Genomic DNA, 57,012 nt, shown 5'->3' with positions numbered 1-57,012 from the left:
CTCCGCCCCGTCCCCGCCTGCGGTCGCGGGCCCGGCATCACCTACGGGCCCGGCATCCCCCACAGGCCTGGCCTCCCCGGCGGGCCCTGACGCTCCGTCGGAGGCCCCGAGCCCGGAGGGGACGCCCGCCCCCGCTAGACCGTCGCCAGCTGCGGCGCCGTCGTCGGGGCCGGTGCTGCCGGCCTCGGCGCCGGTGCGGCTCCTGGCGCCCTCGATCGGGGTGGACACGCCACTGATCCAGCTGGGCCTCCAGTCCGACGGCGAGGTCGCCGTTCCCCCGGGAGCCCCCGGATCCCCGGCCGGCTGGTACACCGGCTCCGTTGACCCCGGCACGGCGGGCTCCGCCGTCATCCTCGGCCACGTGAACGCCATCGGGACGCCGATCGGGGTCTTCTACCGCCTCCACGAGCTCGCCCCCGGCGCCGAGGTCACCGTGGTCCGCGCCGACCGCATCGCCGCCGTGTTCGCCGTCGACAGGGTCGACATCTACCACAAGGCCGCCTTCCCGACTGTCGAGGTCTACCGCAACGCGGACCGGGCCGAGGTCCGGCTGATCACCTGCGGCGGCTACGACCCCGCCACCGGTGAGTACTTGGACAACACCGTCGTCTACGCCCACCTCGTCTCCAGCCACCCCGCCTGACCCTGCGGGGCCGGACCCATCTTCGAAGGGACACCACCATGGATCTCCTCCCCGCACGCGGCCGCCGTCTGGCCGCCGCGGCCCTCCTGGCCGGAGCGGCCGCCCTGGGCACGGCGGCCTGCACCGCCGCCGTCAGCGACGCCGGGCGCGACGCTGGCCACGCATCACGCGTCCCAGCGCCGGCCAGCATGGCACCGGGGATGGCCATGGGCGCCACCCCCAGCACCGACAGCGCCAGCCACGTGACGGTCCACATCACCGGCTCGGCATACTCCGACCCCGGCCCCGTCACGCCCGGCGCCGTCGTGACTGTGATGAATATGGACTCCCGCCCCCACACCGTCACGGCGGACGACGGCTCCTTCGACAGCGTCGCCCAGCCGGGCCAGTCCGTGTCCTTCACCGCCCCCATGCGGCCAGGCACCTACCCCTACCACTGCCGGTACCACTCAGACATGCACAGTGCACTGAGCGTCAGATGAGCGCTGCCCGGGTCGCGGCGTCGGGAGGTGACCCTCGGCCGTAGGGAAGGCCGTTAAAGGCGGTGGCCCCGGGACTCGGCTATCGCCGATTCCCGGGGCCGTTTTCCGTTCGCACCCGGATTCACTGGAGGCTAAGAAGTGAACCCATCACCAGCGTATGACAGATCTGTAAAAAGTCCAGTGATAGACGTAAATCAGTTTGCAGGCTCTTCGTCGTCCTCGCTGAACACCCACTCGAACATGTCAAAGGTGAACTCCGAGAAGGTCCCGTCCTCGGAGACCCACTCGCCTCGCGCGTTGTTCTTGCGGTAGACGATCGGGTCGGGGACCCGCAGGTCGCCGGCGCGGAAGCCCCAGGTGAACTGCTCGTCCTCGTCCTCGAGGAACATGAGGAAGCCCTCGTCGTCGACCTCAAGCTCCTCGGGGTCCCAGAAGTAGTGGTAGGCCTCCATGAGCTCGGATCCGCCGAGGGCGAGGTAGAACTCGCGCAGCGCCTGGGGGATCGTGAACGCGTGCTCCTCGAGGGCCTCGTCGAGCTCGGCCTCCGAGATGCCGTCTGCGGGCTGCCATGGATCCTCGAGGTATTTGGGGACAAGCGCGCGGAACCGGTCCAGGAACATCTCGTTCATAGGTTTCATCCTAGTCTGGGCGGACCCGCGGGTTTCCGTCGCGTGAACGGGCGGGCGGTACTCTCGGCTCATGACCCAGGACATCCTCGTGGCCTGTGCCCACGGAACGAGCAGCGGTGAGGGGCGGGGCGCCGTCCTCGCGCTCGTCGACCAGATCAGGGCCATCCGTCCGGGCCTCACCGTGCTGGACGCGTACGTGGATGTCCACGGTCCCGAGCTGCCCGACGTCGTGGCGGGCCTTCCCGCGGGGGCGAGGGCCGTCGTCGTGCCTCTCCTGCTCAGCGTCGGCTACCACGTCAAGGTGGACATCGCGCGGGCCGTGCGGTCGCGGCCGGAGACGCTTGCGGCGGCGCCGCTGGGACCGGACGAGCGACTCGCCGACCTGCTCGCGGCGCGCCTCGGTGAGGCGGGGCTGGGACCGGAGGACGCCGTCGTGCTCGCCGCAGCCGGCTCCTCCAACCCGCAGGCCGCCCAGGACGTCGAGGCCCTCGCCGACATGCTCCGCCACCGCATTCCCCACCGCATCGTGCCGGGCTACGGCGCCAGCGCCTCGCCGACGGTGCCCGAGGCCGTCGCGGAGCTGCGCGCCGAGGAGGCCCGGCCGGGAGCTGCGGACGACGCCGTGCGCGTCCTCATCGCCTCCTACCTCCTCGCGCCGGGGTACTTCCACGACCAGCTCGCCAAGGCGGGGGCGGACGCCGTCACCGCCCCCCTGCTGCCCGCGCCGGTCATCGCGCAGATCGCCCTGGACCGCTTCGACGCCGCCCTCGCCCGCGCGTGAGCGAGGTCGGGAAGCCGCGCGTCGGCCTGCTCGTGGTCCTGGCCGCGGCCATGGGGGTGGGGCCGCTGCTCAACTACGGCCTGAGCGCGATGAGCCCGCTGGTGATCGCGAGCCTGGGGATGAGCCAGTCGCAGTTCGGCCTCCTCGCGGGGGCGGTGTTCGCGTCTGCCGCGGTGAGCAGCTTCTCGCTGGGCAGGCTCAGCGACCGTGCCACGACACGCACGCAGCTGGTGCTGATCTTCGGCGGCACGGCCCTGGCCCTTGTCATCGCTGCGCTCGCGCACGCGTTCTGGGTGCTCCTCGTGGCGGTCATCCTCGCTGGCCCGGCGCAGTCCATCTCCAACCCGACCACCAACCGCGTGATCGTCACCCGTGTGCCGCCGCGGATGCGGCCGGGCTGGATCGGTGTGAAGCAGTCCGGGGTGCAGGCGAGCCAGCTGTTCTCGGGCCTGTTCTTCCCTGCGGCGGCGCTGTGGCTCGGCTGGCAGGGGGCGTTCGGTGTCGCTGCCGTCATCGCGCTGGGGCTGCTCGTGTACGGGTTCGCGCAGGTCCCGTCTGAGACCCCGGTGCCGCGGGCCGCCGAGGAGAACCGCTCGGGCGGCCCGCTGCCGTTCTCGGTGTGGCTCTTCGCGGGATTCGCCTTCTTCTCGGGCCTCGGCATGCAGGCCACGAACGTGTACCTGCCGCTCTACACGGTGCGGGAGCTGGACTTCCCCCTCGTGCTCGCTGGCGCGGCCGCAGGCGTCTCCGGGATCGTGGGGGTGTCCTCGCGCATCCTCTGGGGGCGCCGGATGGCGCGCGGTGCCCGGCCGTCCGGCCTGCTCTTCGCGCTTGCCCTCGGCGCGGTGGTGGGCGTGCTGTGCCTCATGGGAGCGGGAGTGTGGCACCAGCCAGCCCTCATTTGGATCGGGGTGGCTCTGCACGGGGCGACCGTCCTGGGCGCCAACGTCATCACCAACGCGGCCACCCTCGTGGTTGTCCCCGCGGACAGGATCGGCGTGGCCTCCGGCGTGCTCGCGGCCGGGATGTACACGGGGTTCTCGCTCGGGCCCCTGATCATGGGCGTCCTCGCCGACGCCACGGGCTCGTACGACGCCGGGTGGCTCACCGTGGGCGCCGGCTACCTGGTCTGCGCGGGGCTGGCCCTGTGGCTGCGCCGCTACGGGGCACGCCGGCCCTGGACCTCGTTCGGCGCCTGACCCGGTGCAGCGCCGGCCGTCACGCGAAATGTTGATCTGAGCAGGGTGCAGTGCGCTTTCATCCTGCTCAACTCAACATTTCGCGGGACGGCGCGCACGAGCGCGGGAGCGGGAGTCAAGGGACCCGCCCGAGATGACCGCGAGTGCGACGAAATGCGTCGTTCGGTGACCCCTCGTTGCAGGCCCATGGAGTGGCCGCCGCGCGGTCCGTACCCTCGAACGCATGACCGAGACAGCCACCCGCCCCCGCACGGAGGCCAGGACCCCCAAGCCGCGCGCCGCGAAGCCCAACGGCCAGTGGAAGGTGGACGGCACCGCCCCGCTGAACTCCAACGAGGTGTGGAAGCAGGAGGACGGCGGCCTCAGCGTCCGCGAGCGGATCGAGACGGTCTACGCCGCGGGCGGCTTCGACTCGATCGACCCGACCGACCTCCACGGTCGCTTCCGCTGGTGGGGCCTCTACACCCAGCGCAAGCCAGGGATCGACGGCGGCAAGACCGCCACCCTTGAGCCGCACGAGCTCGAGGACCGCTACTTCATGATGCGGGTGCGGATCGACGGCGGGGCGCTCACCACGGAGCAGCTCCGGGTGATCGGCGGCATCTCCCGCGACTTCGCCCGCGGCACGGCGGACATCACGGACCGCCAGAACATCCAGCTGCACTGGGTGGAGATCGAGAACGTTCCGGAGATCTGGCGCCGCCTCGAGTCCGTGGGCCTGCGCACCACCGAGGCGTGCGGCGACGTGCCGCGCGTGATCCTCGGCTCCCCGGTGGCCGGCATCGCCGCCGACGAGATCCTCGACCCCACCCCTGCCATCCGCGAGATCGCGGACCGCTACATCGGCGACGAGAGCTTCGCGAACCTGCCGCGCAAGTACAAGACGGCGATCACGGGCCACCCCTCCCAGGACGTCGTGCACGAGATCAACGACTTCGCGCTCATCGGCGTGGTCCACCCCGAGCTCGGGCCCGGCTACGACCTGTGGGTGGGCGGTGGCCTCTCGACGTCGGCGCACCTCTCCGTCCGGCTCGGCGCCTTCGTGGAGCCCTCGCGCGCGGCCGAGGTGTGGGTCGGCGTCACGAGCATCTTCCGCGACTACGGCTACCGCCGCCTGCGCAACCGCGCACGCCTGAAGTACCTCGTGGCCGACTGGGGCGCCGAGAAGTTCCGGCACGTCCTCGAGACCGAGTACCTCGAGACGCCCCTGCCCGACGGCCCCGCCGCCGAGAAGCCCACCACTCCGGGCGACCACGTGGGCGTGCACCGCCAGAAGGACGGCCGCTTCTACATCGGCGCGACGCCGACCGTGGGCCGCGTCTCCGGCGAGACCCTCCTGAAGCTGGCTGACCTCATCGAGGCCCACGGCTCGGCGCGGCTGCGCACCACCCCGCACCAGAAGATCGTGGTGCTGGACGTCGAGCAGGACCGCGTCGACTCGCTCGTCGCCGGGCTCGAGGAACTCGGCCTCTACGCGAACCCGAGCCCGTGGCGCCGCTCCACGATCGCGTGCACCGGCATCGAGTTCTGCAAGCTCGCCATCGTGGACACGAAGGACACCGCGACCGCTGCGATCGCCGAGCTCGAGAAGCGGTTCCCCGCCGAGACTTCGGAGGGCGCCGCGAACGACGACGTGAATCGTCTGCTGCGCCCGCTCTCGCTGCACATCAACGGGTGCCCCAACTCGTGCGCCCGGATCCAGACGGCGGACATCGGCCTCAAGGGCCAGCTCCTGCCCGACGGCGACGGCGGCCAGACCCCCGGCTTCCAGGTCCACCTCGGCGGCGGCCTCGCCTCCGATTCACGCGAGGAGGCCGGTACCGGACGGACCGTGCGCGGCCTCAAGGTCACGGTCGAGGACCTGCCCGACTATGTCGAGCGTGTCACGCGCCGCTACCTCGCCGACCGCACCGGCGAGGAGCAGACCTTCGCCGAATGGGCGCACGCCGCCGACGAGGAGGCCCTCCAGTGAGCCCCGCCAAGCGGCCGACAGCCGAGCTGAAGGCGCTCGCCGAGGCTGGCGCGGTCGAACTCGGCTGGGACGCCTCCGCCGAGGAGGTGATCGGCTGGGTGGCGAGGAACTTCGCGGTGGATGCCGCCGCCGTCGCCTGCTCGATGGCCGACGCCGTGCTGCCCGCCCTGGTTGCCGACCAGCTCCCCGGCGTCGACGTCCTCTTCCTCGACACCGGCTACCACTTCCCGGAGACCTACACGACCCGCAACGAGGTCGCCGAGAACCTGCGCGTGAACATCGTCGACGTGACGCCGAGGCAGACCGTCGCGGAGCAGGATGCCGCCGAGGGCAAGGACCTCTTTGCCCGCGATCCCGGGCGCTGCTGTGGGCTGCGCAAGGTCGAGCCGCTGCAGCGGTCGCTGGCCCGGTACGAGCTGTGGTTCACGGGGGTGCGCCGCGACGAGGCGCCGACCCGCACCAACACGCCGCTCGTGGTCTGGGACGAGAAGAACGGCCTCGTCAAGGTCAACCCCGTCGCGCCGTGGTCCTTCGACCAGCTTGTGCAGTACTCCGAGGACAACCTCCTGCCCGTCAATCCCCTCCTTGCCCAGGGCTACCCCTCCATCGGCTGTGCGCCGTGTACGCGCCCCGTCGCCCCAGGAGAGGACCCCCGAGCCGGGCGCTGGTCCGGCACCGACAAGACAGAATGCGGACTCCACGTATGAGCACTCGAGTTGAAGAAATCTCCGGAGCCGGCACGGCCGCGCCGGGAGTGGCTTCGGACCTTCCTGAGCCGCGCGCTGGGCTGACCGTAGGTCAGCCGCGCGGCGAAGGGGCGGGGGCGGCCGTGCCGGCTCCGGCTGCTGGCAGCTCGCTCGCGCTGCTCGACGCGCTGGAGGCCGAGTCGATCCACATCATCCGCGAGGTCGTCGCCGAGTTCGAGCGGCCCGCCATGCTGTTCTCGGGCGGGAAGGACTCCGTGGTCATGCTGCACCTGGCTGCGAAGGCCTTCTGGCCGGGCCGCATCCCGTTCCCCGTGCTGCACGTGGACACCGGCCACAACTTCCCCGAGGTCCTCGACTTCCGCGACCGGACCGTGGCGCGGCTTGGGCTCAAGCTCGTGGTCGGCTCCGTGCAGGAGTTCATCGACCGCGGCGAGCTCGCCGAGCGCGCCGACGGCACCCGCAACCCGCTCCAGACCGTGCCGCTCCTGGACGCGATCGAGCGCAACAGGTTCGACGCCGTGTTCGGCGGCGGACGCCGCGACGAGGACAAGGCCCGCGCCAAGGAGCGCATCCTGTCCTTGCGCGACGAGTTCGGCCAGTGGGACCCGCGCAACCAGCGCCCCGAGCTGTGGAACCTGTACAACGGCCGCCATACCGTGGGCCAGCACGTCCGCGCGTTCCCCATCAGCAACTGGACCGAGCTGGACATCTGGCGGTACATCGAGCGCGAGGGCATCGACCTTCCCTCGATCTACTACGCCCATGACCGCGATGTCTTCCAGCGCGACGGCATGTGGCGCGCCGTCGGGGAGGTGAGCCGGCCGCGCGAGGGGGAGGACGTCGTCGTGCGCACGGTGCGCTACCGGACGGTGGGTGACATGTCCTGCACCGGTGCCGTGCTCTCCGACGCCTTCACGGTGGCCGACGTGGTGCGCGAGGTGGCCGCCTCGACGCTGACTGAGCGCGGCGCGACCCGCGCGGACGACCGCATTTCCGAGGCGGCGATGGAAGATCGCAAGAAGGACGGGTACTTCTGATGACTGCTCTGGCCGAGACCACACCGGCTGACACCACCTTGGCCGAGGGAACCCTGTTCCGCTTCGCGACCGCAGGATCGGTCGACGACGGCAAGTCCACTCTCGTGGGCCGCCTCCTCCATGACTCGAAGGCGATCCTCGCCGACCAGCTCGACGCCGTGGCCCGCACGTCCGAGGCCCGTGGGTTCGGCGGGGAGAAGGGCGGGCTGGACCTCGCGCTGCTCACCGACGGCCTGCGCGCCGAGCGCGAGCAGGGCATCACGATCGACGTCGCGTACCGCTACTTCGCGACCGACCGCCGCACGTTCATCCTCGCCGACTGCCCCGGCCACGTGCAGTACACGAAGAACACGGTCACGGGCGCGTCCACCGCGGACGCCGTGGTGCTGCTCGTCGACGCGCGCAAGGGCGTGCTCGAGCAGACCCGCCGGCACCTCTCCGTGGCCGCGCTCCTGCGCGTTCCGCACGTGGTGGTAGCCGTGAACAAGATCGACCTCGTGGACTTCTCCGAGCCCGTGTTCACCGCGATCGCGCACGACGTCGCGCGGCTGGCTTCCGACCTCGGCCTCCGGGACGCTGTGGCCGTGCCCGTGTCCGCGCTCGAGGGCGACAACGTCGTGGACCGGTCCGACCGCACCCCCTGGTACGCGGGGCCTACGCTCATCGAGCTTCTCGAGTCGCTGCCGAGCACGGACGAGTTCGATGACTCCGGTTCTGCTCCTGCGGAGGCTCTTCGCTTCCCCGTCCAGACCGTGATCCGGCCGCAGGGCGCGCTCGCGCCGGGGCTGGACGAGGAGGCCTTCCGCGACTACCGCGCATACGCAGGCCAGGTGACCGAGGGCACCGTGCGTGTGGGTGACCGGGTCGCCGTCGTGACCCCCGGCCAGGCCGCGCGCGAGACGACCGTCGTGGGGATCGACGTCGCCGGGCGCACGCTCGACGAGGCCGCGGCGCCGCTGTCCGTGGCGCTGCGGCTCGCGGACGAGTTCGACGTCGCCCGCGGCGACACGATCGCCGCCGCCGGGACGCTGCCCGAGAGCACCGCCGACCTGTACGGGTCGCTGGCGTGGCTGTCCGCGAAGCCGCTGCGCGAGGGCGCGAAGGTGCTCGTGAAGCACGGGACGTCCACGGTGCGGGGGCTCGTGCGGGCCGTGACGGGGAAGCTGGACCTCGACTCGTTCGAGGTGGCGCCCGCGTCCGAGCTCGCGCTCAACGACATCGGCGAGGTCCAGATCCGCCTGGCCGCCCCGCTGCCGCTCGAGCCGTACGCGGCGCACCGCCGCACGGGTGCGTTCCTCGTGATCGATGCGCAGGACGGCAACACCCTCGCCGCCGGGATGGTCCGCCAGCACCCGGGCGACACCGAGGACGAGCGCTACTGGATCTGAGGTCGAGGCGGCGCGATGAGAGCGCAGGTGACCGGGGTGCGAAAGGCGCGCACCCCGGTCATCTGCGCACTGGGCCTGAGTGCGCCTCGCGACAGCCGGACCCGCCGGCGGCGCTAACCACCCGCCGTCGTGCGCCGCCGCAGCGTTACGCGCGGTGACGGAACAGGTTGGCCCACCACCCTGCATCCCCACACAATGGCGGTGTACCCATCCAGAGCGGCCGAGAGACCTGGCTCGTTGACGCCGCAGCAACCCGCCCCGCAGGCACAGCCCGCGGATGGCACGGTGCTACCGCCAGGACCGATGGAAAGCGAGCGTGCCCTTCGTGTCCACTTCCCCTGCGTCGAATTCCCAGCGCCAGATCCGCTTCAACGCCTTCGACATGAACTGCGTGGGCCACCAGTCGCCCGGACTGTGGCGCCACCCGCAGGACAAGAGCGCCGACTACAACACGATCGGCTACTGGACCCATCTGGCCAAGGTCCTCGAGAAGGGCCTCTTCGACGGGCTCTTCATCGCGGACGTGCTCGGCACCTACGACGTGTTCGGCGGCTCCAACGAGACGACGCTCGCCGCCGGCACCCAGGTCCCGGTCAATGATCCGTTCCTCCTCGTCTCCGCGATGGCAGCGGTCACCGAGAACCTCGGCTTCGGCGTCACCGCCGGCACAGCGTACGAGCACCCGTACCCGTTCGCGCGCCGCCTCGCCACGCTGGACCACCTCACGAACGGCCGCGTGGGCTGGAACGTCGTCACCGGGTACCTGCCCTCCGCCGCGCGGAACATGGGCCAGGAGGACCAGCTCGAGCACGACGAGCGCTACAACCACGCCGACGAGTACCTCGAGGTCATCTACAAGCTCCTCGAGGGCTCGTGGGGGGACGAGGCCGTGGTCAGAGACCGTGAAAAGGGCATCTTCACCGACCCGTCCAAGGTCCACGAGATCCGCCACGAGGGCACCTACTTCAAGGTCCCCGGCATCGCGATCACCGAGCCCAGCCCGCAGCGCACCCCGGTCATCTTCCAGGCCGGCGCCTCCTCGCGAGGAACCAAGTTCGCCGCGGAGAACGCCGAGGCCGTCTTCGTGATCGGCCCCACCAAGGAGATCCTCGCCGGCACCGTGAAGAAGCTGCGCGACGCCGTCGAGGCCGCCGGACGCGACCGCCACGACATCCGCATCTACGCGATGCAGACCATCGTCACCGGCTCCGACGAGGCCACCGCGCAGGCCAAGTTCGAGGACTACAAGTCCTACGCGGACATCAACGGGGCCCTCGCGCTCATCTCGGGCTGGATGGGCGTGGACCTCTCCACCTATGCCCCGGACGACGTGATCGGCGAGGACGTCAAGTCCAACGCCATCCAGTCCACCGTCGAGACGTTCCGCAAAGCCTCCGGAGACGAGGGCAAGCCCTGGACCATCCGCCAGCTCGCCGAGTGGGTCGGAGTCGGCGGCTTCGGGCCGGTCATCGTCGGCTCCGGGGAGGCCGTGGCCCGCGAGCTCATCGACTGGGCCGAGCAGACCGACGTCGACGGCTTCAACCTCGCCTACGCGATCACGCCCGGCACGTTCGAGGACGTCGTCGAGTTCGTGGTCCCCGAGCTGCAGAAGCTCGGCGCCTATCCGACCGAGTACGCCCCGGGCACGCTCCGCAACAAGCTCTTCGGCAAGGGCGACCGTCTCCCGGCCACCCACCGCGCCGAGCGCTTCCGGCTCGCCAACGCGCGGCGCGCCTGAGCTGCAGCGCACGACGGCGCCCGTCACCTCCCCTCGTGACGGGCGCCGTCGCGGGTCCCTAGACTCGGTCCCATCCCGAGTGGCGGCGACCAGCGCCGCGTCGGCGGAAGGGGAAGCGCATGAGTTCGATCGTGGTGCAGGCCTTCGTCACCCTCGACGGGGTGTCCCAGGCTCCGGGCGGCTCCGACGAGGACCTCGACGGCGGATTCCCGTACGGGGGGTGGCAGATGGACTTCGACCGCGCCGCCTCGGAGCGGGCGGATGCGGCCGAGGAGAACCCGGTCGCGGAGTGGGAGGAGCGGACCGAGGCACTGCTCCTCGGACGCACCACCTATGAGCTCTTCGCCAGCTCATGGGGAGTGTGGGACGAGTCCGCGCCGGGCTTCCAGGGCGAGTTGACCCGCCGGTACAACCGGATCCCAAAGTACGTTGCCTCGCACACGCTGACAGAGCTGCCCTGGAAGAACTCGCGTCTCCTGCGTCCGGACGTCCCCACGGCCGTGGCGGAGCTGCGTGAGCAACCGGGCGGTGAGATCCGCGTGTGGGGGAGCACCCAGCTGATCCGGACCCTGGCAGAGCATGACCTCGTCGACGAGTACCGGCTCATGGTCTATCCGCTCGTGCTGGGCACGGGGAAGCGGCTCTTCTCGGACGGCTTCCCGGTCTCCCGGCTTGCGCTCGCCGAGTCCCGTGCGCTGCCCTCGGGAGTGCTGGTCAACGTCTACCGCCGCGCCGTCGAGGCCTGAAAGCGCGCTTGAGGCAGGGGCCCAGATGGGGCCTTCGGCCCGTAGTCGGCGCACCCGCCCATGCCTACCGTTGCAGTGTGAGCACGGTCCAAGGCCTCCCTATCCCGCGGCGCTCGGCGGCGCCGTGGGTCGCCATCGTCGTCGGCAGCGTGCTCATTCTTGCTGCCGCAACGATGTTCCTCGGGCTTACGGTGGGCCGAGCGCCCTTCGGGGGCTCCACTACCACGAGCCAGACCTACACCGGTGCCATCAGCACAATCGATCTGCATGGGGGATCGGGGACGGTAGAGGTGCGCGCAGGCGGGAGCGCGGGGCGAGTGGATGTGGCCCGCGAGCTCAGATGGGGGCCGTTCGGCGCGCAGCCGGTGCCGAACGAGTCGCTGCATACCGGCGTCCTGAGCCTCTCCGCTGGCTGCAGCGGCCTCCTGACGTGGTGCTCGATTGACTACACCGTCTCCGTGCCGGACGGCACGACCGTCGCGGTCGACCAAGGTTCGGGCGCTGTCAGGCTCAGCGGCCGGTTCGGAACGGTGACGGCCAAGACCGGCTCCGGCTCGGTCGCCGTCAGCGGCGCCGGCGACTCCGTCCGGCTCGAGACCGGCTCGGGCGGAATCAGCAGCAACGGACTCGAGGCGTCGCAGCTCTACGCCCACACAGGGAGCGGCGGCATCGACCTCGATCTGGCGCGCGCAGCCGACTCGGTGCGAGCAGAGACGGGCTCCGGCGGCGTCACGGTCCGCGTCCCGCAGGGTTCCTACGCGGTGACCGTCAGGACCGGCTCCGGAAGCCAGCGCGTCGGCGTCGCCACCGATCCTGGCAGCCCCCATCGGATCGACGCCTCCACCGGCTCGGGCAGCGTCAGCGTGGAGTACCGCTGAGAGCAGGGTCGGTCGGCAAGAGAATCCTCACCTAAGCGGCGCCGATCACTCCGCACTGCTAGCGTCAGTCCTGAACAGTTCGGCGCAGGGGCCGCACCTTCCGCAGTCCGCGACGTCCAGCAGCCGCGCTTGTTACCACCAGAGCAAAAGCCCGGAGTCCATCAGGACGCCGTGTCCGAGGCCCAGCCCTCGGGGGAGGGAAGAATCAGATGACTGACAGCCAGCAGGGCGGATGCCCCGTCATGCATGACGGTGCAGCGACGAAGGACAGCGCCACGTCGACCGGCAGTGAGAGCGAGAACCCGGCGATCGGCTCGCCCGAGCCCAAGGCCCACGGCCCCCGCAAGAACTCGGACTGGTGGCCCAACCAGCTCGACCTCTCCGTGCTCCACGCCCACAACCCGTCGGGCAACCCGCTCGGGGCCGGATTCAACTACCGCGAGGAGTTCGCCAAGCTCGACCTGGACGCGCTCAAGCAGGACATCATCGAGGTCCTGACCACCCCGCAGGACTGGTGGCCAGCCGACTTCGGGCACTATGGCGGCCTCATGATCCGCCTGAGCTGGCACGACGCCGGTACGTACCGCGTGTTCGACGGCCGCGGTGGCGCCGGGGACGGCAGCCAGCGCTTCGCGCCCCTGAACAGCTGGCCCGACAACGCCAACCTGGACAAGGCGCGGCGGCTGCTCTGGCCCGTCAAGCAGAAGTACGGCCAGAAGATCTCCTGGGCCGACCTCCTGGTGTACGCCGGGAACGTGGCGCTTGAGTCGATGGGCTTCGATACCTTCGGGTTCGCGTTCGGCCGCGAGGACGTGTGGGAGCCCGAGGAGATCTTCTGGGGCTCAGAGGACACGTGGCTGAGCCCGGACCGCTATGTGGGCAAGGACGAGATGGTGCCCGTGGTCGGCGCCACGGAGATGGGCCTCATCTACGTCAACCCGGAAGGCCCGGAGGGAAACCCCGACCCGGCACGAGCCGCCCACTTCATCCGCGAGACCTTCGGCCGGATGGCGATGAACGATGAGGAGACCCTCGCACTCATTGCCGGCGGCCACACGTTCGGCAAGACGCATGGCGCGGCACCGGCGGACACCCACGTTGGCCCCGAGCCGGAGGGTGCGCCCCTCGAGGCCCAGGGCCTCGGATGGCTCAGCAACTACGGGAGCGGCCACGGTTCCGACACCATCACGTCCGGCCTCGAGGTCACGTGGACGGACCGGCCCACCGAGTGGAGCAACCGGTTCTTCGAGATCCTCTTCGGGTACGAGTGGGAACTGACCAAGAGCCCCGCCGGCGCCTGGCAGTGGGTGGCCAAGGATGCGCCGGAGATCATTCCGGACCCGTTCGACCCGGCCAAGAAGCACCGTCCCACGATGCTCACCACGGACCTGTCGCTCCGCGTGGACCCGACGTACGAGAAGATCGCGCGCCGCTTCCTCGAGAACCCGGACGAGTTCGCGCTCGCCTTCGGCAAGGCCTGGTACAAGCTCCTCCACCGCGACATGGGCCCCGTGGGCCCGCACATGCTCGGGCCGTGGGTCCCGGAGCCCCAGATCTGGCAGGATCCGGTCCCCGCTGTGGACCATGAGCTGGTGGACGAGGCGGATATCGCCGCGCTCAAGGCCCAACTCCTCGACGCACTCCCCGCCGAGACCCTCCTGCGCACGGCCTGGGCGTCGGCGTCGACCTTCCGCAAGACGGACCTCCGCGGCGGCGCCAACGGTGCCCGCATCCGCCTCGAACCGCAGCGCGGCTGGGAGGCCAACGAGCCCGAACAGCTCGCCGAGGCTCTGGCGGCGATCGGGGACGTGCAGGAGAAGTTCAATGCCGCTCAGGACGGCGGCAAGAAGGTCTCCCTCGCGGACCTGATCGTGCTGGGCGGCTGCGCTGCCGTGGAGAAGGGTGCGCGTGACGCCGGCTTCGACGTCACGGTGCCGTTCCGGCCCGGCCGCACGGACGCCTCGCAGGAGCAGACGGACGTCCAGTCCGTCCAGCACCTCGAGCCGCGGGCGGACGGGTTCCGCAACTACCTGCGGCAGGGTGAGAAGGTCGAGGCCGAGAAGCTGCTCGTGGACAAGGCCTACATGCTGGGCCTCTCGGCACCGGAGATGACCGTCCTCGTGGGCGGCATGAGGGTCCTGGGCGGGAACGTGGGCGGCTCTGCCCACGGCGTCCTGACCGAGCGCCCCGGCGTCCTCACGAACGACTTCTTCGTCAACCTGCTGGCCCCCGGCGCCCGCTGGCGGGCCTCCGAGGCCGAGGAGAACGTCTACGACATCACCGACGCCGCCACGGGCGAGAAGAAGTGGACCGCGACGGCGGCGGACCTCGTGTTCGGCTCCAACTCGCAGCTGCGTGCGCTGTCAGAGGTCTACGCGAGCGAGGACGCGAAGGAGAAGTTCGTCCACGACTTCGTGGCCGCATGGGCCAAGGTCATGGAGCTCGACCGCTTCGACCTCCGCTGAGACGCATTTCCGGGGGCCGGCCGGCGACGGCCGGCCCCCGGAGCTGTGCGGCCAGCGGTGCCAGTGAGAAGTGTCGGACCCCGTCCCTAGCGTGTGAAGTGCACGGCAGTTCGTCGCGCTTCTACATCAGGGGGACACCATGCACAACACGCTTCCTCCCGTACCGCCGGTCCCGCCGGCGCAGTACGGGCCCGGCAAGGCCGCCTCTGGCACCACCGTCTACCGCCAGAAGTCGTTCGTCACGACCTGGCTCCTTTCGCTCCTCCTCGGTGGGCTCGGGGCTGACCGCTTCTACCTCGGCAAGGTCGGCACCGGCATTCTCAAGCTCGTCACGGCCGGAGGCTTCGGCATCTGGGCACTCGTTGACCTCATCATCGTCCTCACGGGCCACCAGACGGACAAGAACCGCCAGCCCCTCGCCGGTTACAGCCAGCACAGGGTCATGGCACTGATCGTCTCTGCCGTCGTGGTTCTGCTGGGGCTCGTGTCCGGTGGCAGCGCCGCGGCAGTCGGCGCAGGGCAGGCGAGCGCTGGCCTCGCGAAGCCCGTCTCCGCGCAGGAAAGCGCGACGCCGGCCGCCTCCTCATCGGCAGCCGCTCCTTCTGGCGCGGCTGCCCCCGCTGTCACGCCTGCCGCAGCCGCCCCTCGGGTGACGACCCCGGCCGCGAAGGCTACGACACCGAGCACGCCGGTGCTCCCCACGAAGACCTTCACGGGTGCTGGCGACGACATCGTCTCCGTCGATCTCATGGGACTGCCCGCCGTCGTCACGTTCGACTGCCCGGCCTGCTCGAGCAACACAGTGCTCAAGAGCAACGGCGCCGACAGCCTCCTCGTCAACGAGATCGGGGCCTACTCGGGCTCACACATCGTCGATACGCGGAAGACCTCGGCCACGAGCGAGCTTGAGGTCGCCGCGGCCGGGCCTTGGACCATCACCGTCGCCGATCTCTCGACCGTGAAGCCGTCCGCTGGCCCGGTGAGCGGCCACGGCGACACCGTTGTCTACCTCCCGGGCAAGACGACCAAGGCGGCGATCACCAACGCGGGCCCCAGCAACTTCGTGGTGATCGGCTACGGGTCGAGCTACCCGCAGCTCGCAGTGAATGAGATCGGCTCGTACTCCGGAACCGTCCGCCTCACAGCCCCGGCCTTCGTACAGGTCGAGTCGAGCGGCGACTGGACGATCACACCCCAGTAGCCAACCCCGAGTGCCAGTAGCCAACCCGAGTGCCGCGGATCCGGCGGCGTGTCCGCGGCACTCGTGTCGGTCTCCGTCTCAGCGCTACGTGACGCCTCGTGACGTAGCGTGACCGCCCGTGACCGGGCCCTTTGCGGAGCCCCGGCAGCCCTCCATGCTTGAACGCATGACCTCGCAGACCAGCATCCCGACGGCGGCGCGAATGCCGCGATGTCGGGCCCGTCGATAGGCCCCAGCCCGCGACCTGACGACCAGCGAGACCAAGGATCTGACCGATGAGCCAGAGCACCGCCCCGACCGAGGCGACGAGCCCGCCCGGCACCCCACGAACCATCCGCATCACCGCAGACCCGGAGCCCCGCCCCCGCCGTGGCCGCACGCTCGGGATCGCGGCCGCCGTCGTGCTCCTCCTCGGCGCCGGCACCCTCGCCGCCGCTCTCGCCACCGGGCAGCCGAACCCCGCGCCAGCGGCGGCAGCGAACGCTGCTGGCACCCCGGCGCCGCAGCTGCGGCTCGGCTACTTCGGCAACGTGACCCACGCGTCGGCGCTGATCGGCGTGCAGGAGGACCTGCTCGGCACCGCCCTCCAGGACGCCGGCACGCCGGAACTGTCCACGCAGGTGTTCGATGCCGGCCCCGCGGCGATCGAGGCGCTCAACGCCGGAGCGATCGACGCGGCGTACGTCGGCCCGAATCCGGCCATCAACTCGTTCGTCCAGAGCCACGGCGAATCGGTCGCCGTGATCGCGGGCGCGGCGGCAGGGGGCGCCCAGCTGGTGGTGAAGGCCGGCATCACGAGCCCGGACCAGCTCAAGGGTGCCGTGCTTGCCACGCCGCAGCTCGGCGGGACCCAGGACGTGGCGCTGCGCGCCTATCTCGCAGGGAAGGGCCTCAAGACCAGCCCCAACGGCGGCGGCGACGCGACCATCAACCCCACCGACAATGCCCAGACCCTCAGACTCTTCACCAACGGCAAGATCGACGGAGCGTGGCTGCCCGAGCCGTGGGCGTCGCGCCTCGTCCTGCAGGCCGGCGCGCATGTTCTCGTGGACGAGAAGGACCTGTGGGACGGTGCCGGGACCGCCAAGCCCGGCCTCTTCCCGACCACAGTGCTCATCGTCAACAAGAAGTTCGCCGCCGACCACCCCCAGACCGTGCAGGCGCTCCTGAAGGGCCACGTCGCGGCGATCGACTGGCTCAACCATGCCACCCCCGCCGAGAAGGCCGCCGCCGTGAACGCTGGCCTCAAGGCGGCCGCCGGCGCTGAGCTGCCGGCTGACGTCCTCGAGCGCTCCCTCGCGAACATCACGTTCACCGCCGACCCGCTGGCCGGCGCCTTCCCGAAGCTCCTGCACGACGGCGTGGCCGTGGGCGTCACGAAGGACGCCGACCTCCACGGACTCTTCGACCTGCGCGGGCTCAACGAGGCCCTCGCTGCTGCGGGCCATCCGTCGGTCGGCGCCGCGGGCCTCGGACAGGAGACGCCATGACGGTCCTCCTGGAGAACCTCGGCAAGCGGTTCGGTGACGGCGCACCCGTGCTCGAGGGGGTCACCGCGAGCATCGCCCAAGGAGAGTTCGTCGCCCTCCTGGGCGCCTCCGGATGCGGCAAGTCCACCCTCCTGAACATCATCGCGGGACTCGAGCGGCCCACCGCGGGCGCCCTGGAGGTCCCGGCGGACGGTGCGGCCTTCATGTTCCAGGACGCAGCCCTGTACCCCTGGCTCACGGCCCGCGGCAACGTGGAGCTCGCGCTGCGGCTCCGGGGCGTCGGCAAGGCCGAGCGCCGCGCACGGGCCACGGACCTCCTCGACCTCGTGCGGCTCGGCGAGGCGGCCGACCGCCGCCCGCACGAGCTCTCCGGAGGGATGCGCCAGCGGGTCGCCCTCGCCAGGGCCCTCTCACAGGACCGGCAGGTGCTCCTCATGGACGAGCCCTTCGCAGCCCTCGACGCCATCACCCGCGACCTCCTCCACGAGGAGCTCACCCGGATCTGGCGCGAGACCGGCCGCACCATCATCTTCGTCACCCACAACGTCCGTGAGGCCGTGCGCCTCGGGCAGCGGGTGCTGCTCCTCTCCTCGCGCCCCGGCCGTGTGGTCGCGGAATGGGCCGTGGACGAGGCGACGAAGAGCGACGCCGGCGCTTCCGCCGCCCTCGCGAACCAGCTCACCTCCCGCCTCCGTGAGGAGATCGCCCGCCATGCCAGGTAACCCCACGCTCGAGAAGGAGCTGCCCCGCGGTGAGGCGACCGGCGCGCCCACGCCGGATGCCGCCGTCGTGCGCGACACCCCGGTGCGGGCGGCCGACCTCGCCACGATCGAGGCGGGCCTGGACCACCTCCAGTCCGAGGCCACCCGACGCCGTCGCGACTGGACCCGCATCCTCCTCCCGCTGGCGGCCGTGGCAGCCCTCATCATCGCGTGGCAGCTGTACGTGGCCCTGGGCTTCAGGCGGCGGGACCTCGTGCCCGGACCGCTCGACGTCGCGGCATCCTTCGGCGGCCTGTGGGCCGAGGGCCGCGCGCAGGAGGCCGTCCTGACCTCGCTGGGCCGCGGGCTGATCGGCTTCGCAGTGAGCGTCGTGGTGGCCACCCCGCTCGGGCTCCTGCTGGGCCAGGCCAAGCCGCTGCGCCGCGCGTTCGGTCCCCTCATCTCGGGCCTGCAGGTCCTCCCCTCCGTCGCGTGGGTGCCGGCCGCGATCATCTGGTTCGGCCTCACGGACGCGACCGTCTACTTCGTGGTGCTCATGGGCGCGATCCCGTCGATCGTCAACGGGCTCGTCGCAGGCATCGACCAGGTCCCGCCGCAGTACCGCTCGGTCGCGAAGGTCCTCGGAGCGTCCAAGGGGGAGCTCGCACTGCGGGTCATCCTGCCGGCGGCGCTGCCCGGGTACCTGGCGGGGCTCAAGCAGGGCTGGGCGTTCTCGTGGCGCTCGCTCATGGCCGCGGAGATCATCGCGGTGGGCGGCACGCTCGGGTTCGGCCTCGGGTCCCTCCTGGACCAGGGCCGCACGCTCAGCGACATGGGCGTGGTCATGAGCGCCATCCTTGTGATCCTCGCTGTCGGCATCGCGATCGAGCTGGCGGTCTTCTCACCCCTCGAACGTCGGCTCCTCGCGGGCCGCGGACTGCTCGCAGGAGGCACCCGATGAGCGGAATCGACCTGTACCCCACCTCGTTGCGCCTGCTCGGCCGTGACGTGCTCGTGGTCGGCGGCGGCGCCGTGGCCGCGCGCCGGGCGCAGGGCCTGCTCGACGCCGGTGCGAATGTCACCGTCGTGGCGCCCGAGGCGGGGCCCGGCGTCGTGCGACTGGCCGACGCCGGACTCCTTACGTGGGTGCGCCGCGGCTACGAGACGGCCGACCTGGACGGAAAGTGGTTTGTGCAGACGGCGACGGGCCAGCCCAGCGTGGACGCCCGCGTCGCGGCCGAGGCGGAAGACCGCCGGATCTGGTGCGTCAACGCCGCGGACCATGAGGCCTCCGCCGCGTGGACACCGGCGGTGGCCCGCGTGGACGATGTCACCGTGGCCGTCAACGCCGGCGGCGACCCGCGCCGCGCCAAGGCGCTCAAGGATGCCATCGTCCTCGCGCTGCGGACCGGCCGGCTGCCGCTGCGGCGGCACCGGAAGGCCGCTTCCGTGGATTCCGCGCACGACGGCGCGCGGCCGGCTCTTGCTGGTTCCTTCCCTTCCGCTTCGGTCCCTGTGGGACGGGTCGCTCTCGTGGGCGGCGGCCCCGGCGACGCCGGTCTCATCACGGTGCGCGGGCGTCAGCTGCTGGCCGAGGCGGACGTCGTCGTGGCGGACCGGCTCGGCCCCCGCGGGCTCCTGTCCGAGCTGGGGGAGGGCGTGCGCGTCATCGAGGTCGGCAAGGCCCCCGGCGCGCACACCGCCACGCAGGACGAGATCAACGCCGTCCTCGTGCGGGAAGCCGCGGCGGGCAACGCGGTCGTGCGCTTGAAGGGCGGCGACCCGTACGTCCTGGGGCGCGGCGGCGAGGAGGCGCAGTACTGCCGTGAGCACGGGATCGACGTCGAGGTGGTGCCGGGCGTGACGAGCGCGGTGTCCGTGCCAGCCGCTGCCGGCATCCCGGTGACGCACCGCGGCCTCGCCACCGGGTTCTCCGTGGCCACGGGCCACGACGAACTCGCCGAGCTCCCCGCCCGGCCCGACCACACTATCGTCCTGCTCATGGGCGTGAGGCGGCTCGCCGAGTCCGTCGCGGTGCTGCGCTCGCGGGGCCTCGGCGGAGGCACTCCCGTGGCCATCGTCGAGCGCGGATGGACGCCCGAGCAGCGCGTCACCGTCGCCACGCTCGATAGGATCGTTGACCGTGCCCGTACCGTCGGAATCTCGAACCCCGCGGTGATCGTGATTGGCGACGTTGTCCGGGTGAGCCCCTACGCCGCCGGCCTCGTCGCGGCCGCGCCCGCACCCGCCCTGCAGACCACCTGACCCAGAACCCCCCCGGCCCAGCGAACGAAACCGAAGGAACACAGCCGTGTCGAACACTCCCGAGTCCACCAGCGCAGCCCGCGGCTCCGCCGAGCGCCCGTCACAGCAGCGTCCGTTGCGTGTCGCCGTCGTCGGCTCCGGCCCCGCCGGCGTCTACGCGGCCGACCTGCTCACCAAGAGCGCGCCCGTCGCCTCCGGCGAGCTGGCCCTGAGCATTGACCTCTTCGACCGGTACCCGGCGCCCTACGGCCTGATCCGCTACGGCGTCGCCCCGGACCATCCGCGCATCAAGGGCATCGTCACTGCGCTGCACAAGGTCCTGGACCGCGGCGACATCCGCTTCTTCGGCAACGTCGACTACGGCACGGACCTCTCCCTCGCCGACCTGCAGCGCCACTACGACGCGGTCATCTTCGCGACGGGCGCCGTCAAGGACGCGGACCTGAACATCCCGGGCGTCGAGCTCGAGGGCTCGTTCGGCGCGGCCGACTTCGTGTCCTGGTACGACGGCCACCCCGACGTCCCCCGCGAGTGGCCGCTCGAGGCGCGCGAGATCGCGGTGATCGGCAACGGCAACGTCGCGCTCGACGTCGCCCGCGTCCTCTCCAAGCATGCCGACGAGCTGCTCGTGACCGAGATCCCGGACAACGTCTACCGGATCCTCAAGGAGTCCCCGGTGACCGACGTGCACGTGTTCGGGCGCCGCGGCCCCGCTCAGGTGAAGTTCACCCCGCTCGAGCTGCGCGAGCTCTCGCACTCGCACGACGTGGACCTCGTCCTGTACCCGGAGGACTTCGAGTTCGACGAGGCCTCCGACCGGGAGATCCAGACCAACAACCAGGTCAAGACCATGGTCGGCACCCTCACGAACTGGATCGCCGAGCAGCCCGAGGACCCGGCCGAGCTGACCGCCTCGCGCCGACTGCACCTCCACTTCCTGCAGAGCCCCGTAGAGATCGTGGACTCCCCGGAGACGCCGGGGAAGGTGGCCGGCATCCGGTTCGAGCGGCAGGAACTCGACGGGACCGGGAACGTCCGCGGCACCGGCGAGCTCGTCGACTACCCCGTCCAGGCCGTGTACCGGGCCATCGGCTACTTCGGCTCGGCGCTGCCAGACGTCGAGTTCGACCACCGCCGCGGCGTGATCCCGAACGACGGCGGCCGCGTTCTGGACGCCGACGGCGCCCACGTCCCCGGCCTCTACGCGACCGGCTGGATCAAGCGCGGCCCGGTTGGCCTCATCGGCCACACGAAGGGCGACGCGCTTGAGACCATCAACCACCTCCTCGCGGCCCGCGAGGAGCTCCCGGCCGCGGCCGTGCCGGACGAGGAGGCGGTGACGGACCTGCTCGCCGAGCGCGGCGTCGAGTACACGACGTGGGAGGGGTGGCTCGCCCTCGACGCGCACGAGAAGGCCCTCGGCGCCGCCGCCGAACCGGCGCAGACGCACCGTGGGCCGGTGGCCCGGGAGCGTGTGAAGGTCGTGGCGCGCGAGGAGATGGTGGCCGTCTCAAACGGCGCCGCTGTCACGGGCGCTCCGACCAACTAGCCCCTCGGCCTGGGAGCCGCTTCCCAGGAAGCGGTTCCCGGACGGACGGCAGCCCTACGCCCTGGCGACCTTCCGCACGGCCAGGGCGAGGAAGAGCTGGACGCGGTCGGCAGTGACGGCCGGGTCATACCCGGTCAGCTCCGCGATCTGCCCGAGGCGGTACCGCACGGTGTTCCGGTGCAGGCTGAGCTTCTCGGCCACCTGCGCCACGGACCCGTTGAGCGCCAGGTAGGTCTCGAGCGTGTGCACGAGCTCGGCCCCGTGCTGCCGGTCGAACCGGGTCAGCGGGCCGATGGCCTCTCCGGCCATGTCGGCGAGCGGGACGTCCTCGCTCGCGAGCAGCAGCGACGTGATGCTCAGCCGCTCCGGCTCGTTCACCTCGAGCCCGCGGCTGGCCGCCTCCTTGGCCTCGAAGTAGCTCCACCGGACGCCGTTGGGCTTCGTGTACGAGCCGCCGATCCCGATCGTGGCATGGATGCCCGCCTCGGTGAGGTGGTCCGCGAGGAGGCGTCCCAGCTTGGGCGCCCGCGCGCCGTCGTCCTCCACGACCACGAGGAGATCCCGATCGAGGATCGCCGTGACGGCGCCCTCGAGCGCCGCTGGGAGCGTCACGCCGCGCAGGGCCTTGTGGTGCGCGGCTGATTCGGCGAGCAGCACCACGTTGCGCCGGGTGGAGTTCACGTCGATCCCGGCGAGGCGGCGTGACGCCTCGTCGGTCTCGAGGGTCCCGCGCACGACGTCGTTCATCACCTGCCCGGCGAGGGCCCGCTGGGACTGGCGCTGCTTCATGAGGTTGTTGAGCTCGATGCTGATGAGGTTCTGTGCGTACGAGATGATGCCGGTGTCCTCGAAGGGCTTCTTGGCCCACAGCGTGCAGGCGTCCCGGCGCCCGGTGGGCACGGGGAACGGCACCCAGCGGTCCATGGTCGGCATGCCGGACTCCGGGCTCGAGGAGTGGACCTGCGCGGTGAACTGGGTCAGGACGAGGTCGGTGCGCAGCATGGCGCCGAGGTGCTTGAGCAGGTCCGGCAGGCCGCCGCCGGTCAGGAGCGAGCGGGCGAGGACCTGGTGCGCCCCGATGAGCCGCTCGAGGCTCGCGTAGTGGTCTGCGGAATGGGAGTCGGCGACGAGCTTGCCGATCGCCATGAAGGGGGTCCGATAAGGGACTTCGAGGACGGGCACGTTCCACCGGTTCGCCTCCGCGATGAGGGCAGGCGGGATCTGGTCGTGGCCGAGGCCGATCCCGAAGCCGATCCCGAGTGCGCCCGCGCGCTTGAGGACGCGCACGAACCTGCGCTGCTCCGTCGCCGTGCGCTGGCGGACGCCTGTGGTGAGGACGAGCTCCCCGCCCGTGAGGAACGGCGCAGGGTTCTCGAGCTCCGTCACCGCCACCCAGCGGATCTCGTCGGCGCCCACCGCAGCGGAGCCCGCGAGCCGGAGGCCGAGATCGGCATGCGTGAGGAGCTGCGCAAGGGTCAGAGCCATGCCTCCAACTATAGGGACGGAGGCTGGTTGATCGCACTACGCCCGGGAGCGGGAATCATGCGATTGGCCATTCACCGTGTGGTCCTGCTCGCATTACGTTGGGACGGACGAAAGGACACCCCCCATGGACATCCAGTACCGACTCGAGCAGAAGCGCAAGGTCCTCAAGGACTTCCCCGGACCCAAGTCCCTTGAGCTGGCAGAGCGCCGCGCCCAGGCCGTCGCCGCTGGCGTCGCCTCGTCCGTGCCGGTGTACGTGGCGGACGCCGACGGCGGCATCATCCACGACGTGGACGGCAACTCCTTCATCGACCTCGGCTCCGGCATCGCGGTGACCACCGTGGGCGCCTCCGACCCCGCCGTGGTGGGTGCCGTCAAGGAGCAGGTCGAGCACTTCACGCACACGTGCTTCATGGTGTCCCCCTATGAGGGCTACGTCGCCGTTGCCGAGAAGCTCAACCAGCTCACGCCCGGCGAGCACGCCAAGCGCACGGTGCTGTTCAACTCCGGCGCCGAGGCCGTCGAGAACGCGGTCAAGATCGCCCGCGTCGCCACCGGCCGCAGCGCCGTCGTCGCCTTCGACCACGCGTACCACGGCCGCACCAACCTCACAATGGGCCTCACGGCCAAGGCCATGCCGTACAAGCACGGCTTCGGCCCGTTCGCCGGCGAGGTCTACCGCGCCCCGATGAGCTACCCGTTCCGCGAGGAGAACCCGCAGATCACGGGCAAGGAGGCGGCCGAGAGGGCCATTCTCATGATGAGCAAGCAGATCGGGGCCGACCAGATCGCGGCCATCCTCATCGAGCCGATCCAGGGAGAAGGCGGCTTCATCGTCCCCGCCGAGGGGTTCCTGCCGCGGATCGCCGAGTTCGCCAAGGAGAATGGCATCGTCTTCATCGCGGACGAGGTCCAGTCGGGCTTCGCGCGCACCGGCGAGTGGTTCGCCGTCCAGCACGAGGGCGTGGTGCCGGACCTCATCACCACGGCGAAGGGCATCGCCGGCGGCATGCCGCTCTCGGCCGTGACCGGCCGCGCCGAGCTGCTCGACGCCGTCCACGGCGGAGGACTCGGGGGCACCTACGGCGGCAACCCCGTCGCGTGCGCTGCGGCCCTCGCTGCCATCGGGACGATGGAGACGCAGGACCTGCGCGGCCGTGCCCGCGAGATCGAGGGCATCGTCAAGGAGCGCCTCACCAAGCTGCAGGCCGAGCTCGGCGAGAACGGCATCATCGGCGACGTCCGCGGCCGCGGAGCCATGCTCGCGCTCGAGTTCGTCAAGGCCGGCAACGGCGCGGCGAAGGTCCCGGACGCCGAGGCCACCAAGAAGGTCGCCGAGTACTGCCTCAAGGAAGGCGTCATCATCCTCACCTGCGGCACCTACGGCAACGTGGTCCGCCTCCTGCCGCCGCTCGTCATCGGCGACGAGCTGCTCGGCGACGCGCTGGACGTCCTCGAGGCCGCAATCCGCTCCGTCGCATAGCGACCGGTAGAGTCTGCGGTACCAGCCGCAGACCGGACGAGGGTGCCCGGCAGTCCCGGGCGCCCTCGCTTGTCTGCCGTGACTCGACCTACGAAAGGCACAGGCCATGCGTTATGTCGTCGGATACCAGCCGGACCAGCGCGGTGCGGATGCGGTGGCGCTGGGGGTGGCGATAGCCCGAGCCCAGGACGCCTCCCTGGACCTCATGCTCGTGCTCTCGCAGGACGCGCCCTACATCGCGGCGAATCCGGACGGCCCGCGGGTGCACGCCGAAGAACAGCGCACCCTGACGGCCCAGCGCGAAGCACTGTCCCTGGTGCCCGAAGACGTCGAGGCCACCTTCCACGTGCGCCACGGCCGCTCCTTCGCCGCGACGCTCATCGAGGCGGCCGTCGAGTTCGAGGCCGCGCTGATCGTGGTCGGCGCCGCGAGCAACGGCCTGTTCAAGCGCTATACCGTCGGGTCGGTGGCCAACGCCCTCCTCCACGCCTCGCCCGTCCCGGTGGCTCTCGCACCGCGCGGCTACCAGCGCACGGATCCCATCGAACGGATCACCGCGTTCATCGGCGAGCGGCAGGGCTCCGAGGCGGCGGTCGACGTCGCACTGATCGCCGCACGGAGGCGCAACGTGCCGCTGCGCTTCGTCTCGCTCGTGGAACTCGACGAGCGGGCCGACGCGTTCGGGGAGAACATCAACGCGGCCCACCGCCACGCCAACACCGTGCTCGCCGCTGCCGCCCATCGTCTGCCCGCGGGCCACGAGGCGGCCGTCGAGGTGGCCCACGGCCGCACCTTCGAGGAGGCCGTGGACAGCATCGACTGGCTTGACGGTGAGCTCGCCCTCATCGGCTCGAGCCGCCTGGCCCAGAAGAACCAGCTGTTCCTCGGCTCCACAGCGAACAAGGTGCTCCGCTCGCTGCCCGTGCCCATGGTTGTCATCCCGCGCGACTACGAGCAGGTCGAGTCCCACCCCCTCGGCTAGCAGAACCGTTCGGGGGAGCAGAGCCCCAGGCATCCAGGAGGCAGCCATGGACTTCGCAGCAAGCATCACGACGGCGCCGGGTCGGGAGGGCGAGGCCGTCCCCACCGAGGGCCTCGTCATCCGCCACCACAGGACCGGCGCGGCGGAGGTGGACCTCGCGGTCCCGTCCGGCGGCCACCTCCTGCACCTGGCCATGGCCGCGTGCGTGTTCAACGACCTGCACGGCGCGGCGGCGGCCGCGGGCATCACCCTCGGGCGGGTCCAGGTCCGCGCGGACGGCGGCTTCGACGAGGCACTCACCCGCTCCACGGGCATCTCCCTGGACGTCGAGGCCGAGGGCGCGGCCCCGGAGGAGGACCTCGAGCGCCTCGTCCGCGACGTCGTCGGAAAGGCCGTGATCCTGAGGATCGTCGGGGCGTCCACCGGCGTGCGGCTCGCCTCCGTCGTGGTGCGCACGACGCCGGGCGGCGCCTGACGCTCGAGGTGCGCGGCCTCCGTCGTGCGCGGCACGGGCGGCGTGGGCGGCCCGAGGCTTTACGGCCCGCGCGGGCCGGGACGACCATGGACCATGAGCGCCGAACCCCATGCCGCGCCGCCCCTCCCGGTCCCCGCGCCGGACGACACCAGCCTCGCCCCGACCCCGCCGGATGCCGCGCCGGCCACGCCCCCCGCGGTCGTGGCCCAGATCCTCGCGACCGAGCACTGGAGCCTGCTCGCGACCCGCTCGGTGCTCTGGGGGGAGCTGATGAACCGCATCAGCATCCACCTCACGGTGTCCTCGGCGGCGCTCGTCGTCTTGGCCCTGGTGGCGCAGGCGACCGGGTTCGGCGAGGGATTCTGGGTCATGGCGATCGGCCTGTCGTCGGTGCTGCTCGTGCTCGGGACCCTGACGCTCCTGCGCGTCTCCCTCGGCAGCGAGGAGGACCACAACCTGATCGTCGGGATGAACCGCCTCCGGGGCGCGTACGCTGAGCTGGCCCCCGAGGTCCAGGGCACCTTCGTGACCTCCGGGCGCGATGACAGGCAGGGCGTCTTCGACACGTACTGGATGGGGGCCACACGCACTGTCGGCATTCATGCCGTCTCGAGCACGTCGTTCTTCCTCGCGTGCTTCAACTCCATGGTCGCGGGGACGCTCGCGGCACTCATCACGCATGCGGCAGGGGGCGGCACGGCTCTCGTCGCCGTGATCGGTGCCTTGGCCCTCGTGGCCTACCTCGGCGCTGGGACGTTCATCACCGGCAGGCGCATGCGGCGCGTAGGCCTCGCAGCGCGGTATACCGCGGAGCGCGGCTGAGCCGCGTGGCAGACCGTACGGCACGGCCGGGACCAGCGAGGCCGGGCCGTGGGCGGTACAGCAGGCCGTGGGCGGCATGGCAGGCCGTGCCGCCGGCCTGTTATGCCGCCCACGGCCTGTCGCGTCGGCCGGGGCCTGCTGTGTGCCATGGAGCCTGGCGTGTCCGTTGGTGGCCAGCCGTGGCGGTGCGGTGCCGGCGAGCGGCGCAAAGGGACCTCGATGGGCGACGGAGTTGTCCACATGGGTCTGAACCGAGGCGGCTCCGGGGCGACCCGCCGCAAGACTCGACACATGAGCGCTTCCCGCCTGACTGCCCTGCTCGATGTGCGATGGCCGAACGCTGCTGTCGCCTCGACCCGCGACCTCGCAGCACGCGGAATCGACCATCGGGTCCTCACCGAGGCAGTCAAGCGGCAGGAACTCGTCCGGCTGCGGCGCGGCGTGTATGCACGCCGTGCCATCTGGCGTGCGCTGAGGCCCTGGGAGCAGGACCGGCTGCGGATCGAGGCGCATTGGCTATCGACCAACGGCGCCGCCGTCTACAGCCATACCTCGGGCGCACGCGCTCACGGCCTCAGCACGTGGGACGTCGGCCCGAAGGTTCACGTCACGGTGCCGTACTCCGGATCGAAGACCAGTCACGGAGCCGACGTCGTGGCACATTCGCTCGCGGTGCCCGAGATGGATCTGGCACGAGTGGCGCTCGCACCGGGCCGCATCGCCACAGCGGTGAGTGTGGAACGGGCGGTCGCGGACTGTGCCCGCACCCTGGACATCGAGCGCGCCGCGATCGTCGGAGACAGCGCACTGCGTCGAGGGGTGACGATCGAGCGGATCCGTGCTGCCGCGGAGCGGAGCGGAGCAGTACGAGGATCGCGCAGGGTGGAGGACCTGCTTGCGGTGCTCGATGCGCGGGCCGAGTCCGCAGGCGAGACCCGGACGCGGCTGGCCCTTGCTGCGGCGGGCATTCCGGCTCCCGAGCTGCAGTACGGCATCCTCACGCCCCACGGAGTGTTCCGCGCCGATTTCGCGTGGCCCGAGCTGCTGGTGATCCTCGAGTTCGACGGCGACTCGAAGTACTTCGACTATCGTCCGACTCAGGAGGCCCTGCTGCTGGAGCGCAGGCGCGAGGTAGCACTGACGGAAGAGGGCTGGATAGTCGTGAGGGCCCGCTGGTCGGACCTCGACGCACCGTGGAGCCTGGCCGCCAGGCTCGAGGCCGCATTCGCGAGGTCGCGAAAGCTGTCAGCCTGACGGGGCGGATCGCACAGCGGGCCGCCTTGAGCGGCACGGCAGGCCTTGAGCGGCATGGCAGGCCTGGAGGGGCACAGCAGGCCAGCGGCACGGCCTGCTGTGCCGCTGAGGGCCTGTTTACCCGGCCCGGGAGGGCGCGCTCGCGGCTTCCGCGGCGAGTCCCGCCGCGCGCAGCGACGTGCGGCGGCGCCGGGCCACGAGCAGCATGTCGGCCGTGAGGATGGCGAGGGCGAGCCAGACGATCCCGAAGCCGATCCACCGCTCGGGCGCCATGTGCTCGCCCAGGATGGTCGTTGCCATGATGAACTGCAGGAGCGGGGCGATGTACTGCAGGAGGCCCACGGTGGTCATGGGCAGGCGCCGGGCCGCGGCGCCGAAGAACAGAAGCGGCACGGCCGTGATGAGGCCGCTCGCGGCGAGCAGCCAGAAGTGGGCCGTCCCGTCTGCGAACAGGGTCAACGTGCCGGCGCCCCCAAGCCAGACCATGACTGCGAGCGCCACGGGGCTCAGCACTACCGTCTCGACGGTGAGGCTCGTGACAGCGTCCACCTTCGCTCCGACGCGGTTCTTGACCAGCCCATAGAAGCCGAAGCTGAAGGCGAGGATCAGCGCGATCCACGGCACCTGCCCATAGGCGACGGTGAGCACGACGACGGCGATCGCTCCGATTCCGACTGCGGTCCACTGGAGCGGCCTCAGGCGCTCCTTGAGCACGAGGACTCCAAGCAGGACGGAGACGAGGGGATTGATGAAGTACCCGAGCGCGGCCTCGATCGTGTGCCCGGTGAGCACGCCGAAGGTGTAGGTCAGCCAGTTCACGGCGATGAGTGCCGCGGCCAAGGCCAGAGCCCAGAACGTGCGTCCGCTGCGGAACACGGCTCCGAGCGCGCGCCACGCCCGGGTCGCCGCGATGAGCGCGAAGCAGACCACGAGGGAGAACAGGACACGTCCGGCCACAATCTCCACAGGCCCGGCGGGGGCGAGAGTGAGGAAGTACAGAGGGAGCAGGCCCCAGAGGCCGTACGCTCCGATTCCATAGAGGAGTCCGCTTGTGGCGGGGGAACGGGTGGCACGCTGGCCCGACGGGCTGTGGGGGGTCTCGGTCACGACCGTAACAACCTCGCCCGGTGCCGCTGCTATTCCATAGCTGATATCAGAGCTTCAGGGTCCGTGAACAATCTTAGAATCGTCTTAGAACCATGCCAGCATGATTCGGTCCATGGCGTCCAGACCCACATCGACCCGACCGGCGCGGTTCCTTGACACCAGCACCACTCTGGGGAAGGTGCTGGTGTTCCTGGGCGTCAGCGCGCTCTGCGGAGTCCTCGTGGCGGGCCTGATGGTCCCGGCTGCGACGACGGCCGGCGCCATGACGGACGGCTCGGTGCAGTTCTTCAACAGTCTTCCCAGCGAGCTCACGACCGCACCTCCCTCACAGGTGACCCGCATCCTGGCAGCTGACGGATCGACGCTGGCCACCCTCTTCACCGAGAACCGCACCGACATCCCGCTGAGCCAGATGTCGATGAATATGCGCAATGCGATCGTGGCCATCGAGGACTACCGGTTCTATCAGCACGGCGGTGTGGACCCTCTCGGCATCCTGCGCGCGCTCACCATCGACGCGGGCGGTGGCCGCCAGGGTGCCTCTACTCTGACACAGCAGTATGTGACGAACGTGCTGAACGAGAATCTGGTGGTCCAGGGCAAGGGCGGGGACGTAGTCCTCAACGGCTACAAGACCGTTGGCGACAAGCTGCGCGAGATGAAGCTCGCCATCGCGCTCGATCAGAAGATGTCCAAGGACCAGATCCTCCAGGGCTACCTGAACATCGTGCCCTTCAGCGGGAACGCCTATGGCGTCGAGGCTGCGAGCCAGTACTTCTTCTCGACTGATGCCAAGGACCTGTCACTGCCTCAGGCCGCGCTGCTGGCCGGACTGGTCAACGGCCCCAGCTACTACAACCCGAGCCAGTACCCGGACCGGGCCGTCGCGCGCCGCAACCTCGTCCTGGACGCCATGCTCCAGCACGGCTACATCGATCAGGCGCAGCACGACCAGGCGGTCAAGGCGCCGTTGACGCTCAAGCTCAATCCGCCCCGCCAGGGGTGCCAGTACGCGGCCGAGGCCCCGTATTTCTGCGACTATGTGCTGCACGAGATCGAGAACGACCCGGACTATGGGGCGACGCCCCAGGACCGTCTCGACAGGGTCACCAGCGGAGGCCTCACGATCAAGACGACGCTGGACCCGCGCCTCCAGAAGGCCGCCCAGGCCCAGGTCGACGCGACGACGGGTTCCCATCCGGACAAATGGGGCACGTCCCTCGTGACGGTCCAGCCGGGCACGGGCAAGGTCGTGGCCATGGCCCAGAACTCGCGCATGCTCGCGGGCGAGGGCAGCGACTTCGTCACGACGTACAACTTCAATGTCGACAGTGCCGACGCGAACGGCAATTCCCTCGGGGGAGTCGGCGGCATGCAGCCAGGCTCGACCCTGAAGCCGGTGACCCTGACGGCGTGGCTCAACGAGGGCAAGCCGACAGACCAGGTTGTGGACGCTTCGCGTCGCGTGTACCCGCAGAACTACCCCTGGCACGACACGTGCGGCAAGGTCGTCGGGTACTACGACAGCTCAGTGCCTGGTTCGGTCGACCTGCAGAACGACTCCGACGGGTACTACCACCCCATGACGGTGCGCGAGGGGATCTACAACTCGATCAACACTGCCACGTTCGCCTCGGCCGCCGGACTGAACGACTTCTGCGACATCCAGCGTGCCGCGGACGCACTCGGTCTGCACGAAGGCGCGGGTTCCGGGAAGAAGATGGACATGTCGATTCTGGGCGACCTGCTCGGCGGCGAGAATGTCGCACCCCTGTCTATGGCCAATGCCTTCGCGACGTTCGCCGCCGACGGCACCTACTGTGCGCCGATCTCCATCACCGAGGTCGACGACGCGCACGGCCAGCGGATCGGGGGGCAGGCCCAGGACTGCCACGCGAACTCGCTCAGCCCGGGCGTCGCCGCCGCGGCCACCAATGTGCTCCAGGACGTCGTCACCAAGGGGTCCGGCCTCCTGATCCCGGAGAAGCTCAGCGTGCCGTACGCCATGAAGACCGGAACCAACAACCTCAACAATCAGACGTGGGTCGTCGGCTACACGAAGGGCCTCGCCACCGCCTCCTTCTTCGGGGACCCGTTCAACTCGACCGCCAGGGTGGGCCGCGACCTTACGGTCAACGGCAGGTTCTACCCGGTAGTCGACGGTGCCTACATCGCCGGTCCCCAGTGGGCCAGGTACATGCAGCAGGTCTACGCGCTCTACGACGACGGCAGCTTCACCACCCCGCCCCAGAACCTCATCACGGGGGGCAAGGCGTCGAGCAGCCCTGAGCAGAGCGGCCCGCAACAGAACGGCCAGCAGCCGAGCGCCCCGCAGCAGGGCGGCACGCCGGCGACGACGCCGAACCAGCCGGTCGCGCCGCTGGCCCCCGCCCGCAAGGGCAAAGGCAGGGGCTGACGCCGGGCCGGATCTCATCCGGGGCGCCCCCACGCGAAAGCCGTGCACAGCCACAGCGACACCGCGGCGGAGATCGCGTCCACGGCCAGCAGCGAGACGAGGACCACGAGCTGCACGATCGCCGCATCCACAGGACTGGCTCCACCGAGCACCATGCCCACGAACGCGCCCGGCAGGGTCACTGTGCCGACGGTGCGCGTCTGGTCCAGCGGAGGCACGAGCGCTTCCCGGGCGGTGTGCCTCGCGACCAGCAGCCGGGCTGCGGGCCACTCGAACCCGAGTGCCACGGCGGCCTCCACCTCGCCATGCCGCCCGAGGATCTCGGCGGAGACGCGGCGCCCTGCGAGGCTCGCGGTGGTCATCGCGCCGCCCACCTGCTGCCCGACCATGGCGATGACGGCCAGCCCGCTGAACGGCAGCACCCCGGTCGCGAGGAGCACTGCGGCCGCCGGGACCACTCCCGCGGCGATGGGAGCGGCGGCCAACCACCATCGCGTCGGGTCGACGCGGCGCCCGGTCGTGGCAGTGGCGATGGCGAACATCAGGAAGGTGAAGGCCAGCGCGAGCCACGGGCTCTGCCCCAGCCGGGAGACGAGGAGGGCGACGACGGCGAGCTGGCCCACGGCGCGCAGGCTCGCCGTCAGCGGCGGGAGCCACCCGCCGTCGAGCGCCCACCGGTGGACGGCGGCGGCGAGCGCGGCGAGGAGCACGACGGCGACGACGACCCCGGGCCCGAGCCCGAGGAGCGTGGACGTCTGCACGAGAACTACACTAGGAGGTTGTGCGCGGCCAACCGCGCGCAGTCCACCGGAAGGAATCCGACGTGTCCGAAGCCCCCGCCATCAGCGCGGCGCAGCCCGGCCTCCAGCGCGCCCTGCGCGTAGCCATCATCGGCGCAGGCCCCGCCGGCGTCTACGCGGCGGACATCCTCACGAAGTCGAGCGAGGTCAAGGACGGCGACCTGAAGGTCAGCATCGACCTCTTCGACCAGTACCCGGCGCCCTACGGGCTCATCCGGTACGGCGTGGCGCCGGACCATCCGCGCATCAAGGGCATCGTCACGGCCCTGCACAAGGTCCTGGACCGCGGGGACATCCGGTTCATCGGCAACGTCACCTATGGGCGCGACCTCACCCTCGGGGACATGCGCGGCTTCTACGACGCCGTGATCTTCGCCACCGGTGCCCTCAAGGACGCTCCGCTGGACATCCCCGGGGTGGACCTGGAGGGCTCGTTCGGCGGTGCGGACTTCGTGTCCTGGTACGACGGCCACCCCGACGTCTCCCGCGAGTGGCCCCTCACGGCCCGCGAGGTCGCGGTGATCGGCAACGGCAACGTGGCCCTCGACGTGGCGCGCATGCTGTCCAAGCACGCCGACGACCTCCTCGTCACTGAGATCCCGGACAACGTCTACCAGGCCCTGAAGGCGAGCCCCGTGACGGATGTGCACGTGTTCGGCCGGCGCGGCCCGGCCCAGGTCAAGTTCACCCCGCTCGAGCTGCGGGAGCTCTCCCACGCGCGCGATGTGGACATCGTCCTGTATCCGGAGGACTTCGAGTTCGACGAGGCCTCGGACGAGGCGATCAAGACGAACAACCAGGTCAAGACCATGGTCAACACGCTCGCGAACTGGATCGCCGAGGACCAGGACACGGGCGCCTCCCGGCGGCTGCACCTCCACTTCCTGCAGAGCCCGGTCGAGATCTACGACTCGCCGGAGACCCCCGGCAAGGTCGCGGGGATCCGGTTCGAGCGGATGGAGCTGGACGGCACCGGGAACGTCCACGGCACGGGCGAGTACGAGGACTACTCGGTGCAGGCCGTGTACCGCGCAGTCGGCTACCGGGGCTCCGAGCTGGCCGAGATCCAGTACGACGCGCGGCGCGGAGTCATCCCGAACGAGGGCGGCCGCGTCCTCGACGAGGACGGCGCCCCGATTGCCGGCCTCTACACGACCGGATGGATCAAGCGCGGGCCTGTCGGCCTCATCGGGCACACGAAGGGCGATGCCCTCGAGACGATCGGCTGCCTGCTCGAGGACCGGGACACCCTTCCGCCGGCCGAGAACCCGGACGAGCATGCGATCATCGGGCTGCTCGAGGAGCGCGGCGTCGAGTACACGACGTGGGAGGGCTGGAACGAGCTCGATGCCCACGAGAGGGCGCTCGGCGAGGCGTGGACCCAGGCGGCGGCCGACGGCGGGGCTGCCGCGGGCTCCGGCGCGCCGGTCGCCCGCGAGCGGGTCAAGGTGGTGCCGCGCGAGGACATGGTGCGCATATCGCGGAAGGGCCAGAACCAGCAGTAGGAAGCCGGGAGCGCTGCCGTCCGGGATGGCCGCTGTCTCGCATGATGAGACCGTCTGAGAATCTCACAGCGTGGACCCGTAGAGTGGATTGGTTTTTGTCCACCAGCATCAGGAGTCCAGGATGCAGATCTTCCGCACCAAGCCGATCGAGGCCACGATCGCCGAGACCCACGAGCCGGGCCGCCGGCTGAAGCGCTCGCTGAGCGCGTGGGACCTCATGATCATGGGTGTCGCCGTGGCTGTCGGCGCGGGCATCTTCTCGGTCGGCGCCAAGGCCGCTGCGAGCTTTGCCGGCCCGGCCGTGACGGTCTCCTTCGCGATCGCCGCGGTCGCGTGTGCCCTGGCGATCATGTGCTACGCGGAATTCGCCACGGCGATCCCCGTGGCGGGATCGGCCTACGTCTTCACGTACGCGACGATGGGCGAGGTACTGGCCTGGATCATCGGGTGGAACCTCATCCTCGAGCTCTTCACCGCCGGCGCCGTGGTCGCGAAGTACTGGGGCCTCTACCTGAGCAAGGTGTTCTCCCTCGTGGGCGTCGACGTCCCGCCGAGCATCCAGCTGGGCCCGGTCGAGCTCGTGTGGGGGCCGTTCCTGATCGTCTCGGTCTTCACCGCGCTCCTCGTCCTCGGCACCAAGCTCTCGGCGCGCGTGGCCAACTTCTTCACGATCATCAAGATCGCTGTGGTGCTGTTCGTCATCGTGGTCGGCTTCTTCTACATCAAGGCGGAGAACTTCTCCCCGTTCGTGCCCAGCGCCGTCCCCGCCCAGTCCGCTGACACCACCGCGGTGCTCAAGCAGTCGCTCTTCGCGTTCGCCACGGGCGCCGCCCCCGCCCAGTACGGCCTGTTCGGCGTGTTCGCCGGTGCGGCCCTCGTGTTCTTCGCGTTCATCGGGTTCGATGTCGTGGCCACGAGCGCCGAGGAGGTCAAGAACCCGCAGAAGACCCTCCCGCGCGGCATCTTCGCCGGCCTCGCCGTGGTCACCCTCCTGTACATCCTCGTCTCGCTCGCCCTGACCGGCATGGTGCCCTACACGACCCTTGCGGCTGCGGATCAGCCGACCCTCACCACGGCGTTCGAGGCCGTGGGCAACACCGACGCCGCCAAGGTCATCGCGTTCGGCTCCCTCGTGGGCCTCACGACCGTGATCATGGTCCTGCTCATGGGCTTCGCCCGCGTGGTCCTGGCCATGAGCCGCGACGGACTGCTGCCCCGCGCGCTGTCGGTGACGAGCGAGAAGCGTTCCACCCCTGCCCGCCTCCAGATCCTCTGCGGCGTCCTCGTGGCACTCGTAGCGGGTCTGACCAAGGTGGACGTCCTCGAGGAGATGATCAATATCGGCACCCTCTCCGCGTTCGTGGTCGTGAGCCTCGGCGTCATGGTGCTGCGCCGTAAGCGCCCCGACCTCAAGGCGGCGTTCCGCGTCCCGTTCGGCAAGGTCCTGCCGATCGTCTCAGCGGTCCTGTGCCTGTACCTCATGACCAATCTCGCCGTCGAGACCTGGATCTACTTCGCCGGATGGCTCGTAATCGGCCTCATCATCTACTTCGCCTACGGGCAGCGCCACTCGCGACTGAACGAGCGCTTTGCCGCCCAGCGTGAAGCAATCACAGAAACGCAGTAGACAGATCTTGTCACAGAGGTGAGCGTTTGCGTCTAGGATAGAGCGCATGGCGAGACCACCACGGCCGGAGCGGAAGCATGAGCTGCTCGAGGAGATCCTCGACCACCTCCTCGGCTCCACGCTCGCCGACCTGACCTTCAGGAGCATCGCCGACGGGCTCGGTATCAGCAGCTACGTGCTCGTCTACCACTTCGGCAACCGCGAGGAACTTGTCACCGAGATCATCCGCGGAATCATGCGGCGCTACGAGCCGCTCGAGACGGGAGCGCCGCGCGGGGCGTCCCGCGAGGAGTTCCTGGACTGGGCGCGCAGGGCGTTCGAGCTGTGCCTCGACCACCGGGGACGCCACCTGCAGCGACTCGAGTTCGAGGCGTCGGTCCAGGACGTCGTCGCGGAGCGTCCCCGCCGGCTCGGAGTCGAGGAGCATGAGCACTGGCGCAGCTTCCTCGCCCAGTGGCTCCAGAGCTGCGGGGTCCCTGCCGGGCAGGCCTGCTCGCTCGCGCGCCTCTACATCGCCACGGTGATGGGACTGCTCTACGACTTCGTCCTCACGGGTGACAGGGAGGCCGCCCTCGACTCGTTCGGCCTCTTCGCGGACGCCGTCATGGCCCGGCTCGACGCCGTGGCCCAGCACGCCGGCCCGTAGTCCGGAGAGAACAGGTCTCGCGGGAGAACTCGTCGCTTCGCCAGCGACGGGAAGGCCCCGGTGCGTGTGCACCGGGGCCCTCCCGCCTCCAGCGCCCGTGGGCCGGTGCCCTGGCGGGGGCCGGCTCCGAGCGGGGCTGCTACTTCCCGAGCTCCGCGCGGAGCTTGGCGCCGAGCTCGGCGTCCACGTTGGTCCAGTACTGGATGGCCCGCTCCTTGATCTCGGCGCTCTTCACGCCGCCCACGGCGCCCGTGAGGGTCGCGAGGATGCGCTCCCGATCGGCGTCGGTGAAGACCTCGCGGTAGAGGATGCCCGGCTGTACGAAGTCGCCGTCCTCGGCGTGGAGGGAGTGGGCGGCGAGGGTCAGCTCGCCGTCGTTCTCCCAGCCGCCACCGACCACGGCAGGCTCGACGGCAGCGGGGCCGCCGAACGAGTTCGGCGCGTAGACCGGCGTCGAGGCCGAGTTGAACGAGATGCGTCCCGCGCCGTCCTGGCTGTAGTTGCGGACCTCGTTCTTCGGGGCGTTGACCGGCAGCTGCGCGTGGTTGGTGCCCACGCGGTAGCGGTGCGCGTCCGCGTAGGAGAAGATGCGCGCCTGGAGCATCTTGTCCGGCGAGCCCGCGATGCCGGGGACGAAGTTCGACGGCGCGAACGCGGCCTGCTCGATCTGCGCGAAGTAGTTCTCCGGGTTGCGGTTGAGCTCCATCGTGCCGACCTTGATCAGCGGGTAGTCCTTCTTGGACCACGTCTTGGTGAGGTCGAACGGGTTGTACCGGTAGGTCTTCGCCTCCTCGTACGGCATCACCTGCACGTAGAGGTCCCAGCTCGGGAAGTTGCCCTCGGCGATGTTCTCGTAGAGGTCCTGGATGTAGTAGTCCGCGTTCTCACCCGCGAGGCGCTCGGCCTCCTCGTCCGTGAGGCTCTCGACGCCCTGGTTCGTGTGGAAGTGGTACTTGACCCAGAAGCGCTCGCCCTCGGCGTTGATCCACTGGTAGGTGTGCGAGCCGTAGCCCTGCATGTTGCGCCACGTCTTCGGGAGTCCGCGCGGACCCATGAGCCACGTGACCTGGTGGGCGGACTCGGGGGAGAGGGTCCAGAAGTCCCACTGCATGTCCGCGTCGCGCAGGTGGCTGCCCGGGAGGCGCTTCTGCGAGTGGATGAAGTCGGGGAACTTGATGCCGTCGCGGATGAAGAACACCGGCGTGTTGTTGCCCACGAGGTCGTAGTTGCCCTCGGTGGTGTAGAACTTCACGGCGAAGCCGCGCGGGTCCCGCCACGTGTCCGGCGAGCCGTTCTCGCCGGCCACGGAGGAGAAGCGGATGAGCATGTCGGTCTCGACACCCGGCTGGAAGAGCGCGGCCTTGGTGTACTTGGAGACGTCGTCGGTGGTCTTGAAGACGCCGAATGCACCGCCGCCCTTGGCGTGCACGACGCGCTCCGGGACGCGCTCGCGGTTGAACTGCGCGAGCTTCTCGACCAGATAGTGGTCGGTGAGGATGATCGCGCCGTCAGCGCCGACGGACTGGGCGTGCGCATCCGAGGCGACCGGGGCCCCGGACTGGGTGGTCGAGTAGTTGACCGTCATATCTCTCCTTCTGTTCCGCGCATGCCTTCTGCGCATGCGCTTTTTCGGTTTCCGTGGGAGGGAAGTCTGTGGGTGCTCAGGCGGCCGGCGTGGGCGCGCCCTTCGCGGCGCACTCTGCGCAGACGCCCACGTAGGTGACGTCCGCGATGACGATCGTCATCCCGTGCGTGTCGCTGGGGGTCAGGCAGGGGGCATGGCCGACGGCGCAGTCGACGTCCTCGACGCGGCCGCAGACCGAGCAGATCGCGTGGTGGTGGTTGTCGCCGACCCTGGTCTCGTAGAGCGCGGGGGAGTGCGGGGGCTCGAAGCGGCGAAGCATCCCCAGGTCGGTGAGGTCGCCGAGCACCACGTACACGGACTGCGGGGTGATGTCCGGCAGGTCCTCGCGGGCTGCGGCAAGGATCGCCTCGGCTGAGGAATGCGGGTGGGCATCGACGGCGTCGAGGACCGCGAGGCGCTGCCGGGTGACCCTGCGGCCGTGATCGCGCAGGGCCGAGGCCCAGCCGCTGTGCTCGGTGCTCGCTTCCATGGCCCCATTACAGCACTTATTTTGAGGAACTCACAATAAGGCGAGCCTAAGCTCGCACCTCGTAAGCTGGGCTCAATCGGAAGGGGAAGCTCATGCGAGGGTTCGAGGAGCGCGCCCTGGTCGCCGATGGCCACAGGATGCGGGTCTGCTCGGGCGGCAAAGGGCCGCGGGACTACGTCCTCGTCCACGGCATCGGCGTATCGCCGGCCTACTTCGGGCCGCTCGCCGAGGAGCTGGCGCTCCGCGACCGCGTCCATGCCGTCGAGCTGCCAGGCTTCGGCCGCAGCCCCAAACCACCGCGGCGGCTCTCGATCGAGGACTTCGCGGCCTGCGTCTGGGCGGCCCTCGACCAGCTCGGTGTGGTGTCTCCCATCCTCGTGGGGCACTCGATGGGGTCACAGGTGGTCGTCGAGATGGCCCTCCAGCGACCTGGCATCCCGCTGCTCGCCCTCCTCGCCCCCACGGTGGACGACGCCGCCCACGGTGCCGTGCGCCAGGGGCTCCGGCTGGCCTGGGACACCGCGACCGAGCCTCCCGTGGTGGCAGCAACGATCCTGCGCGACTACGCCCGGTGCGGCCAGCGCTGGTACCTCACCACGGTGCGCTCCATGATGGCCCACCGCATCGAGCAGAGGCTCCCGCTCGTCACCGCGCCCGTGCTCCTCATGCGGGGCGCGCGGGACCGCATCAGTCCCCAGCGGTGGATCGAGCGGCTGGCCCGGGCCGCTCCCGCTGCCCGCGCCTGCGCCGTCCCTTCCCAGGCGCATGTGCTCATGTACCGGGGCGCGGCGGCGGTGGCGGCCTGTCTGCAGGCCGAGGTCGAACGGGTGGCCCTGCGGTGAGCGCCGTGGACGGCTCGCCGCCTCCGAAGCCGCTGCTGCGCCAGGTGGGAAGGGCCTGCTGGATCGCGTGGGGCGTTGCGCTCGACGCCGCCTACGCCGCCGCCCGCCAGGTGGCGGCACTCAGGGCCCGGCGTGGCAGGCGCATCGCCGAGGGGCCGGCGGGCACGCCCACGGTGCGCACGACGTCGGAGCCTCCCCGCGGGGGCCGGCCGCCCGCCGTCGCGCTCATCCCGGGGATCTACGAGCCTGCAGCGTTCCTGGACCCCCTGCGCCGGTGGCTCGAGGAGCGCGGACATCAGGTCGCGGTGGTGGAGGAGCTCGGCTGGAACCTCCGCACGATCCCCGACTCGGCGGCCCTCGTCGCCGGCCGCCTCCGCGAGCTGGGGCTCTCGGATGTGCTGGTCGTGGCCCACTCGAAGGGCGGCCTCATCGGCAAGGAGCTGCTCGTCACCGAACCGGGCCTCGTGCGCGGGATGATCTCCGTCTCCACCCCATACAGCGGCCACCCGTTCTCGCGGGTGGCGCCGACGCCGGCGCTGCGCGCCTTCGGCGCCAGCGACCCCGTGATGCTCGCGCTCGCGGCCGAGAGGGCGGTGAACGCCTCAATCGTGTCCATCGGCGCCGAGGTGGACCCGATCGTGGTGGGCGGCACGCGGCTCGAGGGAGCGCGCAACATCTGCCTGCCGCTCGTGGGCCACTTCCGCATCCTCTCGAACCCCGTCTTCCTCACGGTCCTCGACCGGCTGCTCGACAAGGCGGCCGACTCAGGGAACTCCCTGCCGGAAACAGGAACCGCGGGGTATGAATGAATCGTTGGGAAGGGCGGAGGTAACTGTGCACAACCACTACAACGGGCTCAAGACAGCGGCACTGTTCGGCGTGCTCTGGGCGGTGCTCCTCGGGCTGGGCGCCCTCGTGGGCGTCTGGTCGCGCAGCGGGACGCCCATCTGGATCTTCGCCGCCCTCGGGCTGGCCATGACGTTCTACAGCTACTGGAACAGCGACAAGATCGCGCTGCGTTCCATGCAGGCGTACCCCGTGACGGAGGCGGAGGCGCCGGCGCTGTACCAGATCGTCCGCGAGCTGTCCCAGCGCGCCAACCAGCCGATGCCCCGCATCTACATCTCGCCCACCCAGTCCCCGAACGCATTCGCCACGGGCCGAAGCCCACAGCATGCCGCGGTCTGCTGCACCGAGGGCATCCTCCGCCTCCTCGACGCCCGCGAGCTGCGAGGGGTGCTGGGCCACGAGCTCATGCACGTCTACAACCGGGACATCCTCACCTCCTCGATCGCCGCCGCCGTCGCTGGAGTCATCACCTCCGTGGCGCAGTTCGCGATGTTCTTCGGCGGCGGCGACCGCGACCGGAACGCCAACCCTTTCGCGCTGCTCGCGCTGAGCCTCCTCGCGCCGTTCGCCGCGTCCCTCATCCAGCTCGCGATCTCGCGCACGAGGGAGTACGATGCCGACGAGGACGGCTCCCAGCTCACGGGAGACCCGCTCGCGCTGGCCTCGGCACTGGACAAGATCGAGCGCGGCGTGGGCCGCGCGCCGCTGCCGGCCGGCGACCAGAAGCTGGTCAACACCTCCCACCTGATGATCGCGAACCCCTTCCGCGGCGCAGGGATCGCCCGGATGTTCGCGACTCACCCGCCGATGGCAGACCGGATCGCGCGCCTGGAGCAGATGGCCGGCCGACAGATGGGGCGGTGAACCGATGCGCATCGGCATCATCGGAGCAGGGGCCATCGGCGGAACCATCGCCGCCTTGATGGAACGGGCGGGCCATACCGTCGAGGCGACCGCCCGGGGAGCGCGGCTTGCCGCGATCCAGAACGGCGGTCTCCGCCTCTCGGGCGCATGGGGCAGCCATTTCGCCCAGATCCCCGTCGGGAACCGGCTCACCGCGCCGCCCGACCTCGCCCTCCTGTGCGTCAAGGCGCAGGACGAGGAGGAGAGCCTGCGCGTCCACGAGAGCCTGTTGGAGGGCGTGCCGCTCGTGGTGGTCCAGAACGGACTCGACGGCGCGCAGCGTGCGGCCCAACTGCACACCGGCGGTCCCACCATGGGCGCGATCGCCTTCTTCAGCGCCGACTGCCCGGCCCCGGGCGCGGTGCGCGTCCTGGTTCCCGGGCCGCTCTACCTCGGCACGGGATCCAGCGCGCCGACCCAGGACGCCGTCGACGCCGCGCGGCTCCTGGGGGAGGGGCTGCCCACCGAGGCTGTGGGGAACTTCGTGGGGCACGAGTGGAGCAAGCTCGTGGTCAACCAGATCAACGCCATGCCGGCCATCACGGGCCTCAGCGTGCAGGCCACGCTGGCCGATCCCCGCCTGCGGCGCATCGTCCTGAAGAGCATCCACGAGGCCGTCGCGGTCGGGAAGGCCCAGGGCATTGAGTTCGGGGAGCTCAACGGCATGCCGCCGTGGCTCCTCGGCCTCCTCGGCTCTGCCCCGCGTCCCGTCGGCTCCCTCGTGCTGCGCATGCTCGGCCGGCGGCTCGGCCACCAGCCGGTGCTGGGATCGACACTCCAGAGCATCGAACGCGGCCAGCCCACCGAGATCGACTACCTCAACGGCGCTGTCGTCGCCAGGGCCAAGGCCGTCGGCCTCTCGGCCCCCGTCAACGAGGCGATCGTCCAGCTCGTCCACGAGGTGGAGCACAGCCACAGCTACTACACCCCCGAGCAGGTCGTGCGCCGCCTCGGCTGAACTGGGGGGAGCAGGCTGCACGACGGCGGTGACCGGCCGCCGTCGTGCGCCGAACCGGTGCGCTGAGGCGCCACTAGGCTATTGCGGTGCGCAACTATCTGGCCGACACGTCCCCGCTGACCGAGAGCCTCGAGTTCCGGCGGCTGTGGATCGGGCAGCTGTTGAGCATCCTCGGGTCGCAGCTGACCGTCACGGCGGTGAGCCTGCAGGTCTACGACCTCACCCGCTCGAGCTTCCACGTGGGCCTGCTCGGCCTCGTGGCGCTCGTCCCGTTCGTGTTCGCGGGCCTCTACGGCGGTGCGATCGTGGATGCGCACGACCGCCGGAAGGTGGCCATCGCCTCTTCGTGGGTGCTGTGGGGCACCAGCGCCCTCATCGCGCTGCAGGCCTGGCTGCGGCTCGAGAACGTCCTGCTCATCTATGTGCTCGTGGGAATCCAGGCGCTCGGCACGGGGATCAACATGCCGGCGCGCAGTGCCATCATCCCCAGGCTCATCCGCCCCGAGAAGCTGGCCGCGGCCAACGCGCTGAACATGATCACGTTCGGGCTCGGCGGTGCGGCCGGACCGCTGCTCGCCGGCGCGCTCGTGGCCAGCGTGGGGTACGGCTGGACCTACACGTTCGACGTGCTCAGCTTCACCGTTGCCATGTGGGCCCTCTTCCGTCTTCCCGCCCTCCCCCCGGAGGGCGCCATCCGCAGGGCGGGGATCCGTTCGGTGGCCGAGGGATTCGAGTTCCTTGGCACGCGGCCGAACATCCGCATGACGTTCCTCATCGACATGTGCGCCATGGTCTTCGCCATGCCCCGGGCAGTCCTGCCCGCCGTGGCGGTGCTCGTGCTCGGCGGCGGAGCCGCGACCGCCGGCGCCCTGCTCGCCGGTATCGCGGCGGGCACGTTCCTCGGTGGCCTGTTCTCGGGTCCCGTCGCGCGCCTGCGATGGCAGGGGCGAGGGGTCCAATGGGCCGTGGTCGCGTGGGGGGCGAGCATCCTCGCGTTCGGGATCGTGGTGCTCGCGGCCGGTCGCACCTCCCCGAGCGGCCCCACGTGGTGGATCGTGCCGGCGATCCTGTGCATGGTCGCCGCCGGCGCCGCGGACTCGGTGAGCGCGGCACTGCGGTCCACGATCCTGCAGGCCGCCACACCGGACTCGATGCGCGGCCGGCTGCAGGGCGTCTTCACCGTGGTGGTGGGCGGCGGCCCCCGGCTCGGGGACGTCTTCTCCGGGGGGATGGCCTCGTGGCTCGGTGAGGGCACCGCCATTGTGGTCGGCGCGCTCGTGTGCATCGCGCTCGTGTGGGTGCTGCACGCCGCCCAGCCTAAATTCGCCCGCTACGACGCGGAGGACCCGACGCCGTAGCGGAGGAGCGCTTCGCTCGTAGACTGGCCGTGGCCGAGCACTGCGAGCGCGAGCCAGGAGGTGGCAGATGAACCCGAGCTTCATCCCCGTCCTGGTGGCGGTCCTTGCATTGCTCGGCGTGGCCGTCAATGCCGGCGTGACCCTCGTGCAGGGCAGGAAGGTGCGCGATCAGGCTGCCGATCTGGCGAAGGCCTCTGGCCGCCAGGCCGAGGAGATCGCGGCGCGTGTGGACGCGCGTGAGACGGCGACCGATGCGCGGCGGGACTGGTGGGAGCGGGTCAACGACACGATTGACAGGCTCTATGGCTCCGACGAGGCCGGCCGGAACGTTGCCCTCGTGATCCTCGAGGGCCTCACCGAGTCGAAGTGGGCCCAGGACGAGGACAAGGCCCTGCTCGTGCGCGTGCTCGCCGCCTACAATGAGGCAGCGCTGGCCGAAGCATCCTTCGAGCCTGCGAGGGGAGGTGCGAGGCTTGTCGATCCAGGCGTCCAACATCAGGGCGGCCCGACTCCAGATGAAGCTCCTGGAGGAGCTGGGCCAGCCGGTCCCTGACGGGGTCAGGGACCTTGCCGAGGCGGTGCCGGGGCGGCCCGCAAGGCGTCCGGCGCTGGCCGAGGTGCCGGATGCGGACGAGCGCGGCCTCGTCCGGGAGCTCGCCGACCGGACCAGCCTCCCCGAAGCCGAGGTCGAGGCCATCGTGGCGGCGATCAGCGCCCTCGCCGAGGAGTAGGCCGCCGTCCTGTGCCGAGCACAGCGACGGCCGCCCACCCGAGCAGGGGCGAGCGGCCGTCGTCGTGCATCAGCGGGGTGTCAGCGGAAGTTCACGAACTGCAGGTCCACGTCCTCGTACCCCTTCAGCAGGGCGATGGTGGACTGGAGGTCATCGCGGGACTTGGAGGAGACGCGCAGCTCGTCGCCTTGGATCTGCGCCTTGACGCTCTTGGGCGCCTCGTCGCGGATGAGCTTGGAGATCTTCTTGGCGTGCTCCTGCGAGATGCCCTCCTTGATGGAGGCCTCGATGCGGTACTCTTTGCCGGAGGCGAACGGCTCGCCGGCCTCGAGGGACTTCAGCGAGATGCCGCGCTTGATGAGCTTGGACTCGAAGACGTCCAGAACTGCCTTGACGCGCTCCTCTGCGTTGGCCTTCATGAGGATCGTCTCGCCGGAGAAGTCGATCTCCGCGCCCACGCCCTTGAAGTCGTAGCGCTGGGCGATCTCCTTCTGCGCCTGGTTGAGTGCGTTGGCGACCTCCTGCTTGTCCACCTTGCTGACAACGTCGAACGTCGAATCTGCCATGGGAACCTCCGGGGAATCGTTGGGGCCGATGCTGCCCCCAGCCTAGCTGGTTGGGCGATTCTCAGGCCGGGTACTTCCCTGCTGACGGGACGCCGTTTGCCACAGTTCACTCACAGCCGAAGCCCAGTCGGATCGCACGTGGGGGTGGAAGCGTTGGTACTGGTGAACCGCCGGTAGAGGGAGGAACCAGTGGCGACGAAGACAGGCTCTGAGGGCACCGAAGGCAAGGACGCCCCGTCCATGAGGACCATTGCAGGACGGGCAGTTGCGGCAGCTGGCGGCGTGGTCGTTGCCGCGACTCTCGCCACCGGGATCGTGATGTCCCCGGCGCCCTCGGCAAGCGCACGCCTGGTCGGCGTGCACGAGGACCTGGCCCGCGCGGTGGCGCTGCGGCAGATCACCGACGAGCAGGCGAAGTTCCTCGAGGCGCAGATTGCCCGCGCAATCGCGTCGGAGGAGGCGGCGCAGGCGGACGACGGCGCCGCCGCACCCCCCGCTCAGACCGCATGATTCCGCGCTTATCCGGCTCGGATTGGGCCGTCTCCATCTCGTCTCCACGCCGATTCGACGCGTGGGCGAATGTTCTGTAAGGTTGTCTTGCTCGCACCGCGGAACATGGCTTGGCCAGTGCCGCGGCGTGGCGTTCGGCAGATTACCCGAGCGGCCAAAGGGGGCTGACTGTAAATCAGCTGGCATTGCCTACGGGGGTTCGAATCCCTCATCTGCCACAGTTGTGATGTAGCGGGACATCCTTTACGGATGTGGCGAGACATCGTTGACGCCCCCGGTCTTGGGACCGGGGGTGTTCTGTTTTTTGGGTTGGTAGCCCTTGGTGGGGTCGATGTGGGATTCGGCGAGGATCTCCCCGGTGCCGTGCTCGAGGGCGGTGACTTCGGCGTCGTGGACGAGCAGGATGATCCTCTTGTGCTTGTGGGTGCGGCCGATCCCGAGGTGTTTGAGGCGTCCGGCGTGGCGGAGGGTGGTCTTGCCGTCGGCGTCGACGCGGTCGGTGCGCACGCGGAAGTGTTGCCCCTGGGCGGCGATCGCGGGGGCGGCCTTGGGGGTCGCCTCGTAGGCCTGGGCCGGGGTCTGGCGGTTCAGGGCGCGGTGGGGGCGTTCGTGGTTGTAGATGTGGCGGAACTTGGCCAGCTGGTCGTTCAGGTCCGCGATCGTGTGGGCCTCGGGCTGGCCGGTGAGCCATTTCTTCAGGGTCTGGTGTCAACGATGTCCTGACGTCACACACCTCATCTGCCACAGATCCCCGGGATTCCGGGAAACTTGGGCCCGCTGGAACCTCTACGGGGGGACAGTGGGTATTTCTTTTTGGCAGGTACTGCTTTGGTGCCGAATGGTCCGACCAGCACGGGTGGAGCAGCATGAGGATCTGTCTGAAGACATTCGCGTACGCGGGTTTGACAAGGCCAAGCACCTGTGACCGGTCAGCCAAACGGGTCAGCTCACTGTCGTCGCCAGCGGAGTCTGCTGTCGGTTGGTGAGGTTTTGCATGTCATGAGCAGGCCTGTCGTTGTCTGTCCCGTCGCGCCGGCCGGGGAGCAGAAAGCCCCCGGCGTCACGGTACGAACGCCGGGAGCGGGTGGTGCGGGCACCGGCTGCAGCGGAGGTGCGGGGGCGGGGGCCACCGGTACTGGTTGCTGTGGCGTCGCAGGAGCGGGTGCTGCCGGCATCGGCTGCTGCGGAGCAGCTGGGGCTGGGGCCGGGGGCTGGGCGGGGCCCTGGCTTGCCGGCGTCGTGGAAGCGTCCTGTTTGGGGGTGGTCGCCTTGCTGGGCGTCAGCAGCATCGGGCTTGCACTGCTTGATGCCGAGGAGGAGACAACGGAGTCCGTCCCTGGGGGCGACGATGTTGCCCCGCAGCCAGAAAGCAGTGCGCTAGCAGTCAGCAGTATCAGCGATGCACTGCGCCAGGGTCGATCCGTACTCCGCGCAAGTGCTCGATTCTGTGCGGTCATTTCGCGTCCTACAAGTTCACGGGCACGGGGCTCCGTGCATGACGAAATTGGACTTCTTCGGGTGCGGCGTCCTTGGGCCGACGGTTACCCCCCGGCGCTCACCACGTGGGCGGCCCTGCACCCCGCCGTTGCCCTGGGCCCGGCCGACGCCCAAAGTGTGCGGCCGGGCCTCCGGGAGGGGGCGCTGCGGCCGGTGGGGGACGGCCGCAGCGTGCAGATGGTGATCAGCCGCAGATCGTTCCGACGACTGTTCCGGTTCCGGCGTTCCCGACACCGGGGGCGTAGCCGGGATCCGTCTTGACGATGACGACCTTGCCCACGTTCCCCGTGATTGTCGAGCCGGACTGGGTCACGCTGTCGGTCACGACGACGGCCATGTAGGTAGGGACGCTGGCCGGCGGGTTGGAGCTAGCGCCGCCCGTGGTGGTCCAAGTGGACCCGCAGGTGGGCGGGGCTGCGCTTGTCTCGAAGCCCTTGAAGGCGCTCGGGGCGGTGGCGAGGTTGTTCTGCGCCCACTGCGGGCCCCACCAGTTCACAGTGCCGGCCGTGTTCGCGGCGGTCCCGATCGCGAAGGAGCCGCCGGTGGCGTAGCCGAACGTGAGGACCTGGGTCGTAGCGTCAGCGCAGGACCCTCCCACATCGCAGACATGGACCGCGACCGTGTAGGGGCCGAATGCCGCATAGGTGTGGGTGCCACTGACAGTGAACTGCGAGCCCGAGGTGCCGATCGTTCCGGCCGAGCTGGTGCCGTCGCCCCAGCTCACAGTCGCGGTGTAGTCAGCCACAGCACCATTCGGGTCGGCGTCGGTGAAAGTCGCGAGAGTGTGGGAGACGGGGTTCGTGGAATTGAATGTGAGCCCAGCTGCGCTCAATGCGGCATCAGAGATGGTCACGGCGCTCTGGACGGTTGCCGTGTTCGAGGCATTGTCCGCGTCCGTCACGGTGACGGTCGCCGTGTAGGAGCCCTCTTCGGTGTAGGTGTGTGTTCCGCTGACGGTGAAGTTGCCGCTGGTGCCACTGAGCGTGCCAGAGCTCGTCGTGGAGTCGCCCCAGTCGATCGTTGCGGTGTACTCGCCGGGCGTCGACGTCGTGTCGGCATCCTTGACGGTCGCGACTGTGCCGCTGAACGGCGCTCCCTCGACGGCGTTGACTGCGACGGGCGTTGCCTTGATCAGCGAGTCGATCACAAGGCTCGAAGCGTTCACTGCGCCTTCGAGCGAGAAGTACGTCGATGTGCCGTCGGCCAGACCGCCGACGTTGAAGTTGACCGTCCCGGAGTTGGGGCTGGAGTAGTCCGTGAAGTAGGTCCGCGGGCCGCCGTAGCCGGTGCTGTCCTGCGTGTTGCCGGCGCAATTGGAATTGGCGTACGTGCAGATTCCATCGCCGTCGAATCCGAACGGGATTCCGGTGCCAGAGATCGGCATTGCGGTGATGGTCTGTCCGGAGTTGTTCTGCACGCCGATCAGGGTGTCCTCAATGCTGTCGTACGGCCCAACCGACGGGTCGGTGAGGACCGTGGGGCTGCCGTCCGGGTTTATCACGATGAGGATCGCGCAGGAGGGACTGGCCCCGATGGACGGACACTGGCCGAACGGGGGTGCTGGGTTCGCCGCGGAGGCTGCTGGGGCGACCGCTACGCCGAAGGCCGCGCACAGCGCCACAGAGGCGAGGGCGACTGCCGCTTTCCTGATCGATCTGACCGGTTTCGGCATCTGCATGGACATGGTGACTCCTGCTGCATGTTGGCCCGGGATTCGGGCCGTTTCACTAGACCGTGGGCCTTGCAGCCGATGCTCGGCTGGCAAGGCCCGGTATGCCGCGGAGGCCGTACGACCGGTCCACACACCGGACGCCTCCGGAGCGCGAGAACGCGGTCGGCTGCCGGCCGCGCAGACGTCCCCCACCCCAAGCTTCGAGCCCCATGGCGGCCCACTTCGAGCACTGCCATAGGGATGGGCAAGTCTGTGAGAGCTATGGGGCTGGCCCGTCCTGCCTTCTCGGCCTGACGCAGTGGCCGACTGCCGCGGCATGCCAATGGTCCTCAGGGCCCGGCGCGGAAGATCGAATGTTCAGCCCAGGACGTCGACCGCTCATGACCTTGTCCTCCGTCCCACCCCCGGGGTGCCCGGCCGCTTCATCGACCCGGCCCGGGACCAATTCACCACAGAGGCAGTTACTGCCGCGTTATCGCAGCGTTATCGTCGAGCAGGAGAGGTTTCGGGCCGAATCTACGGATGCGACAAGCCCAGCCAGAAACCAGCCGTAGCTGTCTCCAGCTACACCAGGGCCGGACGGAGCGGATGATTTTGCGCCCCTACTGCGCGCACCTACTGGCGGGCACGCGTGGCCGACGGCGACCGGGTTGATGGATGTCCGAGCGCAATAGGCTGGCGAGATGGTCCAGTCCGCGAGGATGCCTCAGGAATCGGCCTTCTGGTCGCCGGGCCGCAGCGCAGCGGAGGCGGAGACCCCGGCTGCCTCCTGCATGCCGCCGAGGACGGCGGTGACCGCTTCCTGCGACGAGCGCCGGGGCTCCCAGCCGAGTTCCGCGCGGGCTCGGCGGGTGTCCATGATCGGCACCTGAAGCGCCATGTCGATCCACCCCGGGTCGGTGCGCTGGATCCGCAGCTTCCACGAGAGCCAGACGAGGGCGCGCAGCGCGGCCCCCGGCAGGGGGACGGACTTCTTCGCCCCCAGCACCGGCGGGAACGTGGTGGGATTCAGGACGGGCTCCGCCGCCACGTTGAACGCGCCCTTGGCGCGGGCCGCGAGCACCTTCGCGTAGGCGTCCGCCGCGTCCTCGGCGTGGACCGCCTGGAACACCATGCTCGAGGGCATCGGGAGGAACGGCACGCGCGCCCGAGCGATCTCCTGGGGGATGAACCGGCCCAGGAAGTACCGGCCCACCTCGGACGCCTGCCCGGACTGGAAGATCAGGCCGGGCCGCAGCCGCGCCACGGCGATGTCCGGGTGCTCTGACTCGAACCGATCGAGGATGCGCTCGACCGCGGCCTTCTGCCGGCTGTAGTGCGACGTGTGGAGCCCGCCCGTGGGCCAGGACTCGTCCACGCGCTCATCCTTCGGGCCCGGACTGTACGCCCCCACCGAGGACGCGTAGACGAGGTGCTTCACCCCGGCCTCCGCGGCGGCCTCGAACACCTGCCAGCTGCCCTCAACGTTGATGCGGTGCAGCTCGCCCTGCCGGTGGTTGGGCTGGATCACCCACGCGAGGTGCACCACGGCATCGCAGCCCTCGAACGCGCTCCGGAGCGCGGCCACACCGTTGGGGGATCCGATGTCCACCGCGTGCCAAGTGGCCCTCTCGTAGGGAGCGCCGCCCGGGTCCGGCGCGCGCCGTGCGATGCCGACGAGCTCGTGGCCACCTTCGGTGGCCAGCTTCCTCAGCAGCGCGGTCCCCACGTTCCCTGTTGCGCCCACGATGGCGATGCGCATGGTTGCTCCTTCGGCAGTGCGGTCGCTGTCCCCCTGCTCATTCCCGCCGAGCGCGCCCCGCAACCATCTCGAGGACATCCGCGCCGCGGGCGCGACCGTCCAGGGCCCGGGCCCTCTCGCCCATACGCGCGGCCGCCTCGCGGTGCGGCCCGGCCGTGAGGAGTGCCTCGATGGCTGCGCGGATCCGCTCCGGACTCGCCTTGCGCGAGATCCGCCGCCCGACGCCGGCCCGCTGCACTGCCGCGCCGACCCACCGCTGGTCGGTGGCCCAGTCCAGGGGCAGCACGAGGAGCGGCACGCCGTGGGCCAGCGCGGCCACGGCGGTGCCATGCCCGCCGTGGCTGACCACCACGGAGGCCTCCGGCAGGAGCTCGGTGTGCGGGCGCCAGCCGTGCACCTCGACGCCGGAGGGCACTCGCAGCGATCCTGCGGCGAGGCCGCCCAGCGTCGCGACCACGCGTGCGGGCAGGCCGTCCACCGCATCGAGCACACGCTGCCAGGTCGGCACCAGGGCCGGGTACCGGGCGGTGCTCAGGGAGAGCACCACAGTGGGCACGGCGGGCCTGGCGGGAACCGCGGTGACCATCGGCCCGACGTGCACCACCTCCCCATGGCCCCGGTCGAGCTCCGGGATCGTCGGCGCCAGGACCGGCCGGCCGGCGTTGAGCAAGCGCATTACGCGCAGGCCCCGGAGGCGCAGCACGGCGTCGAGAGAGGGGAGCACGCGGCGCAGCACTCCGTCGAGGGTGTGCTCGAGGACCACGTACTCGCGGCCCGCGCGCCGCAGCGCGTCCATGACCCCGAACAGTGCCACGTCCACCACGACCACGTCGGCCGGGTGGGCCGTGAGGTCCGCGAGCACGTCCCGCTGCATCGTCGGGTCGGACGCGATCCGCACCATGAACAGAGGCGTCGGCCCCGAGGGGAAGGTCCGGCTGGTGGAGAAGGAGGCGAAGCGCAGGCCGGGGGCGCGGAAGTCGGCAGCCTGGGCGGCATCCCCGATCACTCTGACCGTGTGCCCCCGCAGCGCGAGCTCCTCGGCGAGGGCGACGGCGGGAACCTTGTTGCCGCCGCCGTCCCACGTCACGAACAGGAATGTGGCCACGGGCCCCCTTCATCGGCTGGTGCCAGCCCTTGCGCGCCATGCTACGGGGGAGCGGGGGACCGGTCGAGCCGGAGCTCGCTTGACCTTAGGTAACCTAACTATTAGGCTACCTAAGTATGAATGAGGAGCTTGCCGGGCTGGCCGAGGCCTTCAGGGATGCCATCCGCTACGGCACCTACATGGCCCGCCGGCTCGACGAGCTCTCCGAGCTGTCCGCGGCCCAGCTGAGCGTCCTGAACATGGTGGCCGGCGAGGGGCTGCGCATGGGCGTCATCGCCAAGAACCTCGGCGTCCGCGTGCCCACCGCCACCGAGCAGGTGGCCCGGCTCGAGAAGGCGGGCTTCCTCGAGCGGTGCAGCGACCCGCGCGACGCGAGGGCCGTCGTCGTGCGCCGCACCGCCGAGGGCGACCTAGCAGCGCAGCGAGCGAACACGCGCCGCACCGAGCGCATGGCAGCCGCCCTCGCGACGCTCGACGACGGTGAACGCGCGGCACTCGCCGCCGCGCTGCCCGTGATGGACAAGATCAACCAGTACGTGATGAATCAGGAGCTGACCGCATGACCGCCGAGACCGGCGTCCAGTCCGAATCCCAGCACGGGTCCGCGCCCGCCCAGAGCAGCGCGCCGCCCCACGGAGCGCACGAGACGCTCGAGGCGGAGAAGGCCTCCTTCTTCCGCCAACCCAAGGCCGTCTGGGCCACGGCCGCCGCCTCCGTGTTCGCCTTCATGGGCATCGGCCTCGTGGACCCGATCCTGCCCGCGATTGCGCAGAACCTGCAAGCCACGCCGAGCCAGGTCTCGCTGCTGTTCACGAGCTACTTCCTCGTCACAGCCGTGATGATGCTCGTCACCGGCTGGGTGTCCTCGAGGATCGGCGGGAAGAAGACCCTGCTGATCGGCCTGGGCCTCATCGTGGTCTTCGCGAGCCTCTCCGGCACGAGCCAGAGCGTCGCGGAGCTCATCAGCTGGCGCGCCGGCTGGGGCCTCGGCAATTCGCTGTTCGTGGCGACCGCCCTTGCCGTGATCGTGGGGGTCGCCTCCGGCGGGACCTCGACCGCCATCATCCTCTACGAGGCCGCCCTCGGCCTGGGCCTCTCGCTCGGCCCGCTCGCCGGAGCACTGCTGGGGGGCTGGCAGTGGCGCATGCCGTTCTTCGGGACGGCGACGCTCATGGCCATCGCCTTCATCGCGATCCTCGCCACCCTGCCGAAGACCGGTCCCGCCGCGCGGAGGACGCGCTTCCGTGACCCCCTGCTGGCCCTCGGGCACTCCGGGCTGCGCTCGGTTGCCGGCAGCGCCTTCTTCTACAACTTCGGCTTCTACACGGTGCTGGCCTTTGTGCCGTTCATCCTCGGCATGGGCGCCTACGGCATCGGCGCCGTGTTCTTCGGATGGGGTGTGGCCCTCGCCCTGTGCTCGGTGTTCGTGGCCCCGCAGCTCCAGTCGCGCTTCGGCGACGTCAAGGTCCTTGCCGGTACCCTCGCCGGGCTGGCCGTGGTCCTGGCGGGCATGGCGGTCTCCGCCGCCGCCCATGCCGTCCCCGCAGTGGTGGTCCTGACGGTGGTGGCCGGCGCGCTGCTCGGCATCAACAACACGGTCTACACCGAGCTCGCGATGGGAATCTCAGACGCACCCCGCCCCGTGGCCAGCGCCGGATACAACTTTGTCCGCTGGATGGGCGGCGCCCTGGCGCCCTTCATTGCCACGTGGCTCGGCGAGACCTACGGCGCCCCCGTGCCGTTCTACGCCTCCGCGGCGGCCCTCGTGATCGCCATCGCCATCGCCCTCTCCGGACGGAAATACGTCCAGGCGCACGAGCCCGCGGCGGTTTGAGTCGCGGCCCAGCGGGCAGGAGGCGGGTAGTCAGAACCTCTGGGAATGAAACCCCTATGGGTATCGTTGTGACTCTCAGACCACCCGAACACGGGACCGCACAAAGGAGCAAGGAGCGCGGCATGGCAACGAAGAACGTCACCGGCGAGGACTTCGCCGAGGTTATCGAGAAGAACGACATCGTCCTGGTGGACTTCTGGGCGTCGTGGTGCGGCCCGTGCCGCCAGTTCGCCCCCACCTACGAGGCCGCTTCGGAGAAGCACCCGGACGTGGTCTTCGCCAAGGTGGACACCGAGGCCGAGCAGATGCTCGCCGCCCAGGCCAACATCACCTCGATCCCGACCCTCATGGCGTTCCGCGAGAAGGTCCTCGTCTTCTCCCAGCCGGGCGCCCTCCCTGCGTCCGCCCTCGAGCAGGTCATCACTGCGGTGAAGGACCTCGACATGGAGGACGTGCACAAGAAGGTCGCCGAGGCGCAGGCCAACGGCCAGCACAACTGATCCTCTCCACGCACGACGGCGCCGCCCCAGCAGCTGGGGGCGGCGCCGTCGTGCGTTTCGGCCCTGCGTCCGAGCAGCCCGGCTAAAGCCGCTCGATCTTCACCGGCTCCGCCAGGAGGGCGCTCAGCGACTCGTTGAGGTCCTGCACCGCCACCCCCTTGGAGTGTGCCTCGAGGTCCTCCTCCGATGCCCAGAGCTCCGAGAGGACCAGCCGGTCCTCGGACTCGTCCGTGATCTCATACCGGAGGCAGCCCGGCTCGCGCTGCACCTCCTCGATGGCGATGTCCAGGGCCAGCTTGACGCGGAAGAACTCGCCCTCGTTGGGGATGAAGGTTGCCTGAAGGCGCACGGGATCACTCATGGGCGAAAGCCTATCCGCTTGGTAGTTTTCAACCATGACCCAGGCTGCGCTTTCGCACACGGCAGGCGAGACGACGACGTCCCTGCTCGAGGAGACCATCGGCACCAACTTCGCCCGGATTGCCGCGCGCTTCCCGGACCGCGACGCGCTCATCGAAGCCGCGGCCGACGGCGGTGCTGACGCCGTCCGGCGCTGGACCTTCGCCGAGCTCGCGCACGACGTCGATGCCGCCGCCCGCGGGCTCCTCGCCGCGGGCGTCGAGCAGGGCGACAGGGTGGGCATCTGGAGCCCGAACTGCGCCGAGTGGACCATCATCCAGTACGCGACCGCGGCGATCGGAGCCATCCTCGTCAACGTCAACCCGGCCTACCGCAGCCACGAGCTGCAGTTCGTGGTGAAGCAGAACGGGATGCGGATGCTCGTGGTCGCCCCGAGCGACCGCGCGAGCGAGTACGTGCGCATGGCTCGCGAGGCGCTCGCGGAATGCCCCGACCTGCGCGAGCTTGTGTTCCTCCCCGCCCCGCACACCACCGGGGGTGCGACGTTCGAGGCCGGCGTGCCGGAGGCACCCGGGGAGACCACATGGGAAGCGCTCGTGGGCCGCGCGGGCGAGGTCCCGGCGTCGGCCCTCGAGGAGCGGGCCGCGACGCTCGCTCCCGGCGACGCGATCAACATCCAGTACACGTCCGGCACGACGGGCTTCCCGAAGGGCGCGACGCTGACGCACCGGAACATCCTCAACAACGGCTACGCGGTCGGAGAGCTCCTCGGGTACACCGAGGAGGACCGCGTGGTCATCCCGGTGCCTTTCTACCACTGCTTCGGGATGGTGATCGGAAACCTCGCCGCGTTCTCGCACGGCTGTGCCACGATCCTGCCCGGACGGGGGTTCAGCCCCGCGGCGGCCCTCCAGGCAGTCCAGGACTTCGGCGGCACGTCGCTCTACGGGGTGCCCACCATGTTCATCGCCGAGCTGGCGCTGCCAGACTTCGCCTCATACCGCCTCGACACCCTGCGAACGGGTGTGATGGCCGGGTCGCTGTGCCCGGTCGAGGTCATGAAGCGCGTGATCGCGGACATGCACATGGAGGACGTGGCCATCTGCTACGGCATGACCGAGACCTCGCCCGTCTCCACCATGACCCGCGAGGGGGACACCCTCGCCCAGCGCACCGAGACGGTGGGACGCACGATGCCCAACCTCGAGTCGAAGATCGTGGACCCCACGGGTGCGACCGTGGAGCGCGGCGCTATCGGCGAGCTCTGCACGCGCGGCTACGCCGTCATGGCCGGGTACTGGGACCAGCCGGACAAGACCGCCGAGGCCATCGACGCCGACGGCTGGATGCACACCCGCGACCTTGCCCGCATGGACGCCGACGGATACCTGGTCATCGAGGGCCGCATCAAGGACATGGTCATCCGCGGGGGCGAGAACGTATACCCCCGTGAGATCGAGGAGTTCCTGTACCAGCACCCCTCCATCCAGGACGTGCAGGTGATCGGCGTGCCGGACCCGAAGTACGGCGAGGAGCTGATGGCCTGCATCATCCTCAAGCCCGGCGCCCCCGCCCTGACCGCCGAGGATGTGGCCGAATACTGCCGCGGCAGGCTCGCGCACTACAAGATCCCGCGGTACGTGGACATCCGCGACTCGTTCCCCATGACCGTCTCCGGGAAGATCCGCAAGGTCGAGATGCGCCAGGAGGCCATCGAGCGGCTGGGGCTGGGCTGAGCATGCCCGCGAGCTGACTCGGTGAATCCGCTCGGTACTATCTATACATGGGGGAAGCTCTCGGCCTGTCTTGGGGAATCACGTCTGCGATATTCGTAGGCTGGTTGATAAGGCTTCTGTACAAGCTCATCCAGCGGAGTTCAGCCGAGAATGGCGCTTCGCCGGCCGCCTATGTTCCATGGACCTATGCTTCCGTGCAGGATATCGTTTCTCGCGGAAACGCCAAGTTCGCTAGATATATTGCATTTCGCGCACTGCCGCCGGCGCTCATCCTGACACTTTACGCGGCGGTTCTGGTGAGGTACACGCCCGAGCGGCCCGCTGCTGCCTTAGTCCTCCTGGCCGCACTCGTGTATCTTGCCTCCACGATAGGAAGGCGGTTCTTCGAGAAGTGGCTAACGCTTGCGGAGAAAAGGTTGCTAATAGCCGCAGCTGCTGTTGTGATCACCGTGGCCTTGGTCGTCGCGGTACTAGCTTCAATTCCCGCGTCGGCGTCCTATTTGACGAGGCTCGCTCCGTCCGTACCTGGAGTCGTTGACAGTCTCTGGGCGTCGCTGATCGCCGCGTTCGTTGTGGTCGCTTACCTAGAGTCCACGAATATGCGCCGCGTTCCTGCCCATCAGCAGGATCCGGCGATGTTCGATCTCTTTGTTGCCGAGGCTCATTCTCGGGACATGGTGCGTTTTGGTCGGCTGATCGAGGATGCGGGTGCCGACCTACGCGTAAGACTCGCTCTCAGTGGAGTGCTCATACTCGAACAGGTCAACCGCCCTGCCCTGTTGCGCAAGTTCGAGCGTGCGTTCGTACGGATTTTCCGACGCGGGGCAACCCAAGGAGTTGCGCAAGTATGGTCGAGCTCCGTGATTTCGGACGAGCGAAGTGTTGAGCTGGCGATCGAGAAGATTTCGGCAGCCCTTGCAGGAAGTCCAGTTGATGGCACCGATGTCTTCAGCAACCTTATGCCTGCACTTATAGATTACAATGACGATCCCAATTATCCCGAATACATGAGGCCGGTTGTGGATGCGCTACTGCGCCTATTCCCGTGGGAGTTCGGGACAGTTCGGGCCTAGTTTCCGGCTTCCGTGGTACTAACGACTAGGTGCGACGTTTCGCGGTTGGGCCCGGCACTGTGAAGTTACCCGAAGGCCATGTCTGGCTGACCCCAAGGCTCAGCAAAGGCGGAGCCCTTTCTCGGGTCTTCGACTTTGAGCGTGGTCCCCTTGGGATGGAAGGGGCTCGCAGTCCTGTGAGGATGGGTGT

52 protein-coding genes, 1 tRNA gene and 1 riboswitch (1 of these 54 only partly in view) are annotated in these 57,012 nt (G+C 69.8%); of the genes, 41 read left to right on the top strand and 12 right to left on the bottom strand.

Annotated elements, in window-relative coordinates; translation table 11 throughout:
• Positions 1-643, top strand: the 3' portion of a protein-coding gene (locus tag IE231_RS18475) for a class F sortase (RefSeq protein ID WP_189694773.1). It extends 134 nt beyond the left edge of the window; the window shows 643 of its 777 coding nt (coding positions 135-777); its start codon lies beyond the left edge, outside the window; its stop codon occupies positions 641-643.
• 38 nt (positions 644-681) lie between these two features.
• A complete protein-coding gene (locus tag IE231_RS18305; RefSeq protein ID WP_201896862.1) occupies positions 682-1,125 on the top strand; it encodes a cupredoxin domain-containing protein in 444 nt (147 codons plus the stop codon).
• Positions 1,126-1,319: 194 nt separating this feature from the next.
• Here IE231_RS18305 and IE231_RS14875 read toward each other — a convergent pair whose 3' ends face one another.
• Positions 1,320-1,754 (bottom strand): SMI1/KNR4 family protein, encoded by a 435-nt coding sequence (locus IE231_RS14875; protein WP_189694772.1) that lies wholly within the window; start codon positions 1,752-1,754, stop codon positions 1,320-1,322.
• Between the two features lie 70 nt (positions 1,755-1,824).
• Between IE231_RS14875 and IE231_RS14870 the strand changes: the two genes are divergently transcribed.
• From IE231_RS14870 to IE231_RS14795, 16 genes are all read left to right on the top strand, one after another.
• Complete coding sequence (locus tag IE231_RS14870; RefSeq protein WP_189694771.1) at positions 1,825-2,535, top strand: sirohydrochlorin chelatase; 711 nt, start codon at positions 1,825-1,827, stop codon at positions 2,533-2,535.
• Positions 2,532-3,734 carry an MFS transporter gene (locus IE231_RS14865; RefSeq protein WP_229867095.1) on the top strand — a complete coding sequence of 401 codons (1,203 nt, stop codon included), beginning with the start codon at positions 2,532-2,534 and terminating at the stop codon, positions 3,732-3,734. The genes IE231_RS14870 and IE231_RS14865 overlap by 4 nt, the downstream gene beginning before the upstream one ends.
• Positions 3,735-3,957: 223 nt before the next feature.
• Positions 3,958-5,706: a nitrite/sulfite reductase gene (locus tag IE231_RS14860; protein WP_189694770.1), complete on the top strand. Its 1,749-nt coding sequence runs from the start codon at positions 3,958-3,960 to the stop codon at positions 5,704-5,706.
• On the top strand, positions 5,703-6,413 hold the full coding sequence (locus tag IE231_RS14855) for a phosphoadenylyl-sulfate reductase (protein ID WP_229867090.1): 711 nt from the start codon (positions 5,703-5,705) through the stop codon (positions 6,411-6,413). The genes IE231_RS14860 and IE231_RS14855 overlap by 4 nt, the downstream gene beginning before the upstream one ends.
• Positions 6,414-6,535: 122 nt before the next feature.
• Positions 6,536-7,450 (top strand): sulfate adenylyltransferase subunit CysD, encoded by a 915-nt coding sequence (gene cysD, locus IE231_RS14850; protein ID WP_229867088.1) that lies wholly within the window; start codon positions 6,536-6,538, stop codon positions 7,448-7,450.
• Positions 7,450-8,838 (top strand): sulfate adenylyltransferase subunit 1, encoded by a 1,389-nt coding sequence (locus IE231_RS14845; protein ID WP_189694767.1) that lies wholly within the window; start codon positions 7,450-7,452, stop codon positions 8,836-8,838. The genes cysD and IE231_RS14845 overlap by 1 nt, the downstream gene beginning before the upstream one ends.
• A gap of 204 nt (positions 8,839-9,042) precedes the next feature.
• A riboswitch (SAM riboswitch) is annotated at positions 9,043-9,148 on the top strand.
• 72 nt (positions 9,149-9,220) lie between these two features.
• Positions 9,221-10,576 carry an LLM class flavin-dependent oxidoreductase gene (locus IE231_RS14840; protein WP_229867173.1) on the top strand — a complete coding sequence of 452 codons (1,356 nt, stop codon included), beginning with the start codon at positions 9,221-9,223 and terminating at the stop codon, positions 10,574-10,576.
• A gap of 119 nt (positions 10,577-10,695) precedes the next feature.
• The gene (locus tag IE231_RS14835; RefSeq protein WP_189694765.1) at positions 10,696-11,322 is read left to right on the top strand and encodes a dihydrofolate reductase family protein; all 627 of its coding nucleotides are present in this window, start codon (positions 10,696-10,698) and stop codon (positions 11,320-11,322) included.
• Positions 11,323-11,399: 77 nt separating this feature from the next.
• Complete coding sequence (locus IE231_RS14830) at positions 11,400-12,200, top strand: DUF4097 family beta strand repeat-containing protein (protein ID WP_189694764.1); 801 nt, start codon at positions 11,400-11,402, stop codon at positions 12,198-12,200.
• A gap of 209 nt (positions 12,201-12,409) precedes the next feature.
• Positions 12,410-14,665: a catalase/peroxidase HPI gene (katG, locus tag IE231_RS14825; RefSeq protein ID WP_189694763.1), complete on the top strand. Its 2,256-nt coding sequence runs from the start codon at positions 12,410-12,412 to the stop codon at positions 14,663-14,665.
• Positions 14,666-14,804: 139 nt separating this feature from the next.
• On the top strand, positions 14,805-15,866 hold the full coding sequence (locus IE231_RS14820; protein WP_189694762.1) for a TM2 domain-containing protein: 1,062 nt from the start codon (positions 14,805-14,807) through the stop codon (positions 15,864-15,866).
• Positions 15,867-16,141: 275 nt separating this feature from the next.
• Positions 16,142-17,356, top strand: a complete 1,215-nt coding sequence (locus IE231_RS14815) for an ABC transporter substrate-binding protein (RefSeq protein ID WP_189694761.1) — start codon at positions 16,142-16,144, stop codon at positions 17,354-17,356.
• A complete protein-coding gene (locus IE231_RS14810) occupies positions 17,353-18,078 on the top strand; it encodes an ABC transporter ATP-binding protein (protein WP_189694760.1) in 726 nt (241 codons plus the stop codon). Before IE231_RS14815 ends, IE231_RS14810 begins: the two co-directional genes overlap by 4 nt.
• Positions 18,068-19,018, top strand: a complete 951-nt coding sequence (locus IE231_RS14805) for an ABC transporter permease (protein WP_189694759.1) — start codon at positions 18,068-18,070, stop codon at positions 19,016-19,018. Before IE231_RS14810 ends, IE231_RS14805 begins: the two co-directional genes overlap by 11 nt.
• On the top strand, positions 19,015-20,322 hold the full coding sequence (cobA, locus tag IE231_RS14800; protein WP_189694758.1) for a uroporphyrinogen-III C-methyltransferase: 1,308 nt from the start codon (positions 19,015-19,017) through the stop codon (positions 20,320-20,322). Before IE231_RS14805 ends, cobA begins: the two co-directional genes overlap by 4 nt.
• A gap of 46 nt (positions 20,323-20,368) precedes the next feature.
• Entirely contained in the window at positions 20,369-21,871 is a 1,503-nt protein-coding gene (locus IE231_RS14795; RefSeq protein ID WP_189694757.1) for an FAD-dependent oxidoreductase, read from the top strand.
• A gap of 54 nt (positions 21,872-21,925) precedes the next feature.
• Here IE231_RS14795 and IE231_RS14790 read toward each other — a convergent pair whose 3' ends face one another.
• On the bottom strand, positions 21,926-23,356 hold the full coding sequence (locus tag IE231_RS14790) for a PucR family transcriptional regulator (RefSeq protein WP_189694756.1): 1,431 nt from the start codon (positions 23,354-23,356) through the stop codon (positions 21,926-21,928).
• Between the two features lie 124 nt (positions 23,357-23,480).
• On the opposite strand from IE231_RS14790, the gene gabT reads away from it, so the two are divergent.
• From gabT to IE231_RS14765, 5 genes are all read left to right on the top strand, one after another.
• Complete coding sequence (gabT, locus tag IE231_RS14785; RefSeq protein ID WP_189694755.1) at positions 23,481-24,839, top strand: 4-aminobutyrate--2-oxoglutarate transaminase; 1,359 nt, start codon at positions 23,481-23,483, stop codon at positions 24,837-24,839.
• A gap of 106 nt (positions 24,840-24,945) precedes the next feature.
• Complete coding sequence (locus tag IE231_RS14780; protein WP_189694754.1) at positions 24,946-25,821, top strand: universal stress protein; 876 nt, start codon at positions 24,946-24,948, stop codon at positions 25,819-25,821.
• Between the two features lie 46 nt (positions 25,822-25,867).
• Positions 25,868-26,296, top strand: coding sequence for an OsmC family protein (locus tag IE231_RS14775; RefSeq protein WP_189694753.1), 429 nt, complete (start codon positions 25,868-25,870; stop codon positions 26,294-26,296).
• A 93-nt stretch (positions 26,297-26,389) separates the two neighbouring features.
• A complete protein-coding gene (locus IE231_RS14770; protein WP_189694752.1) occupies positions 26,390-27,118 on the top strand; it encodes a hypothetical protein in 729 nt (242 codons plus the stop codon).
• A 291-nt stretch (positions 27,119-27,409) separates the two neighbouring features.
• Positions 27,410-28,372, top strand: coding sequence for a type IV toxin-antitoxin system AbiEi family antitoxin domain-containing protein (locus IE231_RS14765; RefSeq protein ID WP_189694751.1), 963 nt, complete (start codon positions 27,410-27,412; stop codon positions 28,370-28,372).
• Between the two features lie 117 nt (positions 28,373-28,489).
• On the opposite strand, the gene rarD is transcribed toward IE231_RS14765, so the two are convergent.
• Positions 28,490-29,479: an EamA family transporter RarD gene (rarD, locus tag IE231_RS14760; protein ID WP_229867074.1), complete on the bottom strand. Its 990-nt coding sequence runs from the start codon at positions 29,477-29,479 to the stop codon at positions 28,490-28,492.
• Positions 29,480-29,591: 112 nt separating this feature from the next.
• Here rarD and IE231_RS14755 point away from each other — a divergent pair, with 112 nt between their 5' ends.
• Positions 29,592-31,895: a transglycosylase domain-containing protein gene (locus IE231_RS14755; protein ID WP_229867072.1), complete on the top strand. Its 2,304-nt coding sequence runs from the start codon at positions 29,592-29,594 to the stop codon at positions 31,893-31,895.
• Between the two features lie 14 nt (positions 31,896-31,909).
• Here the strand turns inward: IE231_RS14755 and IE231_RS14750 are convergent, their stop codons facing one another.
• Complete coding sequence (locus IE231_RS14750) at positions 31,910-32,656, bottom strand: ABC transporter permease (RefSeq protein WP_189694749.1); 747 nt, start codon at positions 32,654-32,656, stop codon at positions 31,910-31,912.
• Positions 32,657-32,718: 62 nt separating this feature from the next.
• Here IE231_RS14750 and IE231_RS14745 point away from each other — a divergent pair, with 62 nt between their 5' ends.
• The 3 genes from IE231_RS14745 to IE231_RS14735 all read left to right on the top strand — a co-directional run bounded on the left by IE231_RS14745 (position 32,719) and on the right by IE231_RS14735 (position 36,473).
• On the top strand, positions 32,719-34,200 hold the full coding sequence (locus IE231_RS14745; RefSeq protein WP_229867069.1) for an FAD-dependent oxidoreductase: 1,482 nt from the start codon (positions 32,719-32,721) through the stop codon (positions 34,198-34,200).
• Between the two features lie 121 nt (positions 34,201-34,321).
• Complete coding sequence (locus IE231_RS14740; protein WP_189694748.1) at positions 34,322-35,827, top strand: APC family permease; 1,506 nt, start codon at positions 34,322-34,324, stop codon at positions 35,825-35,827.
• Positions 35,828-35,873: 46 nt separating this feature from the next.
• Positions 35,874-36,473 (top strand): TetR/AcrR family transcriptional regulator, encoded by a 600-nt coding sequence (locus tag IE231_RS14735; protein WP_189694747.1) that lies wholly within the window; start codon positions 35,874-35,876, stop codon positions 36,471-36,473.
• Between the two features lie 139 nt (positions 36,474-36,612).
• Here IE231_RS14735 and IE231_RS14730 read toward each other — a convergent pair whose 3' ends face one another.
• Positions 36,613-38,058: a catalase gene (locus tag IE231_RS14730; protein ID WP_189694746.1), complete on the bottom strand. Its 1,446-nt coding sequence runs from the start codon at positions 38,056-38,058 to the stop codon at positions 36,613-36,615.
• 76 nt (positions 38,059-38,134) lie between these two features.
• Positions 38,135-38,587 carry a Fur family transcriptional regulator gene (locus IE231_RS14725; RefSeq protein ID WP_189694745.1) on the bottom strand — a complete coding sequence of 151 codons (453 nt, stop codon included), beginning with the start codon at positions 38,585-38,587 and terminating at the stop codon, positions 38,135-38,137.
• A 92-nt stretch (positions 38,588-38,679) separates the two neighbouring features.
• Here IE231_RS14725 and IE231_RS14720 point away from each other — a divergent pair, with 92 nt between their 5' ends.
• From IE231_RS14720 to IE231_RS14690, 7 genes are all read left to right on the top strand, one after another.
• On the top strand, positions 38,680-39,429 hold the full coding sequence (locus IE231_RS14720; RefSeq protein ID WP_189694744.1) for an alpha/beta fold hydrolase: 750 nt from the start codon (positions 38,680-38,682) through the stop codon (positions 39,427-39,429).
• Entirely contained in the window at positions 39,426-40,238 is an 813-nt protein-coding gene (locus tag IE231_RS14715) for an esterase/lipase family protein (RefSeq protein WP_189694743.1), read from the top strand. The genes IE231_RS14720 and IE231_RS14715 overlap by 4 nt, the downstream gene beginning before the upstream one ends.
• Before the next feature lie 25 nt (positions 40,239-40,263).
• Positions 40,264-41,142, top strand: a complete 879-nt coding sequence (htpX, locus tag IE231_RS14710; protein WP_189694817.1) for a zinc metalloprotease HtpX — start codon at positions 40,264-40,266, stop codon at positions 41,140-41,142.
• Between the two features lie 4 nt (positions 41,143-41,146).
• Positions 41,147-42,139 (top strand): ketopantoate reductase family protein, encoded by a 993-nt coding sequence (locus IE231_RS14705; RefSeq protein WP_189694742.1) that lies wholly within the window; start codon positions 41,147-41,149, stop codon positions 42,137-42,139.
• Positions 42,140-42,225: 86 nt separating this feature from the next.
• The gene (locus tag IE231_RS14700; protein WP_189694741.1) at positions 42,226-43,497 is read left to right on the top strand and encodes an MFS transporter; all 1,272 of its coding nucleotides are present in this window, start codon (positions 42,226-42,228) and stop codon (positions 43,495-43,497) included.
• A gap of 67 nt (positions 43,498-43,564) precedes the next feature.
• Positions 43,565-44,050, top strand: a complete 486-nt coding sequence (locus IE231_RS14695) for a hypothetical protein (protein WP_189694740.1) — start codon at positions 43,565-43,567, stop codon at positions 44,048-44,050.
• Positions 44,013-44,228: a hypothetical protein gene (locus IE231_RS14690; protein WP_189694739.1), complete on the top strand. Its 216-nt coding sequence runs from the start codon at positions 44,013-44,015 to the stop codon at positions 44,226-44,228. The genes IE231_RS14695 and IE231_RS14690 overlap by 38 nt, the downstream gene beginning before the upstream one ends.
• Positions 44,229-44,308: 80 nt before the next feature.
• Here IE231_RS14690 and IE231_RS14685 read toward each other — a convergent pair whose 3' ends face one another.
• On the bottom strand, positions 44,309-44,794 hold the full coding sequence (locus tag IE231_RS14685; protein ID WP_189694738.1) for a YajQ family cyclic di-GMP-binding protein: 486 nt from the start codon (positions 44,792-44,794) through the stop codon (positions 44,309-44,311).
• A 189-nt stretch (positions 44,795-44,983) separates the two neighbouring features.
• Between IE231_RS14685 and IE231_RS14680 the strand changes: the two genes are divergently transcribed.
• Entirely contained in the window at positions 44,984-45,304 is a 321-nt protein-coding gene (locus tag IE231_RS14680) for a hypothetical protein (protein ID WP_189694737.1), read from the top strand.
• A 136-nt stretch (positions 45,305-45,440) separates the two neighbouring features.
• A tRNA-Tyr gene (locus tag IE231_RS14675) sits at positions 45,441-45,522 on the top strand.
• Between the two features lie 25 nt (positions 45,523-45,547).
• Here IE231_RS14675 and IE231_RS18635 read toward each other — a convergent pair.
• The 4 genes from IE231_RS18635 to IE231_RS14655 form a co-directional block, all read right to left on the bottom strand.
• Positions 45,548-46,003: an integrase core domain-containing protein gene (locus IE231_RS18635; protein WP_189694816.1), complete on the bottom strand. Its 456-nt coding sequence runs from the start codon at positions 46,001-46,003 to the stop codon at positions 45,548-45,550.
• Between the two features lie 982 nt (positions 46,004-46,985).
• The gene (locus IE231_RS14665) at positions 46,986-48,485 is read right to left on the bottom strand and encodes a hypothetical protein (RefSeq protein ID WP_189694736.1); all 1,500 of its coding nucleotides are present in this window, start codon (positions 48,483-48,485) and stop codon (positions 46,986-46,988) included.
• Positions 48,486-49,179: 694 nt separating this feature from the next.
• On the bottom strand, positions 49,180-50,214 hold the full coding sequence (locus IE231_RS14660) for an NAD-dependent epimerase/dehydratase family protein (RefSeq protein WP_189694735.1): 1,035 nt from the start codon (positions 50,212-50,214) through the stop codon (positions 49,180-49,182).
• Positions 50,215-50,251: 37 nt separating this feature from the next.
• Positions 50,252-51,319 carry a glycosyltransferase gene (locus tag IE231_RS14655; protein WP_189694734.1) on the bottom strand — a complete coding sequence of 356 codons (1,068 nt, stop codon included), beginning with the start codon at positions 51,317-51,319 and terminating at the stop codon, positions 50,252-50,254.
• Positions 51,320-51,435: 116 nt separating this feature from the next.
• Between IE231_RS14655 and IE231_RS14650 the strand changes: the two genes are divergently transcribed.
• The 3 genes from IE231_RS14650 (at position 51,436) to trxA (ending at position 53,653) form a co-directional block, all read left to right on the top strand.
• Positions 51,436-51,882, top strand: coding sequence for a MarR family winged helix-turn-helix transcriptional regulator (locus IE231_RS14650; protein ID WP_189694733.1), 447 nt, complete (start codon positions 51,436-51,438; stop codon positions 51,880-51,882).
• A complete protein-coding gene (locus IE231_RS14645; RefSeq protein ID WP_189694732.1) occupies positions 51,879-53,153 on the top strand; it encodes an MFS transporter in 1,275 nt (424 codons plus the stop codon). The genes IE231_RS14650 and IE231_RS14645 overlap by 4 nt, the downstream gene beginning before the upstream one ends.
• 122 nt (positions 53,154-53,275) lie before the next feature.
• Positions 53,276-53,653, top strand: a complete 378-nt coding sequence (trxA, locus tag IE231_RS14640) for a thioredoxin (RefSeq protein ID WP_189694731.1) — start codon at positions 53,276-53,278, stop codon at positions 53,651-53,653.
• An 82-nt stretch (positions 53,654-53,735) separates the two neighbouring features.
• Here trxA and IE231_RS14635 read toward each other — a convergent pair whose 3' ends face one another.
• Positions 53,736-54,014 (bottom strand): putative quinol monooxygenase, encoded by a 279-nt coding sequence (locus tag IE231_RS14635; RefSeq protein ID WP_189694730.1) that lies wholly within the window; start codon positions 54,012-54,014, stop codon positions 53,736-53,738.
• Positions 54,015-54,048: 34 nt separating this feature from the next.
• On the opposite strand from IE231_RS14635, the gene IE231_RS14630 reads away from it, so the two are divergent.
• Both IE231_RS14630 and IE231_RS14625 read left to right on the top strand, forming a co-directional pair.
• Entirely contained in the window at positions 54,049-55,749 is a 1,701-nt protein-coding gene (locus tag IE231_RS14630; RefSeq protein ID WP_189694729.1) for an AMP-binding protein, read from the top strand.
• Positions 55,750-55,796: 47 nt separating this feature from the next.
• Positions 55,797-56,822, top strand: coding sequence for a hypothetical protein (locus IE231_RS14625; protein WP_189694728.1), 1,026 nt, complete (start codon positions 55,797-55,799; stop codon positions 56,820-56,822).
• Positions 56,823-57,012: the final 190 nt, after the last annotated feature.

This window comes from Sinomonas cellulolyticus, assembly GCF_014656475.1.
In the GTDB taxonomy this organism is placed as follows: domain Bacteria; phylum Actinomycetota; class Actinomycetes; order Actinomycetales; family Micrococcaceae; genus Sinomonas; species Sinomonas cellulolyticus.
The sequence above is the reverse complement of the archived record's forward strand: the minus strand, read 5'-3'. Positions and strand labels throughout refer to the sequence as shown.

Coding starts and splice junctions, on each gene's coding strand:
- IE231_RS14840 (WP_229867173.1), top strand. CDS start 9,221: ATGAACTGCGTGGGCCACCAGTCGCCCGGACTGTGGCGCCACCCGCAG.
- IE231_RS14805 (WP_189694759.1), top strand. CDS start 18,068: ATGCCAGGTAACCCCACGCTCGAGAAGGAGCTGCCCCGCGGTGAGGCG.
- IE231_RS14635 (WP_189694730.1), bottom strand. CDS start 54,014: ATGAGTGATCCCGTGCGCCTTCAGGCAACCTTCATCCCCAACGAGGGC.
- IE231_RS14720 (WP_189694744.1), top strand. CDS start 38,680: ATGCGAGGGTTCGAGGAGCGCGCCCTGGTCGCCGATGGCCACAGGATG.
- IE231_RS14810 (WP_189694760.1), top strand. CDS start 17,353: ATGACGGTCCTCCTGGAGAACCTCGGCAAGCGGTTCGGTGACGGCGCA.
- IE231_RS14625 (WP_189694728.1), top strand. CDS start 55,797: ATGGGGGAAGCTCTCGGCCTGTCTTGGGGAATCACGTCTGCGATATTC.
- IE231_RS14755 (WP_229867072.1), top strand. CDS start 29,592: ATGGCGTCCAGACCCACATCGACCCGACCGGCGCGGTTCCTTGACACC.
- IE231_RS14645 (WP_189694732.1), top strand. CDS start 51,879: ATGACCGCCGAGACCGGCGTCCAGTCCGAATCCCAGCACGGGTCCGCG.
- IE231_RS14780 (WP_189694754.1), top strand. CDS start 24,946: ATGCGTTATGTCGTCGGATACCAGCCGGACCAGCGCGGTGCGGATGCG.
- IE231_RS14875 (WP_189694772.1), bottom strand. CDS start 1,754: ATGAACGAGATGTTCCTGGACCGGTTCCGCGCGCTTGTCCCCAAATAC.
- IE231_RS14815 (WP_189694761.1), top strand. CDS start 16,142: ATGAGCCAGAGCACCGCCCCGACCGAGGCGACGAGCCCGCCCGGCACC.
- IE231_RS14775 (WP_189694753.1), top strand. CDS start 25,868: ATGGACTTCGCAGCAAGCATCACGACGGCGCCGGGTCGGGAGGGCGAG.
- IE231_RS14820 (WP_189694762.1), top strand. CDS start 14,805: ATGCACAACACGCTTCCTCCCGTACCGCCGGTCCCGCCGGCGCAGTAC.
- IE231_RS14730 (WP_189694746.1), bottom strand. CDS start 38,058: ATGACGGTCAACTACTCGACCACCCAGTCCGGGGCCCCGGTCGCCTCG.
- IE231_RS14690 (WP_189694739.1), top strand. CDS start 44,013: ATGAAGCTCCTGGAGGAGCTGGGCCAGCCGGTCCCTGACGGGGTCAGG.
- IE231_RS14695 (WP_189694740.1), top strand. CDS start 43,565: ATGAACCCGAGCTTCATCCCCGTCCTGGTGGCGGTCCTTGCATTGCTC.
- IE231_RS14705 (WP_189694742.1), top strand. CDS start 41,147: ATGCGCATCGGCATCATCGGAGCAGGGGCCATCGGCGGAACCATCGCC.
- IE231_RS14660 (WP_189694735.1), bottom strand. CDS start 50,214: ATGCGCATCGCCATCGTGGGCGCAACAGGGAACGTGGGGACCGCGCTG.
- IE231_RS14630 (WP_189694729.1), top strand. CDS start 54,049: ATGACCCAGGCTGCGCTTTCGCACACGGCAGGCGAGACGACGACGTCC.
- katG (WP_189694763.1), top strand. CDS start 12,410: ATGACTGACAGCCAGCAGGGCGGATGCCCCGTCATGCATGACGGTGCA.
- IE231_RS14835 (WP_189694765.1), top strand. CDS start 10,696: ATGAGTTCGATCGTGGTGCAGGCCTTCGTCACCCTCGACGGGGTGTCC.
- IE231_RS14725 (WP_189694745.1), bottom strand. CDS start 38,587: ATGGAAGCGAGCACCGAGCACAGCGGCTGGGCCTCGGCCCTGCGCGAT.
- trxA (WP_189694731.1), top strand. CDS start 53,276: ATGGCAACGAAGAACGTCACCGGCGAGGACTTCGCCGAGGTTATCGAG.
- IE231_RS14650 (WP_189694733.1), top strand. CDS start 51,436: ATGAATGAGGAGCTTGCCGGGCTGGCCGAGGCCTTCAGGGATGCCATC.
- IE231_RS14845 (WP_189694767.1), top strand. CDS start 7,450: ATGACTGCTCTGGCCGAGACCACACCGGCTGACACCACCTTGGCCGAG.
- IE231_RS14770 (WP_189694752.1), top strand. CDS start 26,390: ATGAGCGCCGAACCCCATGCCGCGCCGCCCCTCCCGGTCCCCGCGCCG.
- gabT (WP_189694755.1), top strand. CDS start 23,481: ATGGACATCCAGTACCGACTCGAGCAGAAGCGCAAGGTCCTCAAGGAC.
- IE231_RS14870 (WP_189694771.1), top strand. CDS start 1,825: ATGACCCAGGACATCCTCGTGGCCTGTGCCCACGGAACGAGCAGCGGT.
- IE231_RS18305 (WP_201896862.1), top strand. CDS start 682: ATGGATCTCCTCCCCGCACGCGGCCGCCGTCTGGCCGCCGCGGCCCTC.
- IE231_RS14860 (WP_189694770.1), top strand. CDS start 3,958: ATGACCGAGACAGCCACCCGCCCCCGCACGGAGGCCAGGACCCCCAAG.
- IE231_RS14665 (WP_189694736.1), bottom strand. CDS start 48,485: ATGTCCATGCAGATGCCGAAACCGGTCAGATCGATCAGGAAAGCGGCA.
- cobA (WP_189694758.1), top strand. CDS start 19,015: ATGAGCGGAATCGACCTGTACCCCACCTCGTTGCGCCTGCTCGGCCGT.
- IE231_RS14740 (WP_189694748.1), top strand. CDS start 34,322: ATGCAGATCTTCCGCACCAAGCCGATCGAGGCCACGATCGCCGAGACC.
- IE231_RS14765 (WP_189694751.1), top strand. CDS start 27,410: ATGAGCGCTTCCCGCCTGACTGCCCTGCTCGATGTGCGATGGCCGAAC.
- IE231_RS14685 (WP_189694738.1), bottom strand. CDS start 44,794: ATGGCAGATTCGACGTTCGACGTTGTCAGCAAGGTGGACAAGCAGGAG.
- IE231_RS14735 (WP_189694747.1), top strand. CDS start 35,874: ATGGCGAGACCACCACGGCCGGAGCGGAAGCATGAGCTGCTCGAGGAG.
- IE231_RS14790 (WP_189694756.1), bottom strand. CDS start 23,356: ATGGCTCTGACCCTTGCGCAGCTCCTCACGCATGCCGATCTCGGCCTC.